Below are 56,421 nucleotides of genomic sequence, written 5' to 3' on the forward strand. Positions count from 1 at the left end.
GACGGCGGAAGCGGTGGAGTACCACGCGCAGGCCGGTCCCGGTCCCGTCCCGCAGGACTGGGGCGCCGGCTGGAAGGGGGCCTGACCATGGCGGCCGTACAGGTCATCCGGTCCGAGTGGACCAAGATCCGGTCGGTGGCGTCCACGGTGTGGACCCTGTCGCTGGCCGTGGTGGTCACCGTCGCCCTCGGGACGCTGATCTCCGCGCTGTCGAACCGGCAGTTCGCGAACATGCCCGCGCGCGAGCGGCTCTCCTTCGATCCCACGGCCGTCAGTTTCGCGGGCATGACCCTCGGCCAGCTCGCGATGATCGTGTTCGGGGTGCTGGTCGTCTCCACCGAGTACAGCACCGGCATGATCCGGGTCTCGCTGGCGGCCGTGCCCCGGCGCGGCACCTTCCTGTTCGGCAAGGTCGCGGTGGCCGCCGCGCTCGCGCTCGCCGTGGGCATGGTGACGAGCTTCGCCGCGTTCTTCCTCGGCCAGGCCATGCTCGGCTCCCACCGGGCCGCCATCGGCGACCCCGGCGTGCTGCGCGCGGTCTTCGGCGGCGGGCTGTACATGACCCTGATCGCGATGTTCTCCATGGGCATCGCCGCGATGCTGCGCTCGCCGATGCTGTCCCTCGGCATCCTGATGCCGTTCTTCTTCCTGATCTCCAACATCCTCGGCAACGTCGACGCGACCAAGAAGATCGGCCGCTTCCTGCCCGACCAGGCCGGCAGCCGGATCATGCGGGTGGTGCCGCGGGTGGCCGACGACACGCCGTACGGTCCCTGGGCCGGGCTCGGGATCATGGCGCTGTGGGTGGCCGCCGCGCTGGCGGGCGGCTACCTCCTCCTCAAGCGCCGGGACGCCCAGTAGGCACCGCCGTCACACGCCGTAGTGCTCTGGCTTTACTTTCTTTTGGGCGGAACCGTCAGCGCCTCGATATCCTCCTAACCCTTACGGGGGCGTGTGCCCCGCTGTCCTGAACCTTTCGATGGGTGCGGAGCATGATCGAGGCTGTCGGCCTGACCAAGCGCTACGGCGACAAGACCGCCGTGTACAACCTTTCCTTCCAGGTGCGGCCAGGAGCCGTGACCGGCTTCCTCGGGCCCAACGGCTCGGGCAAGTCCACCACGATGCGGATGATCCTCGGGCTGGACAACCCCACGTCCGGGGCGGTCACCATCGGCGGCTACCCGTACCGCAAGCTGCCCAACGCCCCCCGGCAGGTCGGCGCGCTGCTCGACGCCAAGGCCGTGCACGGCGGCCGGAGCGCCCGCAACCACCTGCTGAGCCTGGCCCAGCTCTCCGGCATCCCGGCCCGGCGCGTGGACGAGGTGCTCGGCGTGGTCGGCCTCCAGGATGTGGCCAAAAAGCGCTCCAAGGGCTTCTCGCTCGGCATGGGCCAGCGCCTCGGCATCGCCGCCGCGCTGCTCGGCGACCCGCAGGTGCTGCTCTTCGACGAGCCGGTCAACGGCCTCGACCCCGAGGGCATCCTCTGGGTCCGCAACCTGATGAAGGCCCTCGCCGCCGAGGGCCGTACGGTCTTCGTCTCCTCCCACCTGATGAGCGAGATGGCGCTGACCGCCGACCACCTCATCGTCATCGGGCGCGGACAGCTCCTCGCCGACATGAGCGTGAAGGACTTCATCTCGGCCAACTCGGCCGACTTCGCGCGCGTGCGCACGCCGGACACCGAGCCGCAGCTGCGCGAGAAGCTGACCTCCGCGCTGACCGGGGCGGGCGGGCACGTGCTGCCCGAGCAGGACGGCGCGCTCCGGGTCACCGGACTGCCGCTGCCCCGGATCAGCGACCTCGCGCACGAGTCGGGCGTCCGGCTGTGGGAGCTGTCCCCGCACCAGGCTTCGCTGGAGGAGGCGTACATGCGGATGACGCAGGGCGCCGTGGACTACCGCTCGACCATCGACCAGAAGGCGGGCCTCCAGCAGCCGCTGCCGCCCGGCGTCCAGCCGCCCATGCCGGTACCGGGCCAGGGCCAGCCCGGCTGGTACGCCCCGCCACCGCCCCAGCAGGGCGGCCAGCCCTTCGGGATGCCTCCGGCGGGCCCGTACGGCGGCGCCCCGGCGGCCGGGTACGGCGCTCCGGGCACGGCACCGGGTACGGCGCCCGGTGGCGCGGCGGGGGCGGCCAACCCGTACGCGCAGCCGAGCGCCCAGGGGCAGCCGCAGGCACCGGCTCAGCCGGCCGGACAGGCACCGCAGGCTCCCTCCGCCGGTCCGGCGCCGCAGGACCAGCCGCCCGCCCTGGCCAAGACGACGCCGGCGGCCCCGGCGAGCGCCGCCGCCCCGCAGGCCCCCGCCGCCCCGTCCGCCCCGCAGCAGGCGCCCGCGGCGGCTCCCCCGGCCGCCGCTCCCGCCTCCGCCCCCGCCGACCCGACCCAGCCCGAGGACGCCCGATGAGCACCCACCAGCCCCCCATGCCGCAGGCCCCGGCCGCCGCGCCTGACTGGCAGGCGGCGCCCGGCGGGCCGTACCCCGGCTACACCTCGCCCATCCCGGTCGTGCGCACCCACCTCGGGCACGCGCTGGCCTCCGAGTGGACGAAGATCAGGTCGGTGCGCTCCACGATGTGGACGATCGGCGTGTTCGTGCTGCTCGTCGTCGGCATCGGCCTGCTGACCGGCGCGCTGGTCGAGGCCAACTCCGACTCCACCAGCCTGTCCGGCGAGAACCCGCTGTCGTTCGGCTTCTTCGGCCTGCTCCTCGGCAGCATCTGCATCATCACGCTCGGCGTGCTGACCACGGCGTCGGAGTACGGCACCGGCATGATCCGGACGACGATGACCGCGTGCCCCAGCCGGGCCCGGGTGCTCGCCGCCAAGTCGATCGTGTTCTTCGCCCTCGCCTTCGTGGTCACCCTGGTCACCTCCGGCTTCGTGGCCATGGTCCACGCGTCCCTGCTCGGGAACACCGGCGCCCGCACCCCGACCGGCGGCGACTGGTTCAAGGCCACCGTCGGCATCAGCCTCTACATGGCGCTGCTCGGCCTGCTCTCGCTGCTCATCGGCTCGGTCATCCGGCACTCCGCGGGCGCCATCACCATCATGATCGGCGTGGTGCTCGCGCCGCTGGTGCTCGCGCTGTTCATGGTGACGGAGTCGCTGGACAAGCTGCGCCAGTGGCTCTTCGAGTACTCGATCCCGAACCAGCTGGGCGTCTTCTACGCCAACTCCCTGACCGAGTCCGGCCCGTCCGGCTGGGACCCGCTGTGGATCATGATCGGCGTGACGGCGGCGGCGTACGCGGGGGCGTACGCGCTGCTCCAGAACCGGGACGTGTAAGAACCGGGACTGTGAGAGCCGGGGACGGTGGCCGTACGGCTCAGAACCTCGGCGCGTTACGGGACCGCTGCACCCGCGTGGTGCGGCGGTCCTTCGCGTTCCAGCAGGCCTTGTGCCAGTGCCGGCGGTCGTCGACGCCCGCGTACTGCGGCCAGGCCACCACGTGCGGGACACCGGAGGGGATCAGCTGGTCGCAGCCCGGGCAGCGGTAGGTCTTGCCCTCCGCGCTGGCCCCGGCGACATGGCGCACGCTCCACTCCTCGCCCTGCCAGCTCTCCGTGGACTGCCAGCCGCCGTACCGGCCGGCCGGGTCGTCCTCGGCGCTCCGGCCCGACGATCCGGCTGCCTTCGGTCGGTTGCGACGCGGGGACACGGGACACCTCTCGGAGCTATACAGGGAGCACGGCTCCATCCAGCCTACGCGCCGTCGAGGCGGGTACGCGTGGGGTACGCGTAGGGAACCAACCCGTACAAGTGCCCCTCCCGTGCGACCCATTCTCCTGACAATCCGCAAATCCCTTCGGCCGGGCCGTGTCCTGGGCACGTGTCAGACGGTTATGCCGGGTGGGGAGCTCCGGGTCGGAGCCAAGGAAGCAGGAAATGCGATGCACGTAGGAAGTTTTGTGCTGGCGGCCCAGTTCCCGGGCCAGGGCCCGGGGGAGGCCCTGCACCGGGCCGTCCGCTCGGCGGAGGTCGCCGAGTGGTCCGGGCTGGACTCGGTCTGGCTCGCCGAGCACCACTTCGTGCCCTACGGCACATGCCCGTCCGCGGTCACCCTGGCCGCGCTGCTGCTCGGCCGCACCCGCCGCATCCGGGTCGGCACGGCCGTCAGCGTACTGCCCACGGCCCACCCGGTCGCCCTCGGCGAGCAGGCCGCGCTGCTGCACCTGACCAGCGGCGGGCGGTTCACGCTGGGCATCGGGCGCGGTGGCCCCTGGGTGGACCTGGAGGTGTTCGGCACGGGACTGGAGGCGTACGAACACGGGTTCCCGGAGTCGCTCGATCTGCTGCTGCGCTGGCTGGGCGAACCGTCCGTGGCGGCCTCCGGGGAGCGGTTCTCCTTCCGCGAGGTGCCGGTCGTCCCCCGCCCGTCGGAGGCGCTGACGGACGCGCCCGGCCCCGAGGTCGTGCTCGCCTGCACCTCACCGGCGAGCGTACGGCTGGCCGCGGAGCGCGGGCTGCCCATGCTGCTCGGCATGCACGTCGGGGACGAGGAGAAGGCCGAGATGGTCGCCCTGTGGCGGCGCTGCGCCCGCGCGGCGGGCCGGCCGGCCGAGGAGATCGCGGGCGCCGCCCATGTCTCCGCCGGGGTCTGCCAGCTCGCCGACCGGCGCACGGACGCGGTGGAGACGCTGCTGAAGGCGATGCCCGGCTGGCTGCGGCAGGGCCTGGACGCCCATGTGACGGTGGACGGACGGGCGCGCGCGATGCGCGACCCGTACGCCTACACCGAACTGCTCTGCGGACTGCACCCGGTGGGCACCCCGCGGCTCGCCGCCGACCGGCTCGCGGCGACCTCGGAGCGCACCGGCATCTCCCGCTTCGCCCTCCTGGTGGAGGGCTCGGGCGACCTCGCGGCCACGGAGGAGAACCTACGGCGCCTGGGCGCCGAGGTGCTGCCCCAACTGCGCTGACCGGCCCCCCACGCGCAAGCCACCTGGGGGGCTTGCCGCCCCGGTCCTCGATGCACCTCCCCCTCGGGTGGAACGGCAAGCCGGCGACTGTCCGTCTCGGCCGTACCGGAACCGCGCGTCAGCAGTCCCGGAGCTCCGGCGACTGGTTCAGCAACTGGTTGCGCACCGACGTGAAGCGGGCCAACGTCTCGTCCACCGAGGCGTCCAGCGGGAACACCGCCACGCGGTGGCAGTTCTGGAAGGCCAGCCGCACCCCGAAGTGCCGCTGCAACGCGCCGCGTATCGCGTCACTCGCGAGCGCACGCAGCAGCTGACCGCGTGCCTGCTCGTCCGGCGGGGGCGTCTGGTTGTCGGCGAAGGGGCCGCCGTCCACCTTCAGCTGGGCCACCAGGGAGCTGATCATCTCCCATGCGTAGGGCAGGGAGGTCCGGACGCAGTCGACGAATGCTGCTTCGTCGACCTCGCCTCGCTCGGCCTGTTCGAGTAGGGCCGGTGAGACGTCGAGCGACATGGGTTCTCCTCTCGCACCCCCGAAGAGCAGGGGTTGCCGGACAGATAGGGGAGTTCGCGATTTCGAACACGCTCCGTACAGGGGCCGCGACCTCCCGTTCCTACGGTAGGCAACGGTCGGTGACCACACCAGCAGAATGCGTATATGAACCGATCCCGTTACGCCCACAATCGGCCAGGGATGAACAAGAGTTTCAAGGGACAAATGGGGCGATCCACTGGGAGCTGGGCGGACGGATCGCGAGCACCGGCGGGCGTCGAGTAGCGTTGCCGACCATGCGTCTCGTCATTGCCCGCTGCTCGGTCGACTACGCCGGCCGGCTCACCGCCCACCTGCCCTCGGCCCCGCGACTGATCCTGGTCAAGGCGGACGGCAGTGTCTCCATCCACGCCGACGACCGGGCCTACAAGCCGCTCAACTGGATGTCGCCGCCCTGCACGCTGAAGGAGGGCACGGGCGAGGACGAGGGCGTGTGGACCGTCGTCAACAAGGCGGGCGAGAAACTGATCATCACGATGGAGGAGATCCTCCACGACTCCTCGCACGAACTGGGTGTGGATCCGGGCCTGATCAAGGACGGCGTGGAAGCGCACCTCCAGGAACTGCTCGCCGACCGCATCGAGACGCTGGGCGACGGGTACACCCTCATCCGCCGCGAGTACATGACGGCGATCGGGCCCGTGGACATCCTGTGCCGGGACGCGGACGGCCAGACGGTGGCGGTCGAGATCAAGCGGCGGGGCGAGATCGACGGCGTGGAGCAACTGACGCGCTACCTCGACCTGTTGAACCGCGACCCGCACCTGGCCCCGGTCCGCGGCGTCTTCGCCGCCCAGGAGATCAAGCCCCAGGCCCGCGTCCTCGCCACCGACCGCGGCATCAACTGCCACATCCTGGACTACGACGCCCTACGCGGCATCGAGGACGACAAGCTCCGCCTGTTCTAGCCGACGACCCCGTCCCGTCCAGCGGCCCCGCACCGTTTCCCCACCCTCCCGCTGGGACGGCACCCGGCCACGGCGGCGGGGATCGGCGGTGCTGAACCGACCCGAGCGCGCCGGGTGCTTCTACCGCCGCCGACTCCCTCTGCACCGCCCCGCACCTCCCGCCGGGACGGCACCCGGCCACGGGGGCGGGGACCGGCGGTACCGAACCGGCCCGAGCCCGCCGGATACCGCCCGACGCCGCCGTCGCGGCGGTAGAGGCAGTTGCCGACCGCTCAAGGGCCCGGAGCGATAAGGGGAGTCACCCGCCCCTGCCCCACCGCCCACACCTCCCGCCACGACGGGAGCCGGCGGTACCGAACTGACCCGAGCGCGACGGGCACTTTCGCCGCCGTCGACTCCCTCTGCGCCGCCCCGCTCCTCCCGCCGGGACGGCGCCGGCGGGGTCACATCAGCGGGTCGGTCGTGCCCGGGGCCGTTTCCGATGCCGAGGCGCTGCTCGACGTTCCCCCGGTGGTGCCGTCCGTCGAGCCGCCGGTCGTCGTGCCGCCGGTGTCGCCGCCCGTGGTGCCTCCCGTGTCGCCGCCCGTGGTGCCCCCGGTGGTGCCGTCCGTGGAGCCGCCGCTGCTCCCGGTGGTGTCGCCCGTCGTGCCGGTCGAGCCTCCGGTTCCGGTCCCACCCGTGGTCGTACCACCGGTCGTCGTACCGCCCGTGCCACCGCTGGTCGAGCCGCCGGTCGTCGAGCCGCCCGTGGTGCCGCCGGTCGTACCGCCCGTCGTCCCACCGGTCGAGCCACCGGTCGACCCGCCGGTCGTGCCCCCTGTCGTACCGCCGCTCGACCCTCCCGGCTTCGGCGACTTGGACGGCGAGCCGGAAGAGGAGTCGGAGTCGGAGGGCTCGACGCTCTCCGACGGACGGGACGGGGCCGCGGGCGGTGCCGGGTCGTCCGCCGTACCGTACGTGCCGTCGGGCCCCGGTGACGTAGGCCGGGTGCCGGCCGAGCCGGTGTCGCCGGTGTCCGTCGGCCCCGTGCCCACGCCGCCGTCGCCGACGTCCTGGCCGGCGGACGGGTTGGCGTCGACCTTGCCGGCCGGGTTGCGGCCCGCGTCGTCGGGTGAGGTCATGCCGAGCGCGACGACCGTACCGAGCACGGCGGCGAGCAGCGCGCCGGAGCCGGCCGCCACCAGGTTGCGCCGGGCCAGGCGCCGGATGCCGCCCCGCGGCTGGGGCACGGGGACCCGCTGGGTGACCGCGGTCTCGTACGGCGCCGGAGCCCGCTCCTCCTGCCGTACCCCCGCCGGCTCCTCCCCCACGGCCACCGGCGGCAGCCCGGGCGCCTCGCCCGCGCGGTCGGCGAGCAGGGCCAGGGCGCGGCGGCCGACGACGGTGCCCCGCTTGTCGGCGAGGGCGCCGCGCAGCCCGCTCGACGCCTCCAGTTCGGCGCGGGCCCGGTCGAGTTGGCCGGTGCAGAGCGCGAGTACGCCCAACTCGTGCTGGAAGTAAGCCTGCTCGGCCACCTCGCCGGACAGCCGGGAGGCCTCCGTGCCGGACCGCAGGGCCCTCTCCCAGGCGCTCCAGTGGAGCCCTGCGGCGAAGGCGGGCGCGGCCGTGCGGGCCAGCCGTACGGCGCCGCTCTGCTCGCCCTCGACGGGCGGCGCCGTCCGCGGGACGACGGCGGCGAGCGCGGCGAGGACGGCGTCGGCCTCCGCGCACACCCGCTCCGGGGTGACGGAGGGGTGGCCGGCCCACCAGGCGTAGTGCTGGGCGGCGGTGTCGGCGTGGCCGGGGGCGTCGTCGGCGTACCCCGCGGCCTCCAGCTGGGTCTGCACGCCGGCCGCGAGGCGGTAACGGGAGCCGACCGGGGAGACCAGCCCGCAGCTCGCCAGCTCACCGAGGGCGGCGTCCGCGTGGGTGTCGCCGACCAGCGCGGGCAGGTGCGCCTGGTGCGGTACCTCGCCGCCGAGGGCGACGGCGAAGCGGAGGGTGGCGCGGGCGGAGGCGCCGAGCCGGGAGGCGAGCAGCGGGGCGGGGGCCGCGGCCTCGCCGAGGGAGGGCAGCGGGACCTCGTCCTCCAGGTCCACGGGCGGGTCGGCCGGCGGGCGCACGTCCTCGAAGACGCCGTACTCGTCGACCGCGCCGGTGCTGGCGCGCAGTTGGTCGCGCTGCCTGAGCAGCGCGCCGGCCTGGACGAACCGCAGCGGCAGCCCCTCGGACTCGAACCAGAGGTCGCCGGCCCAGTTGGCCTCCTCCTCGGTGAGCACCCGGCCGACGGCCCGCTCCAGGATCTCCACGCCGGCGGCGCGGTCGAGGCCGCCGAGGAAGACCTCCTCGACCTCGGACCCGGCGGAGGGCGCGGGCACGTCGGGGGTGGCGGCGAACAGGAACGCGCACTCGGGGGTGGCGTCGAGCAGTTCGTCCAGGGCGGCCCCGCCGAACTCCAGGTCGTCCACGACGACGACCGCGCCGATCTCCTGGACGCAGGCGAGGAGTTCGTCCTGGTCGGGCCGGTACCGGGGGGCGTCGTAGACGGCGTGGAAGAGGTCGTGCAGGAGGTCGCCGGCCGTGCGGTGGAAGCCGCTGAGGCGGACCACGCCGTCGGGGGCGAGGTCCAGGCAGTCCTCGGCGACCAGGTCGAGCAGGGCGGTGCGGCCGGAGCCGCCCGGGCCGGTGAGCCGCACCGAGCGGCCCCGGGCCAGGAGGCGGACCAGGCGTTCGCGTTCGTCCTGGCGCTCCAGCAGGGAGGGCGCGGACCGATCGGGGCCGGGCGGCACGGGCGGCAGGGCGGCGCGTTCCGTCTCGGCGCGCTCGGCGGCGGTGCGCTTGCGGGGCCTGCCGGGGAGATCGGCCGGGGGGCAGGGCTCTATTTCGCTGCCGTCGACCGGATTGACGGTGAGTTGCAGGTCGCCGGTGACGACCTGGGCCATGCGGGCGGGCACGGCCGGGCCCGCGGCGAAGTCGGCGGTGAGGGAGTCCCGGGGCGGGCGGCGGCCGTGCGCCGGGCCGTGCTCCTCGGAGACCGGGTGGATCGGGTCGATCGGCTCGATCGGGTCCATGGGTTCAAGCTCCCCAAAAGCGTCGTGTGCCCGTGTTTGCGGCCCCTCCCGGCCTTGTCGCACACCGCGCTGTCGCTTCTGGTCCGGGCCCGCTCGGTCGAGGGTTGGAGGCGGCGGGCGACCGCACCCTAAACCTTCCCTCAGTGTCCCCGACAGGGCGGGGTGCCGTGCGGTCCGAGACGTCACGGTCTTGTGAGGATTGCGCACCTCACACCCGGGGCAGCGACTCCACCCCGATGCCGCCCTCGATGGCGAGGATGCGGTGCAGCCGGGTCGCCACCAGCAGACGCTGCATCTGCGGGGGCACGCCCCGCAGTACCAGACGCCGTCCGCAGCGGCCGGCCCGCCGGTGGGCACCCATGATCACCCCGAGTCCGGTGGCGTCCCAGGAGTCCAGTTCGGACAGGTCGAGCACCAGGTCGCCGACTCCGGTGTCGACGGCCGAGTGCAGGGCCGTACGGGCGTCCGCCGCGCTGCGGACGTCGAGGCGGCCCCCGACGACCAGCTCGGCGTGGTCGCCCCTGATGTGCATATGCGCTCCCCCGTTGAGTGCGGTTGGCGTACTCGGTGACGGTGCTGTGCAACGTCTGACTGTTCGGGTGGCGGTGCGGTTGCTGCTTGTAAGCGAACCGATACCGAATTCACCCCGGGGAGTGACACTCCCGGGGTGGTTGTGCGTGATCGGGTTGACTCAGTACGTGTAGAAGCCCTGCCCGCTCTTGCGGCCGATGTCACCGGCGTCCACCATCCGGCGCATCAGCTCCGGCGGGGCGAACTTCTCGTCCTGGGACTCGGTGTAGATGTTGCTCGTGGCGTGCAGCAGGATGTCCACGCCGGTGAGGTCGGCGGTGGCGAGCGGGCCCATGGCGTGGCCGAAGCCCAGCTTGCAGGCGAGGTCGATGTCCTCGGCGGTGGCGACGCCGGACTCGTAGAGCTTGGTCGCCTCCACCACGAGGGCGGAGATGAGCCGGGTGGTGACGAAGCCGGCGACGTCCCGGTTGACGACGATGCAGGTCTTGCCGACGGACTCGGCGAACTGCCGGGCGGTGGCGAGGGTTTCGTCGCTGGTCTTGTAGCCGCGGACCAGCTCGACGAGCTGCATCATCGGCACCGGCGAGAAGAAGTGCACGCCGACGACCCGCTCGGGGCGCTCGGTGGCCGCCGCGATCTTGGTGATCGGGATGGCGGAGGTGTTGGAGGCGAGCACGGTGTCCTCGCGCACGAGCTTGTCGAGCGCGCGGAAGATCTCGTGCTTGACCTCCAGCTTCTCGAAGACGGCCTCCACCACGATGTCGGCGTCGGCGGCGGCGTCCAGGTCGGTGGTCGGGGTGATGCGCGCGAGGGCGGCCTCGGCGTCCTCGGCCGCCAGCTTGCCCTTGCCGACGAACTTGTCGTACGAGGCCTTGATGCCGTCGGTGCCGCGCTTCAGCGCCTCGTCGGTGACGTCACGCAGGACGACGTCCCAGCCCGCCTGCGCGGCGACCTGGGCGATGCCGGAACCCATGAGACCGGCCCCGATGACGGCGAGCTTCCGTGCCACTCCGACTCCCTATGAACGCGGTGAAAGGTCTGCCCCTCGGCGGACCATAGCGCTCCGGCGCCGCTGTGTGACCGGTAAGTAACGCGCGTCACGTCCCATTTGACGGAGATCACACCGGCAGAGGTACAGGGGCGGCGGCGGGTGAGTGGGCGTCAGCCCGCACCGGTACGGCACCACTCCTTCCGGCACCGCGGCCAGATGCCCACCGATACGCTCTGCGCCCGGACCGTCACACGGCGACACGCAGGGGGTGCGAGTGCGCTCCGCCAGGGCTCACTCCGGGCGCCAGCCCCCACGCCCACCTCACGGACCCCCTGCGCCGACGGCCGGCAGGCTGATCGGCTCGCCGTACCGGCCGTGACGGGGGGCACACGGGTGTCCCGGACGGCCGGGGCGTAACTACGCTGGCCACATGGTCAACCTGACGCGCATCTACACGAGGACCGGCGACCGGGGCACCACCAGCCTCGGCGACATGAGCCGGGTACCCAAGACGGACCTCAGGATCTCCGCCTACGCGGACGCCAACGAGGCCAACGCGGTGATCGGCACCGCCATCGCGCTGGGCGGCCTGGACGAGGAGATCGTCACGGTCCTCACCCGCGTGCAGAACGACCTGTTCGACGTCGGCGCGGACCTGTCGACGCCGGTGGTGGAGAACCCGGAGTTCCCGCCGCTGAGGGTGGAGCAGTTCTACATCGACCGGCTGGAGGCGGACTGCGACCGCTTCAACGAGCGGCTGGAGAAGCTGCGCTCCTTCATCCTGCCGGGCGGCACACCGGGTGCCGCCCTGCTGCACCAGGCGTGCACGGTCGTACGCCGGGCCGAGCGCTCCACCTGGGCGGCCCTGGAGGTGCACGGCGAGACGATGAACCCGCTCACCGCGACCTACCTGAACCGCCTCTCCGACCTGCTGTTCATCCTGGCCCGCAGCGCGAACCGGGAGACCGGCGACGTGCTGTGGGTGCCGGGCGGGGAGCGCTAGGCCCCGCTGTTCTAGTCGCCGGTCCGGCCGTCGATCTGCTCGCGCAGGATGTCGATGTGGCCGTTGTGGCGGGCCGTCTCCTCGATGAGGTGGAGCAGGATCCAGCGCAGGTCCACCGCGCTGCCGTCGCTCCGTTTCATCCGCGCTTTGGTGTCCAGGTCGTGCGCGGCGACGAGTTCGTCGTGCCGGGCGGCCTCCTCGGCGTACTCGGCGAGGAGCCGGGACAGCGGGATGTCGACGGCGATCCGCATCTCGCGGTCGGGGTCCTCGTCGGTCCAGGGGCCTTCGTCCGGCTCACCCAGGAAGACGACCCGGAACCAGTAGTACTCGACCCAGCGCAGATGGTTGATCAACCCGCTCAGGGTCATCAGCGGGGAGCCGGGGAGGATCGCCTTCACGGCGTCCTCGTCGGAGAGTTCCTCGCACTTGGCGCGCGCGGTGGCGCGGACGTAGGTGAGGAAGGTGGTCAGCTGGGTGCGCTCGTCCCAGGCGGGAGGCGTGTCGGTGCGTGTCATCGCGGCGATGATGTCCCGGCGCCCGCCCCGCTGTCGACGGGGTTTTCGTCAGCCCCGCGCTCCCGCTGCCGCTCCCGCTTGGGGAACAGCGTGTAGCTCGCGGCGATGACCACGTTGATGCCGATCACCCACAGCATGCGCTGCTGCCAGGCCCGCAGCGAACGGGTGTCCCCGGAATCGCCGACGTACCAGACCGCGCCCTGGAGCAGGGCGAGGGCGACGGCCGAGGCGAGGATCCAGCGGGCCGCGACCTTCCACTCGTGGACGGCGCGGGCCGTGCCGTACCGGGGCGGCTTCACCGGGGGCGGCCCGCCGGCGAAGCGGTGGGCCACCCGGGCGTCCGCCCACCTGATGGTGGAGTGGCCCAGGCCGACCGTGAAGCCGATGTAGACCGCGGCGAGGCCGTGCCGCCAGTCCGGTTCGGCGCCGTTCCTCAGGTCGATCGCGGTGACGGCGAGGAGCACGATCTCCAGGAGCGGCTCGCACAGCAGCAGGGCCAGACCGGTGCGCGGCATCCGGAACACGTACCGGAAGGCCAGTCCGGCCGCCAGCAGCACCCAGAACGCCACCTCGCAGGCGATGATCAGTCCGACGATCACGGTTCGCTCCCCTCGTCCACCCTTCCAGGCTCCCGGCCGGGGCCGCCGGTTTCGTCGTCGGCGCAGAGGAGACCGCGGTAAGCGAAAGTCGCACTCCGGGACCCTCCCCCGGAAGCAGGCGGTCCGCCCCCGGCCCGTGTTGGATGGGGGCATGCCCCTCGCACTGCCCCGCCCGCACCGCGACGACCTGCGCATCGCCGTGGCCGGGCTGCTCGGCGGGGTGCTGCTGTGGGCGCTCGGCATCCATCCCCGCCTGGCGTCCGACAGCCTGGTGCTGTGGCACGCGCCCTGGGCGCCGCTGGTGCCGCTGGCGGTGACCGCCGCCTGCGAGCCGCTGCGCCGTGTCCGCCCGCGCCTCGGGCTGCTGGCCGGCACGGGCGCCCTGGTCCTGGACACCGTGACCCTCGGCAGCATCGTCACCATCGTGCTGTACACCGACCTGGTGTACGCGGCCGTCCTGTACGGCACCCCGGCCTCCGCCCGCCGCATCCCGTGGATCACCGGGATGCTGACGGTCGTCGGCGGGATCGTGCCGGCGGCGCTGTGGCGGGACCCGCAGGGGCTGCTGATCGGTGTGGGCGTCGGGGTGGTGGCGCTGGCCCCGGCCGCCACCGGCGCCCTGGTGCGCAACCACCGCGACGCCGCCGAGGCCGCCCGGCTGCGCGCGGAACAGACCGCGCTGCTGGCCGAGATGGACCGCACCCAGGCGGTCACCGCGGAACGGGCCCGGATGGCGCGGGAGTTGCACGACATGGTCGCCAACCATCTGTCGGCCATCGCCATCCACTCCACGGCCGCGCTCTCCCTCGACGACCCGAAGACCTCCCGGGAGGCGCTGGCCGTCATCCGGGAGAACAGCGTGGCGGGGCTCGCGGAGATGCGCCGGCTGATCGGCATCCTGCGGGACAGCTCCGGGGACCGGGAGCCCGCCGCGTCCCCCACGCTGGACGGGCTCGGCGCGCTGGTCGACAGGGCTCGGGCGGGCGGCCTGGACGTCACGCTCGACGCCGGCCACGGCAAGGTGCCGGCGCCCGTGGAGCTCGCCGCCTACCGGATCGTGCAGGAGTCGCTGACCAACGCCCTGAAGCACGCGGCGCAGGGGCGCGTCCGGGTCTCGCTCCGGCAGCGGGACGGGCGGCTGGACATCCGGGTGACCAGCCCCTACCGGCCCGGCGACGGCCCGCGCGCACCCGGCTCCGGTTCCGGCCTGACCGGGATGCGGGAGCGGGCCGCGCTGCTCGGCGGCACGTTCGAGGCCGGGCCGCGGGGTGCCCTGTGGGCCGTACGCGCCACGCTTCCGCTCACCGAAGGAGATCCCGCATGATCCGTGTCCTGGTCGCCGAGGACCAGTCCGCCGTCCGCGCCGGGCTCGTCCTGATCCTGCGCAGCGCGCCGGACATCGAGGTGGTCGGCGAGGCGGCGGACGGCGAGCAGGCGGTCGAGCTGACCCGCGCCCTCGGCCCCGATCTGGTCCTGATGGACGTGCAGATGCCCCGGCTGGACGGGGTGTCCGCGACCCGGCGGATCGTCGCCGAGCGGCTCGCGGACGTGCTCGTGCTGACCACCTTCGACCTCGACGAGTACGTCTTCGGGGCGCTGCGGGCGGGCGCGGCCGGATTCCTGCTGAAGAACGCCGAGGCGGGGCAGTTGCTGGAGGCGGTGCGTACGGTGGCGCGCGGCGAGGGGATCGTCGCCCCGGCGGTGACCCGGCGGCTGATCGCCGAGTTCGCCGCGGCCCCGGCGCGGGAGGCGGAGGCCGACCCGGCCGTGCTGGAGGGGCTCACCCGGCGGGAGCGGGAGGTGCTGCGCCGTATCGGCGAGGGCCTGTCGAACGCGGAGATCGCGGCCCGGCTGGACATGGCGGAGGGCACGGTGAAGACGCACGTCAGCCGGTTGCTGGCCAAGCTGGGGCTGCGCAGCCGGGTGCAAGCGGCGGTTCTCGCCCGGGAGTTGGGGGTCTAGCGCGGCTCGCCCCAGGAATGGTCCAGACCTATTGACGGGTGGTCCAGACCTTTCTACCCTCGCAGCACCGTGGGGCGTGAAGGCTCAGTCATGCCCCTGACATCCCCGATGACGAGGGAGGCGCAGCATGCGCTTCAGACACAGAGCCGCGGCAGGGTTCGCGACCCTGTTGCTCCCCCTGGCCGGTCTGGTCGGACTCGCCGGCCCCGCCCAGGCGGCGACCAACGCGACGGCCGTCTTCGCCAAGACGAGCGACTGGGGCACCGGCTTCGGTGGTCAGTGGACCATCAAGAACACCGGTAGCAGCAGCATCAGTTCCTGGACCGTCGAGTGGGACTTCCCCTCCGGCACGTCCGTCACCTCCGCCTGGGACGCGGACGTCACCGGTTCCGGCACCCACTGGACCGCGAAGAACAAGTCCTACAACGGCACCCTCGCCCCGGGCGCCTCCGTCTCCTTCGGCTTCAACGGCGCGGGCTCCGGCTCCCCGTCCAACTGCAAGCTGAACGGCGACAGTTGCGACGGTACGACGGTCCCCGGCGACGCGGCCCCCTCCGCCCCCGGCACCCCGACCGCCTCCTCGGTCACCGACACCTCGGTGAAGCTCTCCTGGAGCGCGGCCACCGACGACAAGGGCGTCAAGAACTACGACGTCCTGCGCGACGGCTCCAAGGTCGCCACGGTCACCACCACGTCGTACACCGACACGGGCCTGACCGCCGGCACCGACTACTCCTACACCGTGCAGGCCCGGGACACCGCCGACCAGACCGGCCCGGTCAGCGGCGCGGTCAAGGTGCACACCACCGGCGGCGGCACCACTCCCCCGCCCACCGGCGACAAGGTCAAGCTCGGCTACTTCACCGAGTGGGGCATCTACGGCCGCAACTACAACGTCAAGAACCTGGTGACGTCCGGCTCCGCGGCCAAGATCACGCACATCAACTACGCCTTCGGCAACGTCACCGGCGGCAAGTGCGCGATCGGCGACTCCTACGCCGACTACGACAAGGCCTTCACCGCCGACCAGTCGGTCAGCGGCGTCGCCGACACCTGGGACCAGCCGCTGCGCGGCAACTTCAACCAGCTGCGCCAGCTGAAGGCCAAGTACCCGAACATCAAGGTGCTGTGGTCCTTCGGCGGCTGGACCTGGTCCGGCGGCTTCGCGGACGCGGCCAAGAACCCGGCCGCCTTCGCCCAGTCCTGCTACGACCTGGTCGAGGACCCGCGCTGGGCCGATGTCTTCGACGGCATCGACATCGACTGGGAGTACCCGAACGCCTGCGGTCTGACCTGTGACACCAGCGGGGCCGCGGCCTTCAAGAACGTGATGTCCGCGCTGCGCGCCAAGTTCGGCTCGAACAACCTGGTCACCGCGGCCACCACCGCCGACGGCTCGGCCGGCGGCAAGATCGAGGCCGCGGACTACGCGGGCGCCGCCCAGTACGTCGACTGGTACAACGTGATGACGTACGACTTCTTCGGCGCCTGGGACGCCAAGGGCCCCACCGCCCCGCACTCCCCGCTCACCTCGTACGACGGCATCCCGAAGGCGGGCTTCACCACCGCCGACGCGATGGCCAAGTTCAAGGCGATCGGCGTGCCCGCGAAGAAGCTGCTCATCGGCATCGGCTTCTACGGCCGCGGCTGGACCGGCGTCACCCAGGACGCCCCGGGCGGCACGGCCACCGGCCCGGCGACCGGCACCTACGAGCAGGGCATCGAGGACTACAAGGTCCTCAAGACGTCCTGCCCGGCCACCGGCACCGTCGCCGGCACCGCCTACGCGCACTGCGGCAGCAACTGGTGGTCGTACGACACCCCCGCCACCATCGCCTCGAAGATGGCGTGGGCCAAGAACCAGGGCCTCGGCGGCGCGTTCTTCTGGGAGTTCAGCGGCGACACCAGCAACGGTGAACTGGTGAACGCGATCAGCAGCAACCTGTAAGAGCGAACAGAGCACTAAGCGACATTGACGCGCTGACCCGGCGGGGCTGCCTCCAGCCACGCGAGGAAACCGGTCAGCGCGTCTTCGCTCATGGCGAGTTCCAGGCGCGTGCCCCGGTGGGTGCAGGCCAGCACCACCGCGTCGGACAGCAGCGCCAGCTCCTCCTCGCCCTCGGGCAGCCGGCGTCCGGCCACCTCGATCTGACCGCGCTCCAGGACGCGGCGGGGGCGGGGGGCGTAGGAGAAGACCCGGTACCACTCGATCCGGTCGCCGTTGTAGCGGGCGACACCGTAGGACCAGCCCTTGCCGCCCGTGTCCGGTTTCTCGGGCAGGTCCCAGCGCAGCGAACAGTCGAAGGTGCCACCGGAGCGCTGGATGAGCCTGCGGCGCAGCCCGAACAGGAACAGTCCCACCACCACGAGCGCGACCACGATCCCGCACACAGTCAGAGCGAGGACCATCGGCACCGACCTCCTCGTCTCCTAGGTAGAACTGCTTCTACGACTGAGTAATGAAACGGAAAAAACACCCACATCTGCCTCAGCCGCGACCGGCACCGGATTGCTCCGGGCCGGCCGCGGCTGAGTGACGTCAACGTACAGCGCGGCTGGTTCAGCGCGCCGTCGCAGCACGCAGTCGGACGTCCGCGCGGCGCTCGGCGACGGCGTCGCCCTCCGCCTTCGCACGCTCCAGTTCCCGCTCCGTGCGCTGGACATCGATCTCGTCCGACAGCTCGGCGATCTCGGCCAGCAGGGACAGCTTGTTGTCCGCGAACGAGATGAAACCGCCGTGCACCGCGGCGACGACCGTTCCACCTTCACTCGTACGGATGGTCACCGGGCCCGACTCCAGCACACCGAGCAGCGGCTGGTGACCGGGCATGACGCCGATGTCGCCGGACGTGGTGCGCGCGACGACCAGGGTGGCCTCGCCGGACCAGACCTGGCGGTCGGCGGCGACCAGCTCGACGTGCAGCTCAGCAGCCAAGGGTGGCTCCTCGGGTCACCACCCGGCAGGGGCGCCGGGTGTTGGGGTCAATTCTAGTGGGCGTGAGTGAGGGGGCGGGACGCACCCCGCCCCCTCACGACTCAGGCGAGTGCCCGAAGTCAGGAGACGCCCAGCTCCTTCGCGTTCTTCTTGAGGTCCTCAAGACCACCGCACATGAAGAACGCCTGCTCGGGGAAGTGGTCGTACTCGCCGTCGCAGATCGCGTTGAACGCGGCGATCGACTCGTCGAGCGGCACGTCCGAGCCGTCCACGCCGGTGAACTGCTTGGCGACGTGGGTGTTCTGGGACAGGAAGCGCTCCACCCGACGGGCACGGTGGACGACGAGCTTGTCCTCCTCGCCGAGCTCGTCGATACCGAGGATCGCGATGATGTCCTGGAGGTCCTTGTACTTCTGCAGGATCGTCTTCACGCGCATGGCCGCGTTGTAGTGGTCCTGCGAGATGTAGCGCGGGTCCAGGATCCGGGACGTGGAGTCCAGCGGGTCCACGGCCGGGTAGATGCCCTTCTCGGAGATCGGACGGGACAGAACCGTCGTCGCGTCGAGGTGGGCGAAGGTGGTGGCCGGGGCCGGGTCGGTCAGGTCGTCGGCGGGGACGTAGATCGCCTGCATCGAGGTGATCGAGTGACCGCGGGTCGAGGTGATGCGCTCCTGGAGGAGGCCCATCTCGTCGGCCAGGTTCGGCTGGTAACCCACCGCGGACGGCATACGGCCGAGCAGCGTGGAGACCTCGGAACCGGCCTGCGTGAAGCGGAAGATGTTGTCGATGAAGAACAGCACGTCCTGCTTCTGGACGTCACGGAAGTACTCGGCCATGGTGAGGCCGGCCAGCGCGACGCGCAGACGGGTGCCCGGCGGCTCGTCCATCTGACCGAAGACCAGCGCGGTCTTGTCGATGACGCCCGAGTCGGACATCTCCTCGATCAGGTCGTTGCCCTCACGGGTGCGCTCACCGACACCGGCGAACACGGAGACACCGTCGTGGTTGTTGGCGACGCGGTAGATCATCTCCTGGATGAGCACCGTCTTGCCGACGCCGGCGCCGCCGAACAGACCGATCTTGCCGCCCTTGACGTACGGGGTCAGCAGGTCGATGACCTTGACGCCGGTCTCGAACATCTCGGTCTTCGACTCAAGCTCGTCGAAGTTCGGGGCCTTGCGGTGGATGGACCAGCGCTCGCCCTCGTACTGCTCGTCGACGTTCAGCACCTCACCGAGGGTGTTGAACACCTTGCCCTTGGTGAAGTCACCGACCGGGACGGTGATGCCGTCGCCGGTGTCGACGACCGGGGCCTGGCGGACCAGACCGTCGGTCGGCTGCATGGAGATGGTGCGGACCAGGCCGTCACCCAGGTGCTGGGCGACCTCCAGGGTCAGCGTCTTCTTCTCGCCCGCGTTGGCCGGGTCGGCGACCTCGACGTGGAGGGCGTTGTAGATGTCCGGCATCGCGTCGACGGGGAACTCCACGTCGACGACCGGGCCGATGACCCGGGCGACGCGGCCCGTAGCCGTCGCGGTCTCAACAGTGGTGGTCATTTATCGGTCACTCCCCGCGGTCGCGTCGGCCAGGGCGCTCGCGCCACCGACGATCTCGCTGATTTCCTGGGTGATTTCGGCCTGGCGGGCCGCGTTGGCAAGACGGGACAGCGTGTTGATCAGCTCGCCCGCGTTGTCGGTGGCCGACTTCATCGCGCGCCGCGTGGCGGCGTGCTTCGAAGCGGCCGACTGGAGCAGCGCGTTGTAGATGCGGCTCTCCACGTAGCGCGGCAGCAGGGCGTCGAGGACGTCCTCCGCCGAGGGCTCGAAGTCGTACAGCGGGAGGATCTCGCCCTTCGGGTGAGCCTCCTCGGCGACCTCTTCGAGGCGCAGCGGCAGCAGCCGGGCGTCGAGCGCCGTCTGCGTCATCATCGAGACGAACTCGGTGAAGACGATGTGGAGTTCGTCCACGCCGCCCTCGGCCGTCTCCTTCTCGATGGCCTCGATCAGCGGCGCCGCCACCTTCTTGGCGTCCGCGTACGTCGGCTCGTCGGTGAAGCCGCTCCACGACTCCGCGATCTTGCGCTCACGGAAGTTGTAGTGGGCCACACCGCGCCGGCCGACGATGTACGTGTCGACCTGCTTGCCCTCGCGCTCCAGGCGCTCGGTGAGCTGCTCCGCCGCCTTGATGGCGTTGGAGTTGAAGGCGCCGGCCAGACCGCGGTCGCTCGTGAGGAGCAGGACCGCGGCACGGGTCGGGTTCTCCGTCTCCGTGGTGAGCGGGTGCTTGGTGTTCGAACCCGTACCGACCGCCGTGACCGCGCGCGTGAGCTCCTGCGCGTACGGCGTGGAGGCCGCCACCTTGCGCTGCGCCTTGACGACGCGCGAGGCGGCGATCATCTCCATCGCCTTGGTGATCTTCTTGGTCGCGCTGACGGATCGGATGCGACGCTTGTAGACCCGGAGCTGGGCTCCCATGAGTCAGGTCCCTTCCTTACGTCACTTGGCGGCAGCGGCAGGAACGTCCTCGCCGAGCAGCTTGCCGTCGCTCGTCTCGAACTGCTTCTTGAACTCCGCCACGGCGTCGTCGATCGCCTGGATCGTGTCGTCCGACATCTTGGCGCCCTCGCGGATGGAGGTGAGCAGGCCCTGGTGCTTCCGGTGCAGGAAGTCCAGCAGCTCCTTCTCGAAGCGGCGGATGTCGACGACCGGCACGTCGTCCATGCGGCCGTTGGTGCCGGCCCAGACGGAGACGACCTGGTCCTCGGTGGCCATCGGCTGGTACTGGTCCTGCTTCAGCAGCTCGACCATGCGCTGGCCGCGCTCCAGCTGGGCCTTCGAGGCCGCGTCCAGGTCGGAACCGAAGGCGGCGAACGCCTCCAGCTCACGGAACTGGGCGAGGTCCACACGGAGGCGGCCGGAGACCTGGCGCATCGCCTTGTGCTGCGCGGAACCACCGACTCGGGAGACGGAGATACCGACGTTCAGCGCGGGACGCTGACCGGCGTTGAACAGGTCCGACTCCAGGAAGCACTGGCCGTCGGTGATGGAGATGACGTTGGTCGGGATGAACGCCGAGACGTCGTTGGCCTTGGTCTCGACGATCGGCAGACCGGTCATCGAACCGGCACCCATGTCGTCGGAGAGCTTGGCGCAGCGCTCCAGCAGCCGGGAGTGCAGGTAGAAGACGTCACCCGGGTAGGCCTCACGGCCCGGCGGGCGGCGCAGCAGCAGCGACACGGCACGGTAGGCGTCGGCCTGCTTCGACAGGTCGTCGAAGATGATCAGGACGTGCTTGCCCTGGTACATCCAGTGCTGGCCGATGGCCGAACCGGTGTACGGCGCCAGGTACTTGAAGCCGGCCGGGTCGGACGCCGGGGCGGCGACGATGGTCGTGTACTCCAGCGCGCCGTTCTCCTCCAGCGCGCGGCGCACGCCGGCGATGGTGGAGCCCTTCTGGCCGATGGCGACGTAGATGCAGCGGACCTGCTTCTTCGGGTCGCCCGAGCGCCAGTTGTCGCGCTGGTTGATGATCGTGTCGACGGCCAGGGCGGTCTTGCCGGTCTGGCGGTCGCCGATGATCAGCTGACGCTGACCACGGCCGATCGGGGTCATCGCGTCGACGGCCTTGTAGCCCGTCTCCATCGGCTCGTGCACCGACTTGCGCTGCATGACCGTGGGGGCCTGCAGCTCAAGGGCGCGGCGGCCGTCGGTCTCGATCTCGCCGAGGCCGTCGATCGGGTTGCCGAGCGGGTCGACGACACGGCCGAGGTAGCCCTCGCCGACCGCGACGGAGAGGACCTCACCGGTGCGCGTGACCGGCTGACCCTCCTCGATGCCGCTGAACTCACCGAGGACGATGGCACCGATCTCGCGCTCTTCCAGGTTCAGCGCGAGGCCGAGGGTGCCGTCCTCGAACTTCAGCAGTTCGTTGGCCATGGCCGAGGGCAGGCCCTCGACCTTCGCGATGCCGTCGCCGGCAAGGGTGACCGTACCGACCTCCTCGCGCGAGGCCGCGTCCGGCTTGTACGACTGGACGAAGTTCTCCAGCGCGTCCCGGATCTCCTCCGGCCGGATCGTGAGCTCCGCCATCTGGGTTCCCTGCTCTCCTTGTTGGGCCCGAAGTTTCACTTTGGGGGTCTGGGGGCGACCCCCAGGAATCCTCTGCACGGCCCAACCAGGGCCGTAAGTACGTACTGCTCTTCTCGAAATATCGAGTTGCTGCTAGCTCGCCATGCGGCGGGCGGCCTCGTCCAGCCGGTCCGCGAGGGAGCCGTTGATGACCTCGTCACCGACCTGCACCCGGATCCCGCCGACGACCTCGGGGTCGACATCGAGGTTGAGGTGCATCCGGCGCCCGTAGAGCTTGGTCAGGGCGGCACCGAGGCGCTCGCGCTGCCTGTCGCTCAGCGGCACCGCCGAGGTGACGACGGCGACCACGCGGTTCCGGCGCTCGGCGGCGAGCTTGGACAGGGACTCCAGTCCCGTCTCCAGGCTACGTCCACGCGGCGCGGTCGCGAGGCGCGTCACCAGCCGCTCGGTGACCGGCTTGGCCCGTCCGCCCAGGAGCCGGTGCAGCAGCTCGGTCTTGGCCGAGGTGCCGGCGGCACGGTCGGTGAGCGCGGCGCGCAGCCCGGTGTTGGAGGAGACGATCCGGCCGAACCGGAACAGCTCGTCCTCGACGTCGTCGAGGGTGCCCGTCTTCTCCGCGGCCGTGAGGTCGGCGATGTTCGCCAGCTCCTCCAGCGCGTCCACCAGGTCGCGGGGCTGCGACCAGCGGGACCGGGCCAGTCCGGACACCAGGTCGGCGGCGGAGCCGCTGACCTGGCCGCCGATCAGGCGCTGGACCAGCTGCGCCTTCGCCTCCCCGGGCTGCGCCGGGTCGGTGAGGACCCGGCGCAGGCCGGCCTCGCGGTCGAGCAGCGCGGTGACGGCCGCCAGCTCGTCCGCGAGCTTCGCGGCGTCGACGGACGTGGAGTCCGTCAGCGCGTCGAGACGCTCACGTGCGGCTGCCAGGGCCTCGCGGCTCGCTCCGTTCATCGCGCGGCCTCGGCCTTCTCCTCAAGCTCGTCGAGGAAGCGGTCGATCACACGGCTCTGGCGGGCGTGGTCCTCAAGGGACTCGCCGACGAGCTTGCCGGCCAGTTCGGTGGCGAGCTTGCCGACGTCCTGGCGCAGCGCGGACGCGGCGGCCTTGCGGTCGGCCTCGATCTGGGCGTGGCCGGCGGTGACGATCTCCTCGCGCTGCCGCTGGCCCTCGGCCCGCATCTCGGCGATGAGCGCGGCACCCTGCTCCTGCGCCTCCTGGCGCAGGCGCGCGGCCTCGTGCCGGGCCTCGGCGAGCTGGGCCTTGTACTGCTCAAGGACGCTCTGGGCCTCGACCTTCATGGCGTCGGCCTCTTCGATGCCGCCTTCGATCGCCGCGCGACGCTCCTCCAGAACCTTGTTGATGTTCGGAAGCAGCTTCTTCCAGAAGAAGAAGAACACGATGGCGAAGGCGATGGTGCCGACGAGCAGCTCGGGACCCGGAGGAACGAGCGGGTTCTGCTCCTCCTCGGCCGCGAGTGCAACCAGGTTGGCGATCACATCAGTGCCTTTCGTCGATTCGTGTCGGGTAAGCGCTGATTACTTACCGAACACGAACGGCATAACGATGCCGATGAGGGCGAGCGCCTCACAGAAGGCGAAGCCCAGGATCTGGTTGGCGCGGATCAGACCGGCGGCCTCGGGCTGACGGGCGAGGGCCTGGGTGCCGTTACCGAAGATGATGCCGACGCCGATGCCGGGGCCGATCGCGGCGAGGCCGTAACCGATGGAGCCGACGGAGCCGTGGACGCCGGTTTCAGCAGCAAGGGTCTGGAGAGCGGACATGCCGGTTCTTCCTTCTCTTTCATGGACCGGTGGGGGTTGGCCACCGGACGACTGGGGGGTTGGGGGCGGTGGTACGACTCAGTGGTGCTCGGCGAGAGCGCCCTGAATGTAGGAGCAGGCCAGCAGGACGAAGACGTACGCCTGGACGGCCTGGACGAAGAGCTCGAAGCAGATCATGGCCATCGTCATCACGAAGGAGACGCCGGCGGCCGGCACCATCCAGCTGTTCAGCAGGTACCAGGAGGCGACGGTGAACATCACCAGCATCAGGTGACCGGCGAACATGTTGGCGAACAGTCGCACCGCGTGCGTGAACGGGCGGACCAGCAGGTTCGAGAAGAACTCGATGACCATGACCAGCGGCAGCACCGGGCCGAGCGACTTGTCGTAGCCGGTGACGTTCTTGAAGAAGCCGACGAAGCCGTGCTTCTTGAAGGTCAGCGCGACCCAGGTGACGTAGACGATCGCGGCGAGCACCGCCGGGTAGGCGATGATCGAGGAGACCGGGAACTGCGCGAGCGGGACCACGGACCACACGTTCATGATCCAGATGAAGAAGAAGAGGGAGACCATGAGCGGCACCCACTTCTCGCCCTCGCGCTTGCCGAGGGTCTCGTACACGATGCCGCGGCGGACGAAGTCGTAGCCTGCCTCGCCGATCATCTGGAGCTTGCCCGGGACGACCTTGGCCTTGCCGAAGGCGGCCCAGAAGAAGGCGACGACGAGGACGGTGGTGACGAGCGCGAGCAGCATCACCTTGTTGAACTCGAAGCCACCGACCGTGGCGAGCGGCTTGAACAGGAAGGAGTGCAGGCCCGGAGCCGGGAAGCCACACCCGTTGTCGGACATGATCCGACAACTCCAGTCGAAGGCGAGCTGGGTCTGGTCAGCACTCACCGCGGGCTCCTTCGGCGTGACGCATGGGTTCGGCAACCTCGTTGTGTCGGCGCGGCGCACGGCCGCGGATCGGCACCGGACTGGTGTTACGGATGTGGGGGCGGCTGGGGGGCATCGAGCCTCGCGATCGAGCAGGCGTCAGCTCAGATGCCCGCGCCCGCGATGCCGCAGTTGGCACCGGACGATAGCAGGAGATCTCACAAGCCTTTATCCCGCCCCTACCCCTCACGGCTTCCGCCCTGTCTTCTCGGGCTTCTCGCTCTTCGCGGAGTCCGGGTCGATGTAGAAGATCTTGGCCTTCATGTGCGCGCGTGCCTGCGCGGCCATCCACACGACGGTCGCGACGACGAGCGACACGGCGAACGTCTTCGCGTTGAAGAGCGAGGTGTCCTTGAAGACGGCGACGAAGATCAGGAGGAGCAGCAGCTGGGCGACGTAGAGCAGCAGCCCCATCGCCTGGAAGAGCTGCGGGAGCGTTTTTGCCGTCCACTGGAGCACGTAGAGGCCGATTCCCATGAACAGGATGGCCAGCACCGTGCCGACGACCGCGCCGAGCGCGCCCTTGCCCCCCGCGACCGCGGCGCTCACGGCGACGGCGATCACGCCGGCAGCCGCCGTGGGCACGGCGATCTGCGCAAGGTTCCGGACGTCATTGGACGGCATGGCGGCAACTCCGCTTTTCACAGGGGGCAGGGTGTCGTCATGGACGAGCGTAGTCCCGGGCTGAGTGATCGAGACCTCACACCAATGGACCGTCGCACTCGGGTCCTTCGGCTCTATCCGGGGTTCTCGTGAACCGTATCACAAACTATTTGATGAGGTCTTTACCTGGTAGGTGTGCTCGCTGTCACACATGAGAGTGACAGTGCGCGTCTGTGCAAAAACCGTGCCCACTTGTCTGGTATTAGGGGCGTTTGCTCCCCCACGAGTTGGCAATGCTCTAGTCAGATTCTTACCTTGGCCGTCAACGGCGATCGAGGAATCGTGACCTTGCGCCGATCGCGGTCGCCCCGTTGACGCCCGAGACACCGGCCGTGACCGGGGTCCGCTCCTCGCCGCCCGGAGCCTCCGCTTCCGAACCGGTGGCGGCCTCCGCCGCCGCGGTGGCCTCGGGAGCCCGGCGGCGCCTGCGGTACCGCGGCGGCACGAACCGCTGGGCCCACACCGGCACGCGCGGGGTGAAGCGCGGGAGCAGCAGCAGGACCAGACCGACCGCGCTCAGGAAGACCACGCCCAGCACGATCCACATCGACGCCGAGTTGACCGAGTACGCCAGCGCCCCGAAGCCGATCAGCGCCGACCAGAAGTACATGATCAGCACGGCCCGGCTGTGCGAGTGGCCGATCTCCAGCAGACGGTGGTGCAGATGGCCGCGGTCGGCGGCGAACGGCGACTGACCGCGCCAGGTGCGGCGCACGATCGCCAGCACCAGGTCGGCGGCCGGTACGGCGATGATCGTCAGCGGCAGCAGCAGCGGGATGTACACCGGGACCGTCTGGTGGACCGCCGCCTTCTCCGAACCCGCGTACAGGTTCAGCGCGTCCGGGTCCACCTGGCCGGTGATCGAGATCGCGCCGGCCGACAGCACCAGGCCGATGAGCATCGACCCCGAGTCGCCCATGAAGATCCGCGCCGGGTGCATGTTGTGCGGCAGGAAGCCCAGGCACATGCCCATCAGGATCGCCGCGAACAGGGTGCCGGGGGCGGCGGCCTCGATGCCGTACGAGTACCAGATCCGGTAGGCGTACAGGAAGAACGCGCCCGCCGCGATGCACACCATGCCCGCCGCGAGGCCGTCCAGGCCGTCCACGAAGTTCACCGCGTTGATCGTGATGACCACCAGGGCGACCGTCAGCAGCGTGCCCTGCCACTGGGTCAGCGCGACGTTGCCGACGCCCGGGATGGGCAGCCACAGGATCGTCAGACCCTGCATGACCATCACGCCCGCGGCGATCATCTGACCGCCCAGCTTGATCAGGGCGTCGATCTCGAACTTGTCGTCCAGGACACCGATCAGCCAGATCAGGGCCGCGCCGGAGAGCAGCGCCCGCGGCTCGTTGGACTTCGCGAAGACCTCGTTGAGGTTGGTCAGGTGGTCGGCGACCAGCAGACCCGCGCACAGCCCGAAGAACATCGCGATACCGCCGAGGCGCGGAGTGGGTTCCCGGTGCACGTCCCGGGCACGGATCTCCGGCATCGCCCCGGCCACGATCGCGAACTTCCGTACCGGTCCCGTCAGGAGGTACGTCACCGCAGCCGTGATGCAGAGCGTCAGCAGGTATTCACGCACGGGCTTCCCCACAGGTCTCGCTGGCCATCACAGCCCCACACCCTAGCGACGGACGCATACGGATGAGGACTTCCGGGTAGCGACGATGGTTGCACGAGTGTCTGTGCACCTCCGTCGGCTACCCCGGTTCAGCCCGGATACGGCGGAAACTGGCCGGTGAGCGCGCGCGCCTCCTCCCGCGCCGCGACCGGCTCCGTCTCACCGCGCAGCACGGCCGCCAGCAGCGCCGCGATCCGCACCATCTCCGGCTCGCCCATGCCCTGGGTGGTCACCGCGGCCGTGCCCAGGCGCAGCCCGCGGCCGTCGCCGTGCGGCAGCGCGCAGCAGTCCAGCACCAGGCCGGCCGCCAGCAGCCGGCCGCGCGCGGTGCGGCCGTCCACGCCGAGCGGGGCGGGGTCGGCGGTGATCAGATGGGTGTCCGTGCCGCCGGTGGTGACGGCCAGCCCCTCCGCGGCCAGATGACCGGCCAGCACGCGCGCGTTGGCGACCACCTGGTGGGCGTACGCGGCGAACGCCGGGGTCGCCGCCTCACCGAACGCGACGGCCTTGGCGGCGATGGTGTGCATCTGGGCGCCGCTCTGGGTGAAGGGGAAGACGGCCCGGTCCACGCGCTCGGCCAGCTCCGCGCCGCACAGGATCATCCCGCCGCGCGGGCCGCGCAGCACCTTGTGGGTGGTCGCGCACACGATGTCCGCGTACGGCACCGGGTTGGGCGCCGCTCCCCCGGCGACCAGGCCGATCGGATGCGCGGCGTCGGCGATCAGATAGGCCCCGACCTCGTCGGCGACCTCGCGGAAGAAGGCGTAGTCCAGGTGCCGGGGGTAGGCGATGGAGCCGCACACGATCGCCTTGGGCCGGTGGTTGCGGGCCAGGTGGCGCACCTGGTCGTGGTCGATCAGCCCGGTCTCGGCGTCCACGCCGTAGCCGACGAAGTCGAACCAGCGGCCGGAGAAGTTCGCCGGGGAGCCGTGGGTGAGGTGGCCGCCGTAGGGCAGGCCGAGGGCGAGGACGGTGTCACCGGGGCGCAGCAGGGCCGCGTAGGCGGCCAGAACGGCCGAGGAACCGGAGTGGGACTGGACGTTGGCGTGCTCGGCGCCGAACAGGGCCTTGGCCCGGTCGATGGCCGCGCGTTCGGCGACGTCGACGAGCTCGCAGCCGCCGTGGTGCCGGGCGCCGGGATAGCCCTCGGCGTACTTGTTGGCGAGCGCGGAGCCGAGGGCGGCCAGCACGGCCGGCGAGCAGAAGTTCTCGGCGGCGATCAGCTGGAGCGTGGTCGACTGCCTCTCCAGCTCGGCCAGGAGGATCTCGGCCAGGGCCGGGTCCTGCCGGCGCAGGACGTCGGTCTCAAGGGAATGGGTGACCGACATGGCGGGCTCCCGGGGCGGTCGGCGGTGACGTATCCCCAATGTAGGCCGGGCAGGTGCGGGACGCCCGGTATTGCGGCCGCGCGCCCTACGTCCGTGCCGCGACCCCGGTCAGCGCCGTCACCACCGGGTCCAGGGCGTCCCGTATCTCGTCGCCGATCGACCGGAAGAAGGTGAGCGGGGCGCCGTACGGGTCGTACACCTCGTCGGCCTCCGCGGTCGGGGCGAGCAGCCAGCCGCGCAGCGCCGCCGCCGCGCGCACCAGCGCCCGGGCCCGCATGACCACGCCGTCCTCCAGGGGCGGCAGGGTGGCCGGATCTATCGCCCGGACCAGGCGGGTGAACTCCTTCAGGGTGAAGGTGCGCAGGCCCGCCGAATGGCCCATGGAGATGACCTGGGCGCGGTGGTCGCGGGTGGCGGTCAGCACCAGGTCCGCCCTGATCACGTGCTCGTCCAGCAGCTCCCGGCCGACGAACCCGGAGGCGTCCGCCCCGAACTCGGCCAGCACGGTCTCCGCGTGGGACTCCATGGGCGCGCCCTCGTGGCCCCAGGTCCCGGCGCTCTCCACGATCAGCCCGCCACCGAGTACGCCGAGCCGCTCCGCGACGAAGTGGCGGGTCAGCCGCTCGGTGATGGGCGAGCGGCACACATTGCCGGTGCTGACGTGGAGGATGCGGAACGTGTCGCGGGGGAACCCGAACGTCGTCGTCTCCTCCGCGCTGTAGCCCCCGCCGCCTATGCCACGCCCCGCTTCAGGGGCCGTCAATTCGCCACCTCAAGGTCGGGTACGACCTTGCGCAGCTCCTCCGCGGAGAGCGCGCCCGCGCGCAGCAGCACCGGTACCTCGCGGGAGACGTCCACGATGGACGACGGCACGTTGCCCGGGGTGGGGCCGCCGTCGAGGTAGACGGAGACGGAGTCGCCGAGCATCTCCTGCGCGGCGTCGCAGTCCTCCGGCGCCGGGTGGCCGGTGAGGTTCGCCGAGGAGACGGCCATCGGGCCGACCTCGGTGAGCAGTTCGATGGCGACCGGGTGCAGCGGCATGCGGACGGCGACCGTGCCGCGGGTGTCGCCGAGGTCCCACTGGAGGGACGGCTGGTGCTTGGCGACGAGCGTCAGGGCGCCCGGCCAGAACGCGTCGACCAGCTCCCAGGCCAGCTCGGAGAAGTCCGTGACCAGGCCGTGCAGGGTGTTCGGGGAGCCGATGAGGACAGGGGTGGGCATGTTGCGGCCCCGGCCCTTGGCGGCGAGCAGGTCGGCGACGGCCTCCGAGGAGAACGCGTCGGCGCCGATGCCGTACACCGTGTCGGTCGGCAGGACCACCAGCTCGCCCCGGCGGACGGCGGACGCGGCCTCGCGCAGACCCGTCACACGGTCGGTCGCGTCGTTGGTGTCGTATCGCCGTGCCATGTCTAGCTGGCCTCCTCGTACACGTACTGCGGGGTTGAGAACTGGGGGGTGCTCACGGCAGCGCCTTGCGGGCGGTGGCGAACCGCGGGCGGTTGTTGAGGTCGGGGTGATCGGCCGCGTCGGCCCAGCCCCGCTCCTCGGTGAAGATCCACGGCACCTGGCCGCCCTGGGTGTCGGCGTGCTCGATCACGACGACCCCGCCCGGGCGCAGCAGCCGGTGCGCGGTGCGTTCGATGCCCCGGATGAGGTCCAGGCCGTCCTCGCCGGAGAACAGCGCCATCTCCGGGTCGTAGTCACGGGCCTCCGGGGCGACGTACTCCCACTCGGTGAGCGGGATGTACGGCGGGTTGGAGATGACCAGGTCGACCTGGCCGTCGAGGTCGGGGAAGGCGGTCAGCGCGTCGCCCTGGCGCAGGTCGACGCGGGAGCCGGCCATGTTCTTGCGGGTCCACACCAGGGCGTCCTCGGACAGCTCCACGGCGTGCACGCGCGAGCGCGGGACCTCCTGGGCGAGGGCGAGGGCGATGGCGCCGGAGCCGGTGCACAGGTCGACGATGCTGGGCTCGACCACGTCCATGGCACGCACGGCGTCTATGGCCCAGCCGACCACCGACTCGGTCTCCGGCCGGGGTACGAACACCCCCGGCCCGACCTGGAGCTCCAGGTACCGGAAGTAGGCCCGCCCGGTGATGTGCTGGAGCGGCTCGCGCTGCTCGCGCCGGGCGATGACCTCCCAGTACCGGGCGTCGAAGTCGGCGTCCTTCACGGAGTGCAGTTCGCCGCGCTTCACGCCGTGCACGAACGCGGCCAGCTCCTCCGCGTCGGTGCGCGGCGAGGGCACGCCGGCGTCGGCCAGCCGCTGGGTGGCCTGGGCCACCTCCGCGAGCAGCAGGTTCACGCGAGTCCTCCGTGTCGTACTCGTGCTCGTGCGTGCGTACGGCTCTCAGGCGGCGGCGAGCTTCGCCGCCGAGTCGGCGTCGACACAGGCCTGGATGACGGCGTCGAGGTCGCCGTCCAGGACCTGGTCCAGGTTGTACGCCTTGAAGCCGACGCGGTGGTCCGAGATGCGGTTCTCCGGGAAGTTGTAGGTGCGGATCTTCTCGGAGCGGTCCACGGTGCGGACCTGGCTGCGGCGGGCGTCGGCGGCCTCCCTCTCCGCCTCCTCCTGCGCCATGGCGAGCAGCCTGGAGCGCAGGATACGCATCGCCTGCTCCTTGTTCTGCAACTGGCTCTTCTCGTTCTGGCAGGAGGCGACGACTCCGGTCGGCAGGTGCGTGATGCGCACGGCGGAGTCGGTGGTGTTGACGGACTGGCCGCCGGGGCCGGAGGACCGGTAGACGTCGATGCGGAGGTCGTTGGGGTTGATCTCCACGTCCACCTCCTCGGCCTCGGGGGTCACGAGGACACCGGCGGCGGAGGTGTGGATACGGCCCTGGGACTCGGTGGCCGGGACCCGCTGCACGCGGTGCACCCCGCCCTCGTACTTCAGCCGGGCCCACACGCCCTGGCCGGGCTCGATCTGCCCGCGGGTCTTCACCGCGACCTGGACGTCCTTGTAGCCGCCCAGCTCGGACTCGGTGGCGTCGATGATCTCGGTCTTCCAGCCGACGCGCTCGGCGTAGCGCAGGTACATGCGCAGCAGGTCGCCCGCGAACAGCGCCGACTCGTCGCCGCCGGCGCCCGCCTTGATCTCCAGGATGACGTCCTTGTCGTCACTGGGGTCGCGCGGGACGAGCAGCAGGCGCAGCTTGTCGGTCAGCTCCTCGCGCTGCTTCTCCAGGTCCTTGACCTCGGCGGCGAAGTCGGGGTCGTCGGCGGCCAGCTCGCGCGCGGTCTCGACGTCGTCGCCGTTCTGCTTCCAGGAGCGGTACGTGGCGACGATCGGGGTCAGCTCGGCGTAGCGCTTGTTCAGCTTGCGCGCGTTCGCCTGGTCGGCGTGGACCGACGGATCGGCGAGCTTCTTCTCCAGGTCGGCGTGCTCGGCGACGAGTTCCTCGACGGCCTCGAACATCTTGGGCTCCTGTACTGCGGTGGTGGGAAGGGCGGGCGACCAAAAACGCCGGTCCCGGGCACACCCCCGTGAGGGCGTGACCGTGGACCGGCGAAATGGGGCTCGCTACTTCTTGGAGCCGGCGGCAGCCTTGCCGAAGCGGGCCTCGAAGCGGGCCACACGGCCACCGGTGTCGAGGATCTTCTGCTTGCCCGTGTAGAACGGGTGGCACTCGGAGCAGACCTCGGCCCGGATGGTGCCGGACTCGATGGTGCTGCGCGTGGTGAACGACGCGCCGCAGGTGCAGCTGACCTGCGTCTCGACGTACGCGGGGTGGATGTCGCGCTTCAAGGTGTCTCCTAGGTTTCGGGAGGGCGCCGGGTCGCTGCCGCGGGATGCGGAGGCGTGAACCGGAGCCGACGTACCAGTCTGCCAGGACTGGGGCCATCCCCCAAAACCGGGGGTGCGGTTGTTCTATTCCGGCTCAGGCGAGTGGCAGATCCGCCCGGGGAGGAGCCGCTTGGTCACCGCGCCCCTAGCCGGCGCTGACGACGCCCTTGGCCTCGCCCGTGGCCGTGCCTTGCGTGGCCGACTTCGGAATGGGGCGGTCGTTCCTCAGGGCGTTCCAGACCAGTTGGGCCTTGGTCTTGGCCAGGAGGACGCGGTTGGGGTTGGCCGGGTCGTACTGGACCGGCATCGTCACCATCTTCATGTGGGACGAGCCGATGCCCTTCAGACCGCCGGCGAAGTCGATCAGGGAGTCGACCGAGCCGAGGTCGGAGTCGGTGGTGACGGCCTTGGTGGCGGTGTCGGCGAGGTCGTACAGCTTCTTCGGGTTCGTGAGGACGCCGACGTGCTTGGCCTGGTCGATCAGGGCCTTGACGAACGCCTGCTGGAGCTGGATGCGGCCCAGGTCGGAGCCGTCGCCCACGCCGTGCCGGGTGCGGACCAGGCCGAGGGCCTGCTCGCCGTTCAGGGTGTGGGTGCCGGCCTTGAGCTTGAGGTGGCTCTGCCGGTCGTCGATGTCCTTGGTGGTGGTGACCCGGACCCCGCCGAGGTCGTCGATGAGCTTCTGGAAGCCCTGGAAGTCGACCTCCAGGTAGTGGTCCATGCGGATGCCGCTGAGGGACTCGACGGTCTTGACCGCGCAGGCCGCGCCGCCGGTGGAGTACGCCTCGTTGAACATCACGCCGGACGCGGCGGGGTGGGTGGTGCCCTTGGTGTCGGTGCACTGGGGCCGGTCCACCAGGGTGTCCCGGGGTATGGAGACCACGCTGGCCCGCTTGTGGCCCTCGTACACGTGCACGATCATCGCCGTGTCGGAGCGGGCGCTGCCGTCGTCGGTGCCGCCGCCGAGCTTCTTGTTCGTGCCGGAGCGGGTGTCCGAGCCGAGGACCAGGATGTTCTCGGAGCCGTTGTCGGCCTTCGAGGGCCGGTCGGTGCCGAGGGCCTGGTTGATGTCGACGCTGTGCAGGTTGCCGTTGAGCTTGAAGTACAGGTACCCGGCGCCGGCCCCGCCCAGCACCACCACGCCGGCCGCCGTCCAGGCGGTCGCGCGCAGCGCCTTGCGTCCCGTGCTGGGCGCCTTGCGGCGGCGGCCCTTGCCCCGGCGGCGCGAGGTCGTGCCCGGCTCTGTGAGGGCGGGCTGAGGCGTGCTCTCGGCGGCCACGTCGCTCCTAGGTCTCGTAGGTCGGTTACCCCCTGAGGTCAGGGTCAGGCGCGGTCGCACCGCTCCATCGTCACTCCGCCTGGTCAGACGGGGAAACTCGGGAAAGGGTTGCACAACGCACCGTGCCCGCCGGGTACGGCGGCGGGCACGGTGCGTAGTCATTGCGTCCGCGGGTACGGCGCTCACCTGCGGATTCGAGGCCGGAGATCGTCCGCCCGGAAACCGGCGCCCAGCGAGACCCGTGTGGCAAAGATCTCGCTTGCGGCCTTTGTGCCGGGAGCCCGCCCGTCAGAAGCCCGTATGCCAGAAGCCCGCCCCCGTCACTGTGGACGGGGGCGGGCTTCTGTTCTGTTCCCTGGGACGAACCGTCAGTCGCCGTTGCCGGGCGTCGGCGTCGTCTTCTGGATCTGCATCAGGAACTCGACGTTCGACTTGGTCTGCTTCATCTTGTCGAGGAGCAGCTCGATCGCCTGCTGCTGGTCCAGGGCGTGCAGCACCCGGCGCAGCTTCCAGACGATGCCCAGCTCCTCGGCGCCGAGCAGGATCTCTTCCTTACGGGTGCCGGACGCGTCGACGTCCACCGCCGGGAAGATGCGCTTGTCGGCGAGCTTCCGGTCGAGCTTGAGCTCCATGTTGCCGGTGCCCTTGAACTCCTCGAAGATCACCTCGTCCATGCGGGACCCGGTGTCCACGAGAGCCGTGGCCAGGATGGTCAGCGAGCCGCCGTCCTCGATGTTGCGCGCCGCACCGAAGAACCGCTTCGGCGGGTAGAGCGCGGTCGAGTCGACACCACCGGACAGGATGCGACCGGAGGCGGGCGCCGCCAGGTTGTAGGCGCGGCCCAGACGCGTGATCGAGTCGAGCAGCACGACCACGTCGTGGCCCAGCTCCACCAGTCGCTTGGCCCGCTCGATGGCCAGCTCGGCGACGGTCGTGTGGTCCTCGGCCGGACGGTCGAAGGTCGAGGAGATGACCTCGCCCTTGACCGACCGCTGCATGTCGGTGACCTCTTCCGGACGCTCGTCGACGAGGACGACCATCAGGTGGCACTCGGGGTTGTTGTGCGTGATCGCGTTGGCGATCGCCTGCATGATCATGGTCTTACCGGTCTTCGGCGGGGCCACGATCAGACCGCGCTGGCCCTTGCCGATCGGCGAGACCAGGTCGATGATGCGGGTGGTGAGCACGCCCGGGTCGGTCTCCAGGCGGAGCCGGTCCTGCGGGTAGAGCGGGGTCAGCTTGTTGAACTCCGGGCGGCCACGGCCGTGTTCGGGCGCCATGCCGTTGACGGAGTCCAGGCGGACCAGCGCGTTGAACTTCTCGCGGCGCTCGCCCTCCTTCGGCTGGCGGACGGCACCGGTGACGTGGTCGCCCTTGCGCAGGCCGTTCTTGCGGACCTGGGCGAGGGAGACGTACACGTCGTTCGGGCCGGGCAGGTAGCCGGAGGTCCGGATGAAGGCGTAGTTGTCGAGGATGTCCAGGATGCCCGCGACCGGGATCAGGACGTCGTCCTCGGCGAGCTGCGGCTCGGCGATCTCGTCGCGGCCACGGCGGCCACGGCGGTCGCGGTAGCGGCCTCGACGGCCGCGACGGCCGCCCTCGAAGTCGTCGTCGTCCTGCGGACCGGTGTTGCGGTCCTGACGGCCGCCGCCCTGCTGCTGGCCCTGCTGCTGCCGGTCCTGGCGGTCCTGCCGGTCCTGGCGACCGCCGCCCTGGCCCTGCTGGTCGTCGCCCTTGTTGCGGCGGTCGCGGTCCCGGCCGCGCTCGCGGCGGTCCCGGCGGCCACGGCCATCGCCGTCGGCGTCGCCCCTGGCCTCGCCCTGCGGCTGCGACTGCTGCTGCGCGGGCGTCTCGGCCCTGGACTCGCCCTTGGCCTCGGCGGCGACGGTCTCGGCGCCGCCCCCGGCCGGGCTGCCCGCCTCGGCGGTGGCGCGACGGCGACGGCGCTCGGCCGGGGCGTCGTCGGAGGCCGGCTGGCCGGGGATCTCGATCTGCTGCTGGGCCACGGCCTTCTCGGCGGAGGCCTCGGTCTTGGCCTCCGCCTTCTTCGCCGTGCTCTCGCCGTTGTCGGCGGACTCGCCGGTGCGGGCCTTGGAGGTGGCCCGGCGCTTCGGCTTGGTCTCGGTGGCGGTGTCGGCCTTGGCAGCGGGGGCACCCCCGGCGGCCTGCGCCTCCTTGATGACCTCGATCAGCTGGCTCTTGCGCATCCGTGCGGTGCCCCTGATCCCGAGGCCCGAGGCAACCTGCTGCAGCTCGGCCAGCACCATGCCCTCAAGGCCGGTACCGCGGCGCCGCCGGGAGCCGGCACCGGTGGCAGGCGCGGAGGCGTCCGTGGCGGGCGCGGCAGCGGTCTCCTCGACACGTGCGCCCATCAGATCGGTGGTGTCGCTCACGAAGGGTCCTTCCCTGGAGCGGACGTCGGCCTGTCTGGCTCGGCGACCGGTTGTGCTGTCCGGCTACGGTCCTGTCTTCTGTGGACCGTGCCGGGGCGGTGGTCCGCCAAAGCGGCGGAAGAAATGTGCGGTGATGGCGCTTCCGCGAGCCGTGGCACCCAGTGTCACGTGGCGTGGTAGCACCGATTCCGAAGCTCCCCCGGAGGGGGTACCCCCACCGGCGGCCCGCTCAGTACTCGCATACGACGTACTGCCCAGGTACGACGCAAGGAACACGGAGTGGCGCGGGAGGTTCCCGGAAGAATGTCTGTCCCGGACGGGGACACGAGGCACCTCGCCATGGTGGGGTCGGGTGCAGACTTGAGATTAACACTACCGGATCCAACAAACATTCCCCCTCTCCAAATCCGGCAACCGTGTGTCAGGTCGCAAGCGGCAGCACGCTCGCTCCCTGGACGTCCAGGTCCAGCCGGTTGGCGGCCCATCCCTCACCCGCGAGGTGAGAGACCTTGTCGGCACTGTCCGCGTCGGCGAGCGCCATGACGGTGGGCCCGGCGCCCGAGATGACGGCCGGGATGCCATCGGCCCGCAGCCGCTCCACCAGCGCGGCGCTGTCCGGCATGGCCGGCGCGCGGTACTCCTGGTGCAGGCGGTCCTCGGTGGCGGGCAGCAGCAGCTCGGGGCGCCTGGTCAGGGCCTCGACGAGCAGGGCGGCGCGGCCCGCGTTGGCGGCGGCGTCGACGTGCGGCACGGAGCGCGGGAGCAGACCGCGCGCGGTCTCGGTCAGGACCGGCTTCCCGGGCACGAAAACCACCGGAACGATGGAATGGTGCGGCTCCATCCTGATGGCCCGGGCGGCGCCGGCCTCCATCCAGGACAGGGTGAAGCCGCCGAGCAGACAGGCGGCCACGTTGTCCGGGTGGCCCTCGATCTCGGTGGCCAGCTCCAGCAGGGCCGCGTCGTCCAGGCGGGCCTCGCCGCCTATGGTCACCGCGCGGGCGGCGACGATGCCGGCGCAGATGGCGGCGGAGGAGGAGCCGAGGCCCCGGCCGTGCGGGATGCGGTTGGCGCAGACGATCTCCAGGCCCCGGGGCTGTCCGCCCAGCAGGTCGAAGGCGGTGCGCAGGGAGCGGACGAGGAGGTGGCTCTCGTCCCGCGGCAGAGTCTCGCTGCCCTCTCCCGCGATGTCGATGTGCAGCCCGGAGTCGGCCACCCGGACGACCACGTCGTCGTACAGCCCCAGCGCGAGGCCCAGGGCGTCGAAGCCCGGACCGAGGTTGGCGCTGGTGGCGGGAACGCGCACCCGGACGGCGGCGGCGCGGAACGCTGGACCGGCCATCGCTCGTTGACTCTCCTTGAGCTGCGTGACTGTCGAAGACATTCGATACGTACGGGAGACCCTCAGGCCGCGCGGCCGGCGCGGCGCCGCCCATGGGCGGCGGGCATGTGCCACGGGCGGGGTTCGGTACAGCCTATCGAAGGAAGGTTCTGTGGCGACATAGGGCGCACAGGAGGCGCACGATGCGTGTCGTAGGCCCCCTGTGCACCCTGTCAGGGATTTCCCGGACCCGGAGCGCTCGGAGCCGGCACCCGGTCTCGGGCGCCGGTGCGCTCGGGCTTGGGTGCCGGTGCGCTCGGGCTCGGGTGCCGGTGCGCTCGGGCTCGGGCGCCGGTGCGCTCGGGCTCGGGCGCCTCTGTGCCCGGGCTCAGGTGCCTTCGCGCTCCGGCTCGGGCACCTGGGCCCTCAAGCCCCGGCCGGGCTCCGGCTCCGGCTCCGGTTGGTTCGGGCTCGGGCTCCGGCTCCCGGCGCTCAGGCCAGGCCGAGGCGCTCGGCCGCGGTGGCCGCGTCGACCGGGACGGTGACCGGCTGCGGGGCGCCGGCGACGGCCCAGTCGGGGTCCTTCAGGCCGTTGCCGGTGACGGTGCACACGATGCGCTGGCCCGGGTCCACCTTGCCCTGCTCGGCGGCCTTGAGCAGACCGGCCACGGAGGCGGCGGAGGCGGGCTCCACGAAGACGCCCTCCTGCGCGGCCAACAGGCGGTAGGCGCGCAGGATCTCACGGTCCGTCACCTCGTCGATGGCGCCGCCGGACTCGTCCCGCGCGGCCAGGGCGTGACTCCAGGACGCGGGGTTGCCGATGCGGATGGCGGTGGCGATGGTCGACGGGTCCTTGACGACCTCGCCCCGCACGATCGGGGCACTGCCGGACGCCTGGAAACCCCACATGCGGGGGGTCCCGCCGGAGACGCCGTCGGCGGCGTACTCCTTGTAACCCTTCCAGTAGGCCGTGATGTTGCCCGCGTTGCCGACCGGCAGGACGTGGATGTCGGGCGCGTCGCCGAGCATGTCCACGATCTCGAAGGCCGCCGTCTTCTGGCCCTCGATGCGCACCGGGTTGACCGAATTCACCAGCGCCACGGGGTAGTTCTCGCTCAGCGCCCGCGCCAGGGTGAGGCAGTCGTCGAAGTTGCCGTCGACCTGGAGGATCTTCGCGCCGTGCACGAGGGCCTGGCCCATCTTGCCGAGGGCGATCTTGCCCTGCGGCACGAGCACGGCGGAGACCATGCCGGCCCGCACGGCGTACGCGGCGGCGGAGGCGGACGTGTTGCCCGTGGAGGCGCAGATGACGGCCTTCGCCCCCTCCTCCTTGGCCTTGCTGATGGCCATGGTCATACCGCGGTCCTTGAAGGACCCGGTGGGGTTGGCCCCCTCCACCTTCAGGTGGACCTCGCAGCCCGTGCGCTCGGAGAGCACCTGCGCGGGCACGAGGGGCGTGCCGCCCTCACGGAGCGTCACGACCGGCGTGGTGTCGGACACCGGCAGCCTGTCCCGGTACTCCTCGATGATTCCGCGCCACTGGTGGGTCATTGCTGGTTACTCTCCTTCAACCCGCATGATGCTGGCGACACCCCGCACGGTGTCGAGCTTGCGCAGTGCCTCGACGGTCCCGGAGAGGGAGGCGTCGAAGGCCCGGTGGGTGACGACGACGAGGGAGGCCTCGCCGTCCTTGCCCTGCTGCCGAACGGTGTCGATCGACACGCCGTGCTCGGCGAAGACGGTGGCGACCTGGGCGAGCACGCCCGGTTTGTCGGCCACGTCAAGGCTGATGTGGTACCGGGTGACGACGTCGCCCATCGGGGAGACGGTCAGGTCGGCGTACGCCGACTCGCCCGGACCGGTGGCGCCGTTCAGCCGGTTGCGGCAGACGGCGACCAGGTCGCCGAGCACGGCCGAGGCGGTGGGCGAACCGCCGGCGCCCGGGCCGTAGAACATCAGCTGCCCAGCCGCGTCGCTCTCCACGAAGACGGCGTTGTACGCGCCGCGCACGGAGGCGAGCGGGTGGCTGAGCGGGATCATCGCGGGGTGCACGCGCGCGGTGACGGACGTACCGTCCGCGGACCGCTCGCAGATGGCGAGCAGCTTGATGGTGCAGCCCATCTCCTTGGCGGAGCGGAAGTCGGCGGCGGTGACCTCGGTCATGCCCTCGCGGTAGACGTCGTCGAGGCGCACGCGCGTGTGGAAGGCGATCCCGGCGAGGATGGCGGCCTTGGCGGCGGCGTCGAACCCTTCGACGTCGGCGGTCGGGTCGGCCTCGGCGTACCCGAGGGCGGTGGCCTCGTCGAGGGCCTCCTGGTACCCGGCGCCGGTCGAGTCCATCTTGTCGAGGATGAAGTTGGTCGTGCCGTTGACGATGCCGAGCACGCGGTTGACCTTGTCACCGGCGAGGGACTCGCGCAGCGGGCGGATCAGCGGGATCGCACCGGCGACGGCGGCCTCGTAGTAGAGGTCGCGGCCGTGCGCCCCGGCGGCGGCGTGCAGGGCGGCCCCGTCCTGGGCGAGCAGGGCCTTGTTGGCGGAGACGACGGAGGCGCCGTGCTCGAAGGCGGTGGTGATGAGGGACCGGGCGGGCTCGATCCCGCCGATGACCTCGACCACGACGTCGATGTCGCCGCGTTTGACGAGGGCGGTGGCGTCGGTGGTGACGAGGGAGGGGTCGATGCCCTCACGCACCTTGGCGGGCCGCCGTACGGCCACGCCCGCGAGCTCCACGGGCGCCCCGATCCTCGCGGCGAGGTCGTCGGCGTGCGTCGTCATGATGCGCGCCACCTCTGAGCCGACCACTCCACAGCCCAGCAGCGCCACCTTCAGCGGACGCGTACGCATCATCCGACCTCGTTTCCTCTCACCGTCTACGGTTGGACCAGTCTCACTCACCGGACGGGAGTTTCTACCCTTCGTCCGGATCGTGAGACATCTATTTCATTTGTACGAGACCGCGAGACCGCAGATCTTCCGGCCCCCGTCACGGGCAGCCGTCCGGGTCACCCGACGTCGAGACGCAGGAGGTCCTCCTCCGTCTCCCGACGGACGATCACCCGCGCCTCGCCGTCCCGTACGGCGACGACGGGCGGGCGCAGCACGTGGTTGTAGTTGCTGGCCATGGACCGGCAGTACGCCCCCGTGGCCGGTACGGCGATCAGGTCGCCCGGCGCCAGGTCCGAGGGCAGGAACGCGTCCTTGACCACGATGTCCCCGCTCTCGCAGTGCTTGCCGACGACACGGGCCAGCATCGGCTCGGCGTCGGACGCGCGGGACACCAGGGCGACGCTGTACTCGGCGTCGTACAGCGCGGTCCGGATGTTGTCGGACATGCCACCGTCGACGGAGACGTACGTGCGCAGCCCGTCGAGCGGCTTGACCGTGCCGACCTCGTACAGCGTGAAGGCGGTCGGGCCGACGATGGCGCGCCCGGGCTCGACGGAGATCCGGGGCGTGCGCAGCCGGGCGGCCTCGCACTCCCGCGTGACGATCTCGGTGAGCGCCTTGGCGATCTCGTGCGGCTCCCGGGGGTCGTCGTCGCTGGTGTAGGCGATCCCGAGCCCGCCCCCCAGGTCGATCTCCGGCAGCTCGACCCCGTGCTCGTCCCGGATGTCCTTGAGCAGCCCGACGACACGGTGGGCGGCGACCTCGAAGCCCGACATGTCGAAGATCTGCGACCCGATGTGGGAGTGGATCCCGATCAGCTCCAGCCCGTCGAGCTGAAGGGCCCGCCGTACGGCCTCGGCGGCCTGTCCCCCGGCGAGCGGAATCCCGAACTTCTGGTCCTCGTGGGCGGTGGCGATGAACTCGTGGGTGTGCGCCTCCACGCCCACGGTGATCCGGATCTGGACGCGCTGGCGGGTGCCCAGCCCCTGGGCGATGTGGGCGACCCGCACGATCTCCTGGAAGGAGTCGAGCACGATCCGCCCCACACCGGCCTCGACGGCCCGGGTGATCTCCGCGACGGACTTGTTGTTGCCGTGGAAGGCGATGCGCTCGGCGGGCATCCCGGCGGACAGCGCGGTGGCGAGCTCGCCGCCCGAGCAGACGTCCAGGTTGAGGCCCTCCTCGTTCAGCCACCGCACGACGGCCCGGGAGAGGAAGGCCTTCCCGGCGTAGAAGACATCGGCGTCCGGCCCGAACGCGGTACGCCAGGCACGCGCGCGGGACCGGAAGTCGGCCTCGTCGAGGACGTAGGCGGGGGTGCCGAACTCCTCGGCGAGCCGGCTGACCGGGATCCCGCCGACGGTGACCACACCGTCGTCGCCGCGCGTGACGGTCTGGGCCCACACCTTCTGGTCCAGGACGTTGAGGTCGGCGGGCGGCGCGGAGTAGTGCCCCTCGGGCAGGACGTCGGCGTGGCGGGGCCCGGCGGGGTGGGCGGAACGGCTCATGACGTGACTCTCAGACTCTCTGTCTCTCTCCGGGGCGCGTCTGCTCGCGCGCCTCAGAGGTGTTCGGGTGCGTCGATGCCGAGCAGGGACAGGCCGCCGGCCAGCACCGTCCCGGCAGCTTCGGCGAGGGCCAGCCGGGCGCGGTGGGCGGCCGAGGGTTTCTCCTCGCCGACGGGAAGCACGCAGGGCAACAGAGGCAGCACGGCATCAGCGACGGTGACGAGATGCCGGGCAAGCCGATCCGGGGCACGACGGGTAGCGGCCACGGCGAGGATGCGGGGGTGGGCGGCTAGGGGGGTCAGGAGGGGGGTGGGGGCGGGGGTGTTGGCGTGTGGGGGGAGGGGGAGGGCGTCGGCGGGTGTCGGGGGTGCGGAGGGGGTGGTGCCGGTGTTCAGGGGGTCGAGGGGGTCGGGGTTGGCGTTGGCGGGGCCAAGGTCGGGGTTGGCGGGACCGTGATCGGCGAGGGGGCCGGAGTCGGCGTTGGCGGGGCCGAGAAGGCGGCCGGGGTCAGGGTCAGCGGTCCTGGGGCCGACGAGGGGGCCGGCATCGGCGTGCGCGAGGGTGCCGAGAAGGCTGTGGCCACCGGCGCTCGCGGAGGTTGCGAAGGGGTCGCCGGCGGCCTCCGTGGAAACGCCCGGACGGCGTCCACCACTGCGCGCATAGGTGCCGGAGATCCCGGCACCGAGTTGCGGGACGAGTCCGATCGGGCCGGGCTCGGCGGAGAAGCCGAGGCGGGCGGCGTTGCGGCTGAGGGCGCGGATGCGGGCGTGGGCGTACCGCACGCGGAACAGCGGATTGCTCTCCCGCTGGATCAGGTGATCGGCGGTGATCCGGGGCCGGTCGTGCGGGGCGGGGTGGAGGAGGGCCCACCGGGCGGCGTCGGGCCCGAGCGGGGCGGGGTCCTCCGGCGCGGGCACGGGCCGCAGATTGGCGGGCTCGCCGTGCTCGACGGTGGCGCGCCCGCCCTGGGTGCCCACGAGGCGTACGACGGCGTCGGCGACGACCTCGGCCCGCACCTCGTACGGCACGCGGAGCGCGACGACCTGTCCGGCGAGGGCGTCGCCGTAGCCGTACCGGGCGCCCTTCTCCCGGATCTCCCGAACCAGTCCGGCGACGGGATCGACCTGCTCGTCGAGGCTGATGTTGAGGAACCCGGGCCCGGTGACGACGACGTCCCGGACGCCCTCGGCCGCGGCGAGCCGGGTGCGCAGGATCTCGGCGACCCGCAGCGCCGGCTGCCCGGCCGGCCGGGCGAGCTGGAGCGCGATGGTGGTGGCGAAGTCCCCGCACCCCCCGGGCCCCGGCTCGGTCACCACGGCGCGCTCGGGCACGGTCACGCTCAGCTCCCCGTCATCGACAGCACGACGCACCGCGTGCAGCACTGTGCGGGAGAGCTCGGCGGGGGTCACGGGACAAGCGTAGGGGAGGAGGGGGGTGGGTACGCGAGGCGGTTATCACTACCCGGGCGTCCCTACCCGGTCATCCCTGCCCCCGGCCGACCTACCCACCGAAGGACATCCCACCCGGCACACCGTCGGAGAGACCGCCGTCCCGGGAGCCGAGACCGTCGAGCAGCGCTGGATCCGCGCCGCTCCCGGAATCCTCGGAGAGCGCGGGACGAGGGGGGACTGCGTGAGTAGGGGTAGCTCCTTGAGCGGGAGCGACTCCGTGAGCGTGGGTGGCGTCGTGAGCGGAGGGGGCTCCATGAGTGGAGGTGGCGTCCTGAGCGCAGGGGGCTCCGTGAGTGCAGGTGGCGTCCTGAGCGGAGGGGGCTCCGTGAGAGGAGGTGGCGTCCTGAGCGGAGGGTGCTCGGTGAGTGGAGGGGGTGTCGGGAGCAGAGGGGGCGTGGGGAGTGGAAACGGCTAGATGAGCCGAGGGGACGTCGGAAGCGGAAACGGCTCCATGAGCAGGAGAGCCCCCCTCACGATCGACCTCTCCCTCACCACCCCCACCCTGCTCTCCACCACCGGGACTTCCCGCACCGGACGTCTCCGCACCGGAACTGCCGTCACCGGGGTTGCCCGCACCGGGACCACCACCACTGCGATCTCCCCCGGGGCCCCCAGATCCCCCAGGCGCCCCAGGCCTCCCGGGCCCCCCAAACCCCACAAGGCCCTGATGCCCTCCAGGCCCGATCCGCCGCTCCATGAGTTGCTTCACGAGCCGTACCAGCTCAGCCGGCTCGAAGGGCTTGGCGAGGAAGGCGTCCACGCCGACGTCGAGGCCGGTCTCGACCTCGTACTGCGAACACGCGCTGATGATGGCGAGGGGCAGGTGGTGCGTACGGGGATCGGCCCGGAGGCGGGCGGCGGTGCGGAGCCCGTCGAGCCGGGGCATGACGACGTCGAGCGTCACGACGTCGGGCCGCACCTCGTGCACCACGTCCAGACACTCGGCACCATCGGCCGCGGTCACGACCTCAAGCCCTTCCAGTTCGAGGTTGACCCTGATCAGCTGCCGGATGACCTTGTTGTCGTCCACAACAAGCACCCGACCCGAAGCGCCTGGCACACGTCGAGAGTAGGTCCGGACCGGCCACCGCGTCCGGGTTTTCCCCACTTCCACCCCGTACAGGGGACCCGCCGACCGCCACCCGGGGAAACGGGTTCCTGATCACCCCGCCGGACCTGCTAATGTTCTACCCGTCGCCGCAAGCGAGAGCCAAGCGTCCGACACGCCCCCGTAGCTCAGGGGATAGAGCAACGGCCTCCGGAGCCGTGTGCGCAGGTTCGAATCCTGCCGGGGGCACCCAATATGAGGTGCCCAAAGACCCCGTCACCAGCGGAAACGCTGAGGTCGGGGTCTTCGCGTTTGTGCGGGCGTATGTCGGGGTCTGTGGACGAGGCGTGAACGGGATCTTGGAGCATCGCTGCAGGTAGTGACCCTTATCGGAGTCGAGTATGCCTGCCCCTCGCTATCGTCGCACTCGCCGCAGGTCGAGCCTCCGCCCAAGTTGCTTCGGGACGAAGAGGTCGTGGGTTCAAACTCGGCATCTACGGTGGAGAAGTATCAGCTCAGGGCGGTGAGGCGGCTGGTCTACGAAGTGGGTTGGCTCTCCAGCAGTGTTTCCACCGCCAGGGTTCCTGCCAGCGTGCCGGTCAGCCATTCTGCGAGGTCCACGCCCTGGGGCCAGCACTCGCCTTCGTGGCTGCACCACATCTCGCCCGCCGGACCCCGGAAGTCGACGAGCGACCAGATGGTGCAGCCCCAGTCGTAGATCAGCACCAGGCCGGCCGGGATACGGCCGGACGGATCCGGACCGTCCTGGTACAGCTCGGCGATGTCCGCGAAGTTGCCCTGCGCGGCCCCACCGCTCACTCCCAGGATTCCTTCGTCCGGGCCGAATCCGCCGTTGGCGACTTCGACGTACAGACGCCGCAGGAGAGGGGGCAGCGGGAACCCGATGACTTCTTCCGCCGCGGCGACAGCCCCTGGTGTTGCGGGCGGTGGCAAAGTCCCCGCCCGAGCTACGATCCGCAACGCCTCCACAACCTCATCGTCAGTCACCGGCTCAGCCTCTCAGCCCGGCTGGTCGTACGTGCCAGATGTATGCCAGATCCTGCGGGGGAACACCGGGGACCCACTCGACCGCCCACCGGGCACCGACACCGCTCCGCCTCAGTTCAGCTCCGGGGCAAGCTCCAGATGCGCTTAGCTCCCAAGCTGAGAGTCCGACCGCTCAGTAGGGCCGCGGAATCATGCCGTGGGCTTGAGGTATGTGCCGCAGCCTGAGCATGCCTCATCGGCACCCATCGGATCACCAGACGCGCCTGGGATACGCTCCCGGTCTTGGCATGGCTTGGACACCTGGCTCCGGGGGAATTATGGGGATTTCAGCGCGTGGTTCCGTACCGCGCAGAGCGACGAGCGTGGCCTTCGCCGCCGTACTGTTCGCTGGGGGAACGGGTGCCTGTGGCGAAGGCTCCGTGAGTGATTCTGCGAAGCAAGGCCGGCCCAAAGTGACCCCTGCGGCGGCCGTGGCGAAGGCGGCGAAGAACTCGGAGGACATCGCATCGCTCCACTATCGGATCACCGGGACCGTGCCGGGGAGGGGCCGTTTGGAGGCTGAGGCCTCCATGAGCACAGAACCGCTGGCCATGAGTATGCAGATGACCACGGCCGACCAGGGCGAGAACGGCCGTCTGGAAATCCGGTTCGTCGACGAGGTGATGTATGTCGGCGGGAGTGCGGTCGCCTCCGAGAAGTTGGACGGCAAGAGTTGGTACCGAGCCGACCCAGCCATGTGGGGCCGTGGCGCGGTGGACAACAACTCTCACGGCGTACTGCCCAAGCAGCTTGAAGGGAACCCAGCCGTACAGTCCACGCTTCTGGCCGACTCTAAGGACCTGCATAAAAATGGGACAGAAACGATCGACGCCACCAGAACCACCCACTACAGGGGAACGGTCACCGGTAGCGGCTTGCGGGCTGCCCGTGATGCCGCCGCTGATCAGACGACTCAGAAGCGGCAGATCGAGAGCCTTGATCAATTCATCGCGCTGCGCGTCGACGGCACACTCACCATGGATCTGTGGATCGACGACGACGACCACACCAAGCAGTTCCGCATGCGGGGGAAAACATACGACCCCCGGGGCGGCGCAGAGGGCAAGCAACTCGACTTGACCATCACCTTCCTCGACGTCAACCAGCCGGTGACCGTCGAGGCCCCACCATCCAAAGACACCGCTGACATCACCACGCTGGCGGGCGGGGCACCAGCAGGCTGAGCGACACTTAGGGAGAGGTGCACGTCCGGCCGGTGACACCGCCTCGGTGTTCGTCTCACCAGCCCCGTTCACGGCCGTTCAGACGAGACCCGAACGCGTCCTGGCTTCCGGTGGCCAACCGCCCATGTACGCAGTGAACGCCCCCGCACATGCCCCACCGCTCCACCAACACGGTTGGAAAGCGTGCTGAGCATCGGCTGATGCGGCTCGATGTCGCCCAGATCCAGGCTCGTCGGCAGTCCCCGCGCGTCGAGGCTCAATCGTCATGGGACGTCCATGCTCCGTGTCCGATTCGCGCTCTACCTACATGCTCCGGCCAACCGCGCTCTGAGCCATAGAGGAGCGTCACGACCGTAGGGGGAGGTATGGCGAAGCGTCGAAGGCCGCAGCCCAGGGACGCCGCGGCCGATTCACCAAGACCGGGATGCCGGTCTGGCTGGGCGTCGTGGTAGTCGTCGTCCTGCTGTACGCCTACGCCCGCTAGCATCGACGGGCGCAGACGGATCAAGACTCGCACCACAACCTCACCAGATCGAGCGGGGCACAGCGGGGATTACGGTGAAAGCCGCCGAAGTCGACGAGACACCATCCGGCGTTTCTGCCCAGGTCAGCGCCCGGGGCAGCTTCAAAAGCCGTCCGGAGCGGCCGTATGTCCGGGTCTGTGGACGAGGCGTAAACGGGATCTTGGAGTTCTCCCAGGTGAGCTCGCGCAACGATGTGGCCCCGGACCCGGGACAGGTGGGGGGGCCACAGCGCAAGGCGGTACCGACTCCCCTAGTCGGCGGTGACCCCCCAGTAGGCGATCTCCTCGGGCCTACCGTCGCGGTAGAGCACTGTGCAGTTCCCCCGGGCGCGGCCCGGGAAGTCCAACTGCTCGGAGTGGAGCGCGGCGTCCCACTCCTCGTAGGTGGGCCGGCCGTGTGGAGCCCACGCTCGCACCTCGTCGTCGGTCAGCGGCCGCATGAACGGACCGTCATCGGTGTCCGCGGCCTCGATCATGCAAGGGAAGTCCAACACGGAGCCCGTGCCGCCGGTGAAGATGTACTCGTGCCACTCCGGGTCGCGCCACAGTTCCTCGACGGACCGCCCCTCGAAGCCGTGGTTGTCCCGCGCCAGCTCGTCTTCCTGCTCCTGCCGGAACGCGGCCGCCAGATCACGCTGATACGGGCCCGTGTGCGTCCATGCGTTGCCACCCATCCGCGTCCCCTCTCCACTCGAACTGCTTGTTCAAGAGCGGAGCGTAAGAGACGGCACTGACAGGGCACCCCGCCCTGACGAGGGGTGGCCCGGCGCACAAGTTCGTCCTCGACGCCCACCTGGTGCCGCCGTTGCGGCATGGCCCAAGCTGGCCCGCATGGATTGGTTGCCGCTGCTCTCCACCCTGGTCGGGGCCGCGATCGGTATCGTCGCTCCTCTCATCGCCGATCGGAATCGGTGGAAGCGCGAGGATGCCAAAGAGGGCCTTCGGTTGCGGCTCGACGTCTACACGCAGTACACGACCACCGTGAAGGTCCTCGGTGAGAGCCTGCGGGCCCTCGCCGAGCGAGAGCACCCGTCCGACGGCGAGCGGGCGCTCGCGCTGCGCGCGGCCTTTCGGGAGTCCGGCATAGCCATCGCTTCGGAGCGGATGTGGCTCATCGCGCCTCAACCCGTCGTCAAGGCCTCCAACAGCGTGTTCCACTGCCTACGGAGCATCTATGACGGCTACGTCGACGGCACCGTCGCCGGCAGTCCGGAGGACCGCGCCCGTTGGGAGGCACGCGGCAAGGCAGCCGCCAAGATGCGCAAGCTCATGCGTGAAGACCTCGGCGTCGGCCCACTCACCGAACGCCACAGCCCCTTGCTCGACGACTAGAGCGACCTCACGGCGCAGTGATCTGCGTCTGCCCAGGTCGGAGCGGTTGTCCCGGAGCGGCCACCGCTCGGCGTGCCGGTCCCGCTCCGGATTCGCGGCGTCGCATACGCTGCCAGCACGTCCGACCTGACGTCCTCGCTGGTGCGTGCACACGACTGACTGGCGCACGCCGCTGCTCCTCGCGTCGGCCCGGCCGGGGCAGCCGCCGCATGAAGGAAGGAGTGTGGCATGAGGCCTCCAGGTGTGCACCTGCGGGAGATCACCGACGACAACCGGGATGCCGTGCGTGCCCTCCGCGTCCGACGTGATCAGAAGCAGTTCGTCGCCTCCGTGTCCAAGTCGCTCAAGCAGGCGGCACAGCATCCGGAGGCCAATCCCTGGTACCGCGCCGTGTACCTCGGCGACGAGCCGGTCGGCTTCGTGATGCTGTCGTGGAAGCCGCCGGCCGGTCCTTACGAAGGGCGGCACTTCATCTGGCGCCTCCTCGTCGACAAACGGCACCAGCGACGGGGGATCGGCCGGGAGACTCTCACGCAGATCGCCGCCCTGGTGCGTGCGGACGGCGCCACCGAACTGCTGACCAGCTACGATCCCGGCGACGGTGAACCGTGGCCCTTCTACCGGAAGTTCGGGTTCGAGCCCACCGGGGACATCGACGATGGCGAGATCGTTCTGCGGCTCACCTTCCCCGCTCGGTAAGCCCGCACGGGAAGCGCGGCAAGTCGGCGCTGTGCGTTCCCGGTCTACTCGTTGAGCCCTCCGCCCCGAGGCGACAGGAGTCTGGCCCGGGTCTCCCTCATGAAGTCGGGCTCGGACCATGGGGTGCGTTGGCGGCGCAGGTTGCGTATTCGCCTGTGGGTGTGGGGGCGGAGCAGCCATCCCCAAGCGGTCAGTTCCCTCCTCATCGCCAAGAGGCAGATTTCCTGTTCCGGTTGGTTGTCGTAGGGGAAATACGCCCTCCCGGACATTTCCGGGTCGGTCGCGACAGGGGGCGTGTTCCATGCCTCAAGGCGGTGGGGGCCGGCATGGCGGCGGGTCTGCTGGAACAAGTCGGCGTACGCCTGGCCGACCACGTGGGAATCCATGAGCAGAAGGTTCTGGTGCAGGTTGATCTTCGTGAAGACGTCGCTGATCTGCTGGGCCAGCGCCGCCCTGGTTTCCGGGTCTGACGCGGGGCGGCATCTGATCAGGTAGGGGAGGTCTTCGTACGAGTGAATGACCTGGAGCGCCTCCGCGTACATACGGCTCTTCTGCTCACGGCGCTTGGCGTGCTGGTTGATCCAGTAGCCCGTGAGTGCCACCAACGCGGTGGTGAACGCGGCCAGCAGAGTGGCCGTCGAGGCAGCATCCATCGTCGCCGGCGCCCGGGCAGGCGCCTCCCCCCTTTGCGCGACCAAGACCCTGAGGGCAGGTTCGGCAGGGGGAGGGGTCTGTGTAAAGAGCGCGAATCGGACAGAGTTGCCCCAGGGGATGGGTGTGATCAGCCCTCACGGGCTCGCGTACTCCTCACGCCGTCCTCTTCCGTGACGCCGTCTTCTTCGTCGTCGTCTTCTTCGCCGCCGTGCTCTTCCCGGTCCCCGTGCTCTTCGCGGACGTCGTGCTCTTCGCGCTCGTCGCCTTCTTCGTCCCCTCCGCCGTCTTGGCCGTCGACTTGCGGGCAGGTGCCGTCTTCTTCGCGGCGGCCGTCTTCTTCGCCGACGTCGACTTCTTGCCCTCCGTCTCCTTCGGCTCGGCCCGGCCCTGGCGCAGGGGTCTGACCTCGGCCTCCTCACCGGGGGGCGGGGTGCCGCGGGACTCGCGGGCCGCGCGGACGCTGTTCTCCAGCGCGGCCATCAGGTCCAGCACCTTGCCGCCGGCGGCGGGCTCCGGGGCCTCGGGCGGGGCCTCGCCGGAGGCCTTCGCGGCGATGACCTCCTCCAGCGCCTCCCGGTACTCGTCGTGCAGGTCCTCCAGGTCGACCTCGCCGAGGGTGTCCATCAGGGCGTCGGCGAGGTCGAGTTCCTTGTCGCGGATGGTGACGGCGGTGTCGGGGGCGACGCCCTCCGGGGACCGGACCTCGTCCGGCCAGAGCAGGCCGTGCATCGCGATGGCGTCGCCGACCACGCGGAGCATGCCGAGGCGTTCCCGGCCGCGCAGGGCGTACTTGGCGATGGCGACCTTGTTGCTGCGTTTGAGGGCCTCGCGCAGGAGGGTGTACGGCTTGGCGGCGGGGGCTCCGCCGGCGGCCAGGTAGTAGGCCGCGCCCATCTGGAGCGGGTCGATCCGCTCGGCCGGGACGAAGGCGACGATGTCGATGGTGCGGGCGGTCGGGATCGGGAGGTGGGAGAGGTCCTCGTCGGTGATCGGGATGATCGAGCCGTCGGCGTCCTCGTACGCCTTGCCGATCTCGCCCTGGCTGACCTCGCGGTCCTCCAGTTCGCACACCTTGCGGTACCGGATGCGGCCGTTGTCCTCGGTGTGGATCTGCCGGAAGGAGATGGCGTGGCTCTCCGTGGCGTTCACCAGCTTGATCGGGATGCTGACGAGCCCGAAGGAGATGGCGCCGTTCCATATCGATCGCACGTGCCGCACCCTTCCCTTTGCCGATTTTTCCGGTTCGTCTGGGATTGTCATCCTATGACGCCTATCACAGAGGTGGAGGGGCGCCGGGTCGCGCTCAGCAACCTGGAGAAGGTGCTGTATCCGGAGACCGGCTTCACCAAAGGGGAGCTGCTGCACTACTACGCGACCACCGCCACGGCCCTGCTGCCGCACCTGCGCGACCGGGCGGTGTCCTTCCTGCGCTATCCGGACGGGCCCGAAGGGCAGCTCTTCTTCACGAAGAACGTGCCGCCGGGTACGCCCGAGTGGGTCACCACGGCCGAGGTGCCGCGGTCGTCGGCGGACAGCCCGGCCCGGATGGTCGTGGTGCAGGACCTACCGAGCCTGGTCTGGGCGGCGAACCTCGTCACCGAGTTCCACACCCACCAGTGGCTGGTGCGGTCCCCGCAGGAGGCGGACCGGCTGGTCTTCGACCTCGATCCGGGCGCGCCCGCGACGATCGTGCACTGCTGCGAGGTCGCCCTGTGGCTGCGGGAGCGGCTCGCGGCGGACGGGATCGTGGCGTACCCGAAGACCGCGGGGTCGAAGGGACTGCATCTGCTGGCGGCGGTGCGCGGGAGTTCCTCCGAGGGGACGTCCGATTACGCGAAGGCGCTGGCGGTGGAGGCCGAGCGGGCGATGCCCCGGCTGGTGGTGCACCGGATGACGAAGAGCCTGCGGCCGGGGAAGGTGTTCGTCGACTGGAGCCAGAACGCGGCGCGCAAGACCACGGCCACCCCGTACACCGTGCGCGCCCGCCGCCTCCCTCTGGTGTCCGCGCCGGTGACCTGGGAGGAGGTGGCCGACTGCCGGAGCCCCGGGCAGCTGGAGATCCACGCGGAGGACATGGCGCCGCGCTTGCAGGACCACGGGGACCTGATGGAGCCCTTGCTGGACCGGCGGTCGGCGGCCCCGTTGCCGTAACGGCACGCCGGCCCCTGCGGGCCGCCGCCTCCGCCGGAGATCCCGGCCATCCCGCCCGCGCAGCGCCTCCACGTTCCCGGCTCAGGCACCCCGCCCAGCCCGGCCAGAGCCGCACCCGCCATGATCCGCCGCCCACGCGGGCCGCGCCCTCACCACGGCCGGCGCCGCCACGCCCCCGGCCCAGGCACCCCGGCCAGGCACCCCACCCAGCGTCGCTACAGCCTCCCCCACGTCCTCCGGTCCCGGGCCATCCCGTGCAGCGCCTCCACGTCCGCCGGTTTGAGCACCCCGCCCAGCCGGGCGAGGCCCGCCAGTTCCGTGTCCGTCATGATCCGCAGGCCGCGCGGCCGGGCCGTCACGGTCACCTCGGACGGGCCGACGAGGGCCAGCAGCGGGCGGACCTCGGCGGTCAGGGCGTAGGAGGCGCGGTCGGCGTCGGCGCGCAGCCGGCGCAGCAGCGGCTCGGCCTCGCGGCGGCCCAGGGTGACCATGGGGTCGGCGACCAGGACCCGGCTCTTGCGGGCGTACAGGGCGTGGACGGCGTACAGACCGCCGGGGCCGATCGCCAGGTGGTGGATGCGGTCGCCGCCGGGCAGGGGGAGGGAGTGCAGGGTGTGCCAGCCGGCCCCCTCCAGGCCGTCCAGGGCCTCGCCGACGGTCTGCTCGGCGGTCAGGGCGCGCCGGCGCGGGTCGGGGCGCAGCCGGTGGGCGGGGCCGGGGTCGCGGTCGAGGGCGACGAGCAGGGCCTCGCCGGGGCGGTTGGGGGCCAGGTCGTCGTCCGGGTGCAGGGTCAGCCGGGCGAGTTCGGCGGGGGTCGGGACCGGGGGCGGGCCCACGGTCACCGGACCGGTCAGGAAGGGCTTCAGGGCGTGGAGCACATCGTCCCTGCTGTCCTCGCCGAGCAGGTTGACCCGGCCTGTCTCACGGTCGTACCAGGCGATATTGCTGCCGTCCTCGCGGCAGACGTACAGCCGCTCCCGGCCGTGCCGGAAGGCCGGCACCACGCGCAGTCCGCTCATGCGCCATCACCCCTCGACCATGGGAACAGGCGGGGTGCTCCCGGGGCAAGACCGGTTACCGTGGAGGGCGGCCCGGTGAGGGGGAGTTGGGGAGGCGCCGTTGCGGACCCGCGGAGAGCAGCCCGGCGTACCGGCTCCGGACAGCCCGTGGAGCGAGATCGTGCCCGGCCTGTGGATGGGCGGGCACGAGTTCCGGGGCCGGTCCGGACGCTTGGAGTTCGCCGTCGTCCATGACGAGTTCGACGTGGTGCAGTCCTTGCTGCGGCTGCCGGGGTACGGCCCCGATCCGGGCGTGGAGCACCATGTGTGGCCGATCCCGGACGGTCCGCTGGACGGGACGCAGCTCGCCGGGGTGATCCGGCTGGCGCGCGCGGCGAACGAGGCGCTGGACGACGGCCGCCGGGTGCTCGTGCGCTGTTACCACGGGTACAACCGCTCGGGGCTGGTGATCGCGCACGCCCTGGCGCAGCGCGGTGACTCCGCCGACCAGGCGATCCAGCTCATCCGGGCCCGGCGCTCGGCCTGGGCGCTGCACAACGAGCTGTTCGTGGAGTACCTGCGGGCGGGTCTGACGACCGTGCGGCTGCTGGAGGAGCTGGCCGAGTAGCCCCGCCGGGCGCCGGGCACGACCAGCCGGTCCCCTGTCCCACTCCCGACCCCCGAAGCAGCACAAAGCTCACTTCCGTCAGAATGTGACCATGCCAGTCCGCCGCCGTCCCGCGCGCTCCGCCCTCGCCGTGGCCGTCGTCGCCCTGCTCTCGGGGACCGCGGCGGCCTGCGGGGACACCGGCGGGCTGCGCGGTGCCGGGCCGACCCCCACCGCGGTCAGCCCCGCCAAGCTCTGGCCCGATCTGCGCCCGGCGTCCAGCCCGGCCTACCCGTACGACGTGGCGACCCGGGCGACCGTGCGGGGCGTCGCGGTCCCCGGTGACGACATCCGCGAGGTCGACCCGGTGGACGTCGTGGAGGCGGAGCTGAAGGCGCACCCCGACGACTACGGGTCGAAGGGCGCCTACCACGGGACCGTGGACCGGATGAAGGAGTGCGGGCCGGGCGGGGACCGGGCCCGGTGCCCGCTGCTGAAGCCGTACTACCGGGACCTCACCGGGGACGGCCGGGCCGATCTGACGCTCGGCTTCCGGCTGTACCCGACCAACCAGACGGCCGTGCGGGTCTACACCGTCGAGGGGCACAGGCTGGTGCAGGTGCTGGCGGACAACGACGCGATCGTCGGGGTGGAGCTGGCCGGCCGGGCGCTGATCGAACGCTCGCCGGCCGACATCTCCGGCTACGAGTACCGCACCACCTGGCTGTGGGACCCGGGGCAGCGCGCGATGGTGTTCTCCCGCGACGAGTACCTGCACGTCGGCGACGGCAGGCACAGCAAGACGCCGTCCCCGTCGCCCTCCCCCGCGCAGAGCCCGTGATGAGGCTCGCGCTCCCCCAGTGGGCCGGGACCCTCGCCGTCAAGGCCGCCGCGTTCATCACGGTGATGTGCTGCGCGCTGGCCGCGCTGCTCGGCGTGCTCGTGCATGTCTCGGTGACCGACCAGACCGTCGGCCAGGCCCGTGACCTGGCGCTGTCCCGGCTCGCGGACGCGACCGAGGCGTACGAGGCCGGGGACACGCTGCTGCCGGGCGCCGGTGTGGACCCCAAGGGGCTGCCGGCATCGCTGCGGACGCTGGCGCTGGCCGGGAAGCGCGGCACGATGGTCGCCTCGCACCGGGGGCGCCCGACCATGTGGGCGGCGGGACCGGCGGCCGGGCACCGGGCGCTGGCCGTGGAGGTCGACTACTCGCAGCAGTCCCGCACCATCGCCGGTCTCGACCAGTCGATCCTGTGGTCGTCGGGGCTGGCGATCGGCGCGACCGTGCTGGTCGGCGTGTTCGCGGTGACCCGGGTGACCCGGCGGCTGCACGGCACCGCGCGGGTGGCCCGGCGGATCAGCGCGGGCGACCTGGACGCCCGGGTGGACGACCCCCGGACGAAGGACCCGACCCGCCCGCAGGACGAGGTGGCGACGGTGGCCGCGGCGCTGGACTCGATGGCGTCGAGCTTGCAGGGCAAGCTGCTGAGCGAGCAGCGGTTCACCGCGGACGTCGCGCACGAGCTGCGCACTCCGCTGACGGGGCTGCACGCGGCGGCGGAGCTGCTGCCTCCCGGGCGGCCGACGGAGCTGGTCCGGGACCGGGTGGCGGCGCTGCGCACGCTGACCGAGGACCTGCTGGAGATCTCGCGGCTGGACACCGGGCGGGAGCGGCTGGAGGCCGACGCGGAGGAGCTGGGCGCGCTGGCCGGGCGGGTGGTGCGGGCGTCCGGTACGGAGACGGAGGTGCGGATCCTGCGGGACGCGCGGGTGGAGACCGACCGGCGGCGGCTGGAGCGGGTGCTGGGGAACCTGGTGGCCAACGCGCACAAGCACGGGGCGCCTCCGGTGGTGCTGACCGTGGACGGGCCCGTGGTGACCGTGCGGGACCACGGAGGCGGGTATCCGGGGTACCTCGTCGCGCACGGGCCGCAGCGGTTCCGTACGGAGGGCGGTGCCACGGGGCACGGGCTGGGGCTGACCATCGCGGTGGGGCAGGCGGAGGTGCTGGGGGCGCGGCTCTCCTTCGCCAACGCGGTGGACGGGGGCGCGGTGGCGACGCTGACGTTGCCCGTGGCCGAGTAGAGCCCGGGGCCGGCGGTGGTTCTCGGGCCCCCGCCGTGTGTGGTCGCCCGCGCCCGCGCGGCGGAGCCGCATGTCGACACGGGGCCGCGTCCCTTCGGGGGCGCGGCCCCGCCCTCCCCGCACAGGACGTCCCATTTAGGTAGGTTCCGGGCATGACGAAGGCCGGAACCACCCTGGCGGCGGCTCCCGCTCCCGCGCGTGCCGCGCGCCTCCCCCGGCGCCGGGGCGTCGAGCTGTCCCTGCTCGTGCTGGCCGTCCTGCTGTCCGTGTACGGCTACTGCGCGGTGGGGCTGGCGCGGGCCGGTACCGTGCCGCCCGGTGCCGTCGGTTACGGCGCCGGGCTCGGCGTGCTCGCCCTGTTCGCCCATGTCGTGGTCCGTGTCCGGGCGCCGTACGCCGATCCGCTGCCGCTGCCCATCGGCGTGCTGCTCAACGGGCTGGGGCTGGTCCTGATCTACCGGCTGGACCTGGAGACACCGGGTGACCGGGCGGCCCCCACGCAGCTGGTGTGGTCCACGCTGGGGGTGGGTCTGTTCATCGCCGTCGTGCTGGTGCTGCGCGACCACCGGGTGCTCCAGCGGTACGCGTACGTCTGTGTGGTGGCCGCCCTGGTGCTGCTGGCGCTGCCGATCCTGTTCCCGCCCGTCAACGGGGCCCGGATCTGGATCCGGATCGCCGGGTTCTCCATCCAGCCGGGCGAGTTCGCGAAGGTGCTGCTCGCGGTGTTCTTCGCCGCCTACCTGGCCGCCAACCGCAGCGCGCTCGCGTACACCGGGCGCCGGCTGTGGCGGTTGCAGTTCCCGACCGGGCGGGTGCTCGGGCCGATCCTGACGATCTGGCTGGTGAGCGTGGGCGTGCTGGTGCTGGAGCGGGACCTGGGGACCTCGCTGCTGTTCTTCGGGCTGTTCGTGGTGCTGCTGTACGTGGCGACCGGGCGCACCGGCTGGATCGCGGTCGGACTGCTGCTGGCCGTGCTCGGCGCGTTCGCCGTGGGGCGGCTGGAGCCGCATGTGGGCGCGCGGATCGAGGACTGGCTGCACCCGTTCGCCACCATCGAGGCCGGGCAGGGCCCCAACCAGCTCTC

General features: G+C 71.1%; 54 protein-coding genes, 1 tRNA gene and 1 pseudogene (2 of these 56 running past the window's edge). 19 read left to right on the forward strand and 37 right to left on the reverse strand.

All coding sequences use genetic code 11. The annotated features are described in order from the left end of the window. From AQJ11_RS22915 to AQJ11_RS22930, 4 genes are all read left to right on the forward strand, one after another. A protein-coding gene (locus AQJ11_RS22915) for an ABC transporter ATP-binding protein (RefSeq protein WP_014675034.1) crosses the window boundary here: on the forward strand, positions 1-85 show its final stretch. 869 nt of this gene lie to the left of the window's left edge; 85 of the gene's 954 nt are visible here — the last part of the coding sequence; its start codon lies off the left edge, out of view; the stop codon is at positions 83-85. Positions 86-87: 2 nt separating this feature from the next. Then, positions 88-861, forward strand: coding sequence for an ABC transporter permease (locus tag AQJ11_RS22920; protein ID WP_059264197.1), 774 nt, complete (start codon positions 88-90; stop codon positions 859-861). A gap of 131 nt (positions 862-992) precedes the next feature. Continuing rightward, a complete protein-coding gene (locus tag AQJ11_RS22925) occupies positions 993-2,405 on the forward strand; it encodes an ABC transporter ATP-binding protein (protein WP_059264198.1) in 1,413 nt (470 codons plus the stop codon). Further along, positions 2,402-3,286, forward strand: coding sequence for an ABC transporter permease (locus tag AQJ11_RS22930; protein ID WP_014675031.1), 885 nt, complete (start codon positions 2,402-2,404; stop codon positions 3,284-3,286). Before AQJ11_RS22925 ends, AQJ11_RS22930 begins: the two co-directional genes overlap by 4 nt. Positions 3,287-3,326: 40 nt before the next feature. Here the strand turns inward: AQJ11_RS22930 and AQJ11_RS22935 are convergent, their stop codons facing one another. Further along, positions 3,327-3,659, reverse strand: coding sequence for a hypothetical protein (locus tag AQJ11_RS22935; protein WP_014675030.1), 333 nt, complete (start codon positions 3,657-3,659; stop codon positions 3,327-3,329). Between the two features lie 232 nt (positions 3,660-3,891). On the opposite strand from AQJ11_RS22935, the gene AQJ11_RS22940 reads away from it, so the two are divergent. Beyond that, positions 3,892-4,920: an LLM class flavin-dependent oxidoreductase gene (locus AQJ11_RS22940; RefSeq protein ID WP_059264199.1), complete on the forward strand. Its 1,029-nt coding sequence runs from the start codon at positions 3,892-3,894 to the stop codon at positions 4,918-4,920. Between the two features lie 118 nt (positions 4,921-5,038). Here AQJ11_RS22940 and AQJ11_RS22945 read toward each other — a convergent pair whose 3' ends face one another. Next, entirely contained in the window at positions 5,039-5,431 is a 393-nt protein-coding gene (locus tag AQJ11_RS22945; RefSeq protein WP_014675028.1) for an SCO5389 family protein, read from the reverse strand. Between the two features lie 275 nt (positions 5,432-5,706). On the opposite strand from AQJ11_RS22945, the gene nucS reads away from it, so the two are divergent. Continuing rightward, positions 5,707-6,378, forward strand: a complete 672-nt coding sequence (gene nucS / locus AQJ11_RS22950; RefSeq protein WP_014675027.1) for an endonuclease NucS — start codon at positions 5,707-5,709, stop codon at positions 6,376-6,378. Positions 6,379-6,821: 443 nt separating this feature from the next. Here the strand turns inward: nucS and AQJ11_RS22955 are convergent, their stop codons facing one another. The 3 genes from AQJ11_RS22955 to AQJ11_RS22965 all read right to left on the reverse strand — a co-directional run bounded on the left by AQJ11_RS22955 (position 6,822) and on the right by AQJ11_RS22965 (position 10,968). Continuing rightward, positions 6,822-9,428 (reverse strand): ATP-binding protein, encoded by a 2,607-nt coding sequence (locus tag AQJ11_RS22955; protein WP_059264200.1) that lies wholly within the window; start codon positions 9,426-9,428, stop codon positions 6,822-6,824. Between the two features lie 208 nt (positions 9,429-9,636). After that, positions 9,637-9,960: an STAS domain-containing protein gene (locus tag AQJ11_RS22960; RefSeq protein ID WP_014675024.1), complete on the reverse strand. Its 324-nt coding sequence runs from the start codon at positions 9,958-9,960 to the stop codon at positions 9,637-9,639. A 159-nt stretch (positions 9,961-10,119) separates the two neighbouring features. Then, positions 10,120-10,968, reverse strand: a complete 849-nt coding sequence (locus tag AQJ11_RS22965) for a 3-hydroxyacyl-CoA dehydrogenase family protein (RefSeq protein ID WP_059264201.1) — start codon at positions 10,966-10,968, stop codon at positions 10,120-10,122. Between the two features lie 412 nt (positions 10,969-11,380). On the opposite strand from AQJ11_RS22965, the gene AQJ11_RS22970 reads away from it, so the two are divergent. After that, positions 11,381-11,953, forward strand: a complete 573-nt coding sequence (locus AQJ11_RS22970) for a cob(I)yrinic acid a,c-diamide adenosyltransferase (RefSeq protein WP_059264202.1) — start codon at positions 11,381-11,383, stop codon at positions 11,951-11,953. An 11-nt stretch (positions 11,954-11,964) separates the two neighbouring features. Here AQJ11_RS22970 and AQJ11_RS22975 read toward each other — a convergent pair whose 3' ends face one another. Continuing rightward, complete coding sequence (locus AQJ11_RS22975; RefSeq protein WP_059264203.1) at positions 11,965-12,468, reverse strand: DinB family protein; 504 nt, start codon at positions 12,466-12,468, stop codon at positions 11,965-11,967. After that, positions 12,465-13,067 (reverse strand): hypothetical protein, encoded by a 603-nt coding sequence (locus AQJ11_RS22980; RefSeq protein ID WP_059264204.1) that lies wholly within the window; start codon positions 13,065-13,067, stop codon positions 12,465-12,467. The genes AQJ11_RS22975 and AQJ11_RS22980 overlap by 4 nt, the downstream gene beginning before the upstream one ends. Positions 13,068-13,218: 151 nt before the next feature. On the opposite strand from AQJ11_RS22980, the gene AQJ11_RS22985 reads away from it, so the two are divergent. The 3 genes from AQJ11_RS22985 to AQJ11_RS22995 all read left to right on the forward strand — a co-directional run bounded on the left by AQJ11_RS22985 (position 13,219) and on the right by AQJ11_RS22995 (position 16,977). Next, entirely contained in the window at positions 13,219-14,391 is a 1,173-nt protein-coding gene (locus tag AQJ11_RS22985; RefSeq protein WP_059264205.1) for a sensor histidine kinase, read from the forward strand. Next, on the forward strand, positions 14,388-15,029 hold the full coding sequence (locus tag AQJ11_RS22990) for a response regulator (RefSeq protein ID WP_014675018.1): 642 nt from the start codon (positions 14,388-14,390) through the stop codon (positions 15,027-15,029). The genes AQJ11_RS22985 and AQJ11_RS22990 overlap by 4 nt, the downstream gene beginning before the upstream one ends. Before the next feature lie 127 nt (positions 15,030-15,156). After that, on the forward strand, positions 15,157-16,977 hold the full coding sequence (locus tag AQJ11_RS22995; protein WP_014675017.1) for a glycoside hydrolase family 18 chitinase: 1,821 nt from the start codon (positions 15,157-15,159) through the stop codon (positions 16,975-16,977). Positions 16,978-16,991: 14 nt separating this feature from the next. Here the strand turns inward: AQJ11_RS22995 and AQJ11_RS23000 are convergent, their stop codons facing one another. From AQJ11_RS23000 to AQJ11_RS46220, 25 genes and pseudogenes are all read right to left on the reverse strand, one after another. Beyond that, positions 16,992-17,438, reverse strand: coding sequence for a DUF2550 domain-containing protein (locus AQJ11_RS23000; protein ID WP_014675016.1), 447 nt, complete (start codon positions 17,436-17,438; stop codon positions 16,992-16,994). A gap of 151 nt (positions 17,439-17,589) precedes the next feature. Then, positions 17,590-17,964, reverse strand: a complete 375-nt coding sequence (locus AQJ11_RS23005; RefSeq protein ID WP_014675015.1) for a F0F1 ATP synthase subunit epsilon — start codon at positions 17,962-17,964, stop codon at positions 17,590-17,592. Between the two features lie 119 nt (positions 17,965-18,083). After that, positions 18,084-19,520: a F0F1 ATP synthase subunit beta gene (atpD, locus tag AQJ11_RS23010; protein ID WP_014675014.1), complete on the reverse strand. Its 1,437-nt coding sequence runs from the start codon at positions 19,518-19,520 to the stop codon at positions 18,084-18,086. Then, positions 19,521-20,438, reverse strand: coding sequence for a F0F1 ATP synthase subunit gamma (locus AQJ11_RS23015; RefSeq protein WP_014675013.1), 918 nt, complete (start codon positions 20,436-20,438; stop codon positions 19,521-19,523). It lies immediately after the preceding gene. A gap of 21 nt (positions 20,439-20,459) precedes the next feature. Next, complete coding sequence (gene atpA, locus AQJ11_RS23020) at positions 20,460-22,052, reverse strand: F0F1 ATP synthase subunit alpha (protein WP_014675012.1); 1,593 nt, start codon at positions 22,050-22,052, stop codon at positions 20,460-20,462. Positions 22,053-22,184: 132 nt separating this feature from the next. Further along, positions 22,185-23,000 (reverse strand): F0F1 ATP synthase subunit delta, encoded by an 816-nt coding sequence (locus AQJ11_RS23025; protein ID WP_059264206.1) that lies wholly within the window; start codon positions 22,998-23,000, stop codon positions 22,185-22,187. Next, the gene (locus AQJ11_RS23030) at positions 22,997-23,545 is read right to left on the reverse strand and encodes a F0F1 ATP synthase subunit B (protein ID WP_014675010.1); all 549 of its coding nucleotides are present in this window, start codon (positions 23,543-23,545) and stop codon (positions 22,997-22,999) included. The genes AQJ11_RS23025 and AQJ11_RS23030 overlap by 4 nt, the downstream gene beginning before the upstream one ends. Positions 23,546-23,584: 39 nt before the next feature. After that, entirely contained in the window at positions 23,585-23,830 is a 246-nt protein-coding gene (atpE, locus tag AQJ11_RS23035) for an ATP synthase F0 subunit C (RefSeq protein ID WP_014675009.1), read from the reverse strand. A gap of 78 nt (positions 23,831-23,908) precedes the next feature. Beyond that, positions 23,909-24,727: a F0F1 ATP synthase subunit A gene (atpB, locus tag AQJ11_RS23040; RefSeq protein WP_014675008.1), complete on the reverse strand. Its 819-nt coding sequence runs from the start codon at positions 24,725-24,727 to the stop codon at positions 23,909-23,911. A gap of 225 nt (positions 24,728-24,952) precedes the next feature. Beyond that, positions 24,953-25,390, reverse strand: a complete 438-nt coding sequence (locus tag AQJ11_RS23045; protein WP_014675007.1) for a Cg1360 family ATP-synthase-associated protein — start codon at positions 25,388-25,390, stop codon at positions 24,953-24,955. Positions 25,391-25,691: 301 nt separating this feature from the next. Beyond that, positions 25,692-27,017 carry an MraY family glycosyltransferase gene (locus AQJ11_RS23050; RefSeq protein ID WP_059264207.1) on the reverse strand — a complete coding sequence of 442 codons (1,326 nt, stop codon included), beginning with the start codon at positions 27,015-27,017 and terminating at the stop codon, positions 25,692-25,694. A 128-nt stretch (positions 27,018-27,145) separates the two neighbouring features. Continuing rightward, positions 27,146-28,384 (reverse strand): serine hydroxymethyltransferase, encoded by a 1,239-nt coding sequence (locus tag AQJ11_RS23055; RefSeq protein WP_014675005.1) that lies wholly within the window; start codon positions 28,382-28,384, stop codon positions 27,146-27,148. A gap of 85 nt (positions 28,385-28,469) precedes the next feature. Continuing rightward, complete coding sequence (locus AQJ11_RS23060) at positions 28,470-29,147, reverse strand: arsenate reductase/protein-tyrosine-phosphatase family protein (RefSeq protein WP_058081908.1); 678 nt, start codon at positions 29,145-29,147, stop codon at positions 28,470-28,472. Beyond that, the gene (locus AQJ11_RS23065; protein ID WP_014675003.1) at positions 29,144-29,791 is read right to left on the reverse strand and encodes an L-threonylcarbamoyladenylate synthase; all 648 of its coding nucleotides are present in this window, start codon (positions 29,789-29,791) and stop codon (positions 29,144-29,146) included. The genes AQJ11_RS23060 and AQJ11_RS23065 overlap by 4 nt, the downstream gene beginning before the upstream one ends. A gap of 52 nt (positions 29,792-29,843) precedes the next feature. Continuing rightward, positions 29,844-30,689 (reverse strand): peptide chain release factor N(5)-glutamine methyltransferase, encoded by an 846-nt coding sequence (prmC, locus tag AQJ11_RS23070; RefSeq protein ID WP_014675002.1) that lies wholly within the window; start codon positions 30,687-30,689, stop codon positions 29,844-29,846. A 45-nt stretch (positions 30,690-30,734) separates the two neighbouring features. Further along, positions 30,735-31,802 (reverse strand): peptide chain release factor 1, encoded by a 1,068-nt coding sequence (gene prfA, locus AQJ11_RS23075; RefSeq protein ID WP_058081907.1) that lies wholly within the window; start codon positions 31,800-31,802, stop codon positions 30,735-30,737. 105 nt (positions 31,803-31,907) lie between these two features. Then, complete coding sequence (gene rpmE, locus AQJ11_RS23080; RefSeq protein WP_014675000.1) at positions 31,908-32,132, reverse strand: 50S ribosomal protein L31; 225 nt, start codon at positions 32,130-32,132, stop codon at positions 31,908-31,910. Between the two features lie 184 nt (positions 32,133-32,316). Further along, positions 32,317-33,450 (reverse strand): LCP family protein, encoded by a 1,134-nt coding sequence (locus AQJ11_RS23085; protein ID WP_059264208.1) that lies wholly within the window; start codon positions 33,448-33,450, stop codon positions 32,317-32,319. 368 nt (positions 33,451-33,818) lie between these two features. Continuing rightward, entirely contained in the window at positions 33,819-35,843 is a 2,025-nt protein-coding gene (gene rho / locus AQJ11_RS23090; RefSeq protein ID WP_059264209.1) for a transcription termination factor Rho, read from the reverse strand. A gap of 421 nt (positions 35,844-36,264) precedes the next feature. Next, positions 36,265-37,182 (reverse strand): homoserine kinase, encoded by a 918-nt coding sequence (thrB, locus tag AQJ11_RS23095; RefSeq protein ID WP_014674997.1) that lies wholly within the window; start codon positions 37,180-37,182, stop codon positions 36,265-36,267. Positions 37,183-37,653: 471 nt separating this feature from the next. After that, entirely contained in the window at positions 37,654-38,712 is a 1,059-nt protein-coding gene (gene thrC, locus AQJ11_RS48335; RefSeq protein ID WP_014674996.1) for a threonine synthase, read from the reverse strand. A 6-nt stretch (positions 38,713-38,718) separates the two neighbouring features. Further along, positions 38,719-40,008 carry a homoserine dehydrogenase gene (locus AQJ11_RS48340; protein WP_041665996.1) on the reverse strand — a complete coding sequence of 430 codons (1,290 nt, stop codon included), beginning with the start codon at positions 40,006-40,008 and terminating at the stop codon, positions 38,719-38,721. A 158-nt stretch (positions 40,009-40,166) separates the two neighbouring features. Continuing rightward, entirely contained in the window at positions 40,167-41,558 is a 1,392-nt protein-coding gene (lysA, locus tag AQJ11_RS23110; RefSeq protein WP_058081903.1) for a diaminopimelate decarboxylase, read from the reverse strand. Positions 41,559-41,611: 53 nt separating this feature from the next. Further along, positions 41,612-42,967, reverse strand: a complete 1,356-nt coding sequence (gene nrtL / locus AQJ11_RS23115; RefSeq protein ID WP_059264210.1) for an ArgS-related anticodon-binding protein NrtL — start codon at positions 42,965-42,967, stop codon at positions 41,612-41,614. Positions 42,968-43,583: 616 nt separating this feature from the next. Beyond that, positions 43,584-44,117: pseudogene (locus AQJ11_RS46220) on the reverse strand (response regulator); the annotation flags it as partial. Positions 44,118-44,234: 117 nt separating this feature from the next. Between AQJ11_RS46220 and AQJ11_RS23125 the strand changes: the two are divergent. Continuing rightward, positions 44,235-44,306 (forward strand) — tRNA-Arg (locus AQJ11_RS23125). A 288-nt stretch (positions 44,307-44,594) separates the two neighbouring features. Here AQJ11_RS23125 and AQJ11_RS52430 read toward each other — a convergent pair. Next, positions 44,595-45,065: an SMI1/KNR4 family protein gene (locus AQJ11_RS52430; protein WP_341846290.1), complete on the reverse strand. Its 471-nt coding sequence runs from the start codon at positions 45,063-45,065 to the stop codon at positions 44,595-44,597. 317 nt (positions 45,066-45,382) lie between these two features. Between AQJ11_RS52430 and AQJ11_RS23135 the strand changes: the two genes are divergently transcribed. Continuing rightward, positions 45,383-46,288 (forward strand): SCO4651 family lipoprotein, encoded by a 906-nt coding sequence (locus tag AQJ11_RS23135; RefSeq protein WP_482256567.1) that lies wholly within the window; start codon positions 45,383-45,385, stop codon positions 46,286-46,288. Between the two features lie 774 nt (positions 46,289-47,062). Here AQJ11_RS23135 and AQJ11_RS23140 read toward each other — a convergent pair. Beyond that, positions 47,063-47,485, reverse strand: coding sequence for a hypothetical protein (locus AQJ11_RS23140; RefSeq protein WP_059264214.1), 423 nt, complete (start codon positions 47,483-47,485; stop codon positions 47,063-47,065). Between the two features lie 157 nt (positions 47,486-47,642). Here AQJ11_RS23140 and AQJ11_RS23145 point away from each other — a divergent pair, with 157 nt between their 5' ends. Together AQJ11_RS23145 and AQJ11_RS23150 are read left to right on the forward strand one after the other, a co-directional pair. Beyond that, on the forward strand, positions 47,643-48,143 hold the full coding sequence (locus AQJ11_RS23145) for a hypothetical protein (protein WP_244218321.1): 501 nt from the start codon (positions 47,643-47,645) through the stop codon (positions 48,141-48,143). A 228-nt stretch (positions 48,144-48,371) separates the two neighbouring features. After that, positions 48,372-48,842: a GNAT family N-acetyltransferase gene (locus AQJ11_RS23150; RefSeq protein ID WP_244218322.1), complete on the forward strand. Its 471-nt coding sequence runs from the start codon at positions 48,372-48,374 to the stop codon at positions 48,840-48,842. A gap of 44 nt (positions 48,843-48,886) precedes the next feature. Here AQJ11_RS23150 and AQJ11_RS23155 read toward each other — a convergent pair whose 3' ends face one another. After that, on the reverse strand, positions 48,887-49,495 hold the full coding sequence (locus tag AQJ11_RS23155) for a hypothetical protein (protein ID WP_041665498.1): 609 nt from the start codon (positions 49,493-49,495) through the stop codon (positions 48,887-48,889). Between the two features lie 154 nt (positions 49,496-49,649). Further along, positions 49,650-50,705, reverse strand: a complete 1,056-nt coding sequence (ku, locus tag AQJ11_RS23160; protein ID WP_014674978.1) for a non-homologous end joining protein Ku — start codon at positions 50,703-50,705, stop codon at positions 49,650-49,652. 54 nt (positions 50,706-50,759) lie between these two features. Here ku and ligD point away from each other — a divergent pair, with 54 nt between their 5' ends. Then, positions 50,760-51,647: a non-homologous end-joining DNA ligase gene (gene ligD / locus AQJ11_RS23165; RefSeq protein WP_059264215.1), complete on the forward strand. Its 888-nt coding sequence runs from the start codon at positions 50,760-50,762 to the stop codon at positions 51,645-51,647. A 215-nt stretch (positions 51,648-51,862) separates the two neighbouring features. On the opposite strand, the gene AQJ11_RS23170 is transcribed toward ligD, so the two are convergent. Beyond that, positions 51,863-52,666 (reverse strand): nuclease-related domain-containing protein, encoded by an 804-nt coding sequence (locus AQJ11_RS23170; RefSeq protein ID WP_014674976.1) that lies wholly within the window; start codon positions 52,664-52,666, stop codon positions 51,863-51,865. 100 nt (positions 52,667-52,766) lie between these two features. Here AQJ11_RS23170 and AQJ11_RS23175 point away from each other — a divergent pair, with 100 nt between their 5' ends. The 4 genes from AQJ11_RS23175 to AQJ11_RS23190 form a co-directional block, all read left to right on the forward strand. Next, a complete protein-coding gene (locus tag AQJ11_RS23175) occupies positions 52,767-53,273 on the forward strand; it encodes a protein-tyrosine phosphatase family protein (RefSeq protein ID WP_041665496.1) in 507 nt (168 codons plus the stop codon). A 91-nt stretch (positions 53,274-53,364) separates the two neighbouring features. Then, entirely contained in the window at positions 53,365-54,093 is a 729-nt protein-coding gene (locus AQJ11_RS23180; protein ID WP_059264216.1) for a hypothetical protein, read from the forward strand. After that, positions 54,093-55,337 carry a sensor histidine kinase gene (locus AQJ11_RS23185; protein ID WP_059264217.1) on the forward strand — a complete coding sequence of 415 codons (1,245 nt, stop codon included), beginning with the start codon at positions 54,093-54,095 and terminating at the stop codon, positions 55,335-55,337. Before AQJ11_RS23180 ends, AQJ11_RS23185 begins: the two co-directional genes overlap by 1 nt. Before the next feature lie 152 nt (positions 55,338-55,489). Beyond that, positions 55,490-56,421 carry the 5' portion of an FtsW/RodA/SpoVE family cell cycle protein gene (locus tag AQJ11_RS23190; protein WP_059264218.1) on the forward strand. It continues 430 nt past the right edge of the window, so only the first 932 of its 1,362 coding nucleotides appear in the window; the start codon lies at positions 55,490-55,492; the stop codon falls past the right edge of the window.

Source organism: Streptomyces corchorusii (assembly GCF_001514055.1).
In the GTDB taxonomy this organism is placed as follows: Bacteria; Actinomycetota; Actinomycetes; order Streptomycetales; family Streptomycetaceae; genus Streptomyces; species Streptomyces olivaceoviridis.

Coding starts and splice junctions, on each gene's coding strand:
- AQJ11_RS22920 (WP_059264197.1), top strand. CDS start 88: ATGGCGGCCGTACAGGTCATCCGGTCCGAGTGGACCAAGATCCGGTCG.
- AQJ11_RS22925 (WP_059264198.1), top strand. CDS start 993: ATGATCGAGGCTGTCGGCCTGACCAAGCGCTACGGCGACAAGACCGCC.
- AQJ11_RS22930 (WP_014675031.1), top strand. CDS start 2,402: ATGAGCACCCACCAGCCCCCCATGCCGCAGGCCCCGGCCGCCGCGCCT.
- AQJ11_RS22940 (WP_059264199.1), top strand. CDS start 3,892: ATGCACGTAGGAAGTTTTGTGCTGGCGGCCCAGTTCCCGGGCCAGGGC.
- AQJ11_RS22945 (WP_014675028.1), bottom strand. CDS start 5,431: ATGTCGCTCGACGTCTCACCGGCCCTACTCGAACAGGCCGAGCGAGGC.
- nucS (WP_014675027.1), top strand. CDS start 5,707: ATGCGTCTCGTCATTGCCCGCTGCTCGGTCGACTACGCCGGCCGGCTC.
- AQJ11_RS22955 (WP_059264200.1), bottom strand. CDS start 9,428: ATGGACCCGATCGAGCCGATCGACCCGATCCACCCGGTCTCCGAGGAG.
- AQJ11_RS22960 (WP_014675024.1), bottom strand. CDS start 9,960: ATGCACATCAGGGGCGACCACGCCGAGCTGGTCGTCGGGGGCCGCCTC.
- AQJ11_RS22970 (WP_059264202.1), top strand. CDS start 11,381: ATGGTCAACCTGACGCGCATCTACACGAGGACCGGCGACCGGGGCACC.
- AQJ11_RS22975 (WP_059264203.1), bottom strand. CDS start 12,468: ATGACACGCACCGACACGCCTCCCGCCTGGGACGAGCGCACCCAGCTG.
- AQJ11_RS22985 (WP_059264205.1), top strand. CDS start 13,219: ATGCCCCTCGCACTGCCCCGCCCGCACCGCGACGACCTGCGCATCGCC.
- AQJ11_RS22990 (WP_014675018.1), top strand. CDS start 14,388: ATGATCCGTGTCCTGGTCGCCGAGGACCAGTCCGCCGTCCGCGCCGGG.
- AQJ11_RS22995 (WP_014675017.1), top strand. CDS start 15,157: ATGCGCTTCAGACACAGAGCCGCGGCAGGGTTCGCGACCCTGTTGCTC.
- AQJ11_RS23000 (WP_014675016.1), bottom strand. CDS start 17,438: ATGGTCCTCGCTCTGACTGTGTGCGGGATCGTGGTCGCGCTCGTGGTG.
- atpD (WP_014675014.1), bottom strand. CDS start 19,520: ATGACCACCACTGTTGAGACCGCGACGGCTACGGGCCGCGTCGCCCGG.
- AQJ11_RS23015 (WP_014675013.1), bottom strand. CDS start 20,438: ATGGGAGCCCAGCTCCGGGTCTACAAGCGTCGCATCCGATCCGTCAGC.
- atpA (WP_014675012.1), bottom strand. CDS start 22,052: ATGGCGGAGCTCACGATCCGGCCGGAGGAGATCCGGGACGCGCTGGAG.
- AQJ11_RS23025 (WP_059264206.1), bottom strand. CDS start 23,000: ATGAACGGAGCGAGCCGCGAGGCCCTGGCAGCCGCACGTGAGCGTCTC.
- atpE (WP_014675009.1), bottom strand. CDS start 23,830: ATGTCCGCTCTCCAGACCCTTGCTGCTGAAACCGGCGTCCACGGCTCC.
- AQJ11_RS23045 (WP_014675007.1), bottom strand. CDS start 25,390: ATGCCGTCCAATGACGTCCGGAACCTTGCGCAGATCGCCGTGCCCACG.
- AQJ11_RS23055 (WP_014675005.1), bottom strand. CDS start 28,384: ATGTCGGTCACCCATTCCCTTGAGACCGACGTCCTGCGCCGGCAGGAC.
- AQJ11_RS23065 (WP_014675003.1), bottom strand. CDS start 29,791: ATGGCACGGCGATACGACACCAACGACGCGACCGACCGTGTGACGGGT.
- prfA (WP_058081907.1), bottom strand. CDS start 31,802: ATGTTCGAGGCCGTCGAGGAACTCGTCGCCGAGCACGCCGACCTGGAG.
- thrB (WP_014674997.1), bottom strand. CDS start 37,182: ATGGCCGGTCCAGCGTTCCGCGCCGCCGCCGTCCGGGTGCGCGTTCCC.
- thrC (WP_014674996.1), bottom strand. CDS start 38,712: ATGACCCACCAGTGGCGCGGAATCATCGAGGAGTACCGGGACAGGCTG.
- AQJ11_RS48340 (WP_041665996.1), bottom strand. CDS start 40,008: ATGCGTACGCGTCCGCTGAAGGTGGCGCTGCTGGGCTGTGGAGTGGTC.
- lysA (WP_058081903.1), bottom strand. CDS start 41,558: ATGAGCCGTTCCGCCCACCCCGCCGGGCCCCGCCACGCCGACGTCCTG.
- AQJ11_RS23135 (WP_482256567.1), top strand. CDS start 45,383: ATGGGGATTTCAGCGCGTGGTTCCGTACCGCGCAGAGCGACGAGCGTG.
- AQJ11_RS23140 (WP_059264214.1), bottom strand. CDS start 47,485: ATGGGTGGCAACGCATGGACGCACACGGGCCCGTATCAGCGTGATCTG.
- AQJ11_RS23145 (WP_244218321.1), top strand. CDS start 47,643: ATGGATTGGTTGCCGCTGCTCTCCACCCTGGTCGGGGCCGCGATCGGT.
- AQJ11_RS23150 (WP_244218322.1), top strand. CDS start 48,372: ATGAGGCCTCCAGGTGTGCACCTGCGGGAGATCACCGACGACAACCGG.
- AQJ11_RS23155 (WP_041665498.1), bottom strand. CDS start 49,495: ATGGATGCTGCCTCGACGGCCACTCTGCTGGCCGCGTTCACCACCGCG.
- ligD (WP_059264215.1), top strand. CDS start 50,760: ATGACGCCTATCACAGAGGTGGAGGGGCGCCGGGTCGCGCTCAGCAAC.
- AQJ11_RS23170 (WP_014674976.1), bottom strand. CDS start 52,666: ATGAGCGGACTGCGCGTGGTGCCGGCCTTCCGGCACGGCCGGGAGCGG.
- AQJ11_RS23180 (WP_059264216.1), top strand. CDS start 53,365: ATGCCAGTCCGCCGCCGTCCCGCGCGCTCCGCCCTCGCCGTGGCCGTC.
- AQJ11_RS23185 (WP_059264217.1), top strand. CDS start 54,093: ATGAGGCTCGCGCTCCCCCAGTGGGCCGGGACCCTCGCCGTCAAGGCC.